The following is a 57,671-nucleotide window of genomic DNA, read 5'->3' on the forward strand; positions in this document are numbered from 1 at the left end:
TGGTAGGCTAGGCTGCCCCACAGGGCCCAACTTAAGGCCTTTTTCTCTAGCGCCTGCGCCGCGGGTGCATAAGGCGTTAAGTGCTCAGTTTTTTCATCATATTGGAAACCTTGCGCCGCTTTCTCTGGCTGCAGGATCACCACATCCTTGCCTTCCATCAACGCAAAATTTTTGTCGTATTGCATCAGTGCACGTCCAGGCCAATCATCGCTGACCTGAGTTAAGTCACGCCCTAACATAGGGTAAGAGTCTGAAATACCAATCAAAGATAACAAGGTTGGCGGTAAGTCGATTTGACTCACGATACGGTGATCGCGTTTTGGTGCAACATTATCCCCAAGGATTAACCCAGGAATACGGAAACGCGATACTGGCACCAGATCCGCACCACCGACTCGACTGTCATGGTCAGCTACCACAATAAAGACCGTATCCTTCCAGTAGTCGGCATTTTTGGCCAGCTTAAAGAACTCACCAATTGCATAATCGGCATATTTTGCCGCGTTATTACGGGTTTGTTTAGGTTGCTCATACAGCTCAATACGGCCATCGGGGAATTCGAATGGATCGTGGTTACTCGAGCTAAACACTAAACTAAAGAACGGTTTACCTTCGCTATGCAGACGCTCAAACTCACTATTTGCCTTACGCATTAAATCTTCATCAGAAGCACCCCAAGAGCCGACAAACGCAGGAGATTTATAATCCTTCTGATCGATAATGTCGCTAAAACCATTCCCTAGGAAGAAGCTACGCATATTGTCAAAATGGCTCTCACCACCATAGATAAATTGGGTGGTATAGCCGTGATTTTTTAACAATTCAGCGATACTGAAGAAACCCGTCTGGCTCTTGCCCAATTTCACCACCGCACGGGCTGGCGTTGGGGTAAAACCAGTAGTGACAGCTTCGATTCCGCGCACAGAGCGTGTGCCAGTGGCGTAGAGATTATCGAAATACCAGCCTTCCTGTGAGAGGGCATCGATATTCGGCGTTAACGGCAAACCGCCTAAACTCCCCACAAAACGGGCTCCCAGACTTTCTTGCAGCAAGATCACTAAATTTTTAGGCTTTCCGGTATAACTGGCTTGGTTAAAACTCAGAGAGGGAAGTTCATTTGAGGTAAACGCACTCTCAGGGCGACCGCTCTCCTGCCTAATGACCTTGATAATCTCATCTTTGTCCAAGGAGCCATACACCTTAGAAGCATCTTCCTCACTGCCCATTTGTTTGATCGCAAACACTAAAGAATAAGCGGAGTTGATCACTAAGGAGTTTACTAATGGATCATCGGCAAATGCCACCATCGCAGGGTTAATCGGTCTATGACCTAAGGTTGAACGCGCACCCAATAGGGTCAAAACGATAACCAGCACGGCTAACACCGGGCGCCAATACCAACGGGGGAAACGCAGGTTTTTACACAACTTACCGCTCAATACCCAGCCACCCCATAGGGTTGCGATACTCAGCACCACAGAAAAAATCAGCTCAAGCTTGCGTCCCGCCCACAGCATCGACAGCACTTCTTTGGGATAAATCAAATACTCCACATACAAACGATTAGGGCGAATGCCGTATTCCTCAATAAAGGCGGGCGTCGACACTTCGAGGAATAAGATAGTCCAGAGGCCTATGGTTAGCCATAAACGCAGAATCCATTGCCATGCTCGGCCAATCAAATGATCGCCCGAAAATATCGCCGTACCTAAAGCAGCCACACCCCATAACCAACATATGGTTGCAATATCGACACGAATACCTTGCAGTAACAAATGCGACCAACCGTCAACAGCGGCTACACGTTCGCCCTGCCACAGGCCTAAACCGATTCGGCTAGCGGTAGCAATAGCCAGTACTAACAGACTGAAAATAAGAATGACGCGAAAGGGCCCGTGGGCGCCCTTGCGTCCACCAGCAGATAAACCTGACTGCATGTATTACCCCAAAAACATTAAACGCACACTCAGCTTTGGAGTGTCAATTTGAAAAATTACCAGAAGTTGCTATATGACAACCGATCTGGCTTAAGGTTGCATTAAATTGCCGCCTTTATATTACCTGTCGTAGCAAACATGCAACAATTTTGTGATTGAGGGGTAAAAAATGTCGACTCGGGCACATGCTAACACCCGAGTCGCATCGAGATGACTTACTTTTTCAGCTTAGCGAAAGCATCAGCAAAGGCATTGCCCATCGCCGCATTGACAGGGGCTGGCTTGGGTGCTGACCGCCCAGACTGAGGTTGTGATGATTTGTGCTGTGACGCTTTGTGCTGATTCGGTTTGTTACCCTGATGCTTACCCTGCACTGACGTGCGAGTTTGCGACTTACTCTGATCAATCGCCTCATCCAAACGCATACTCAGGCCAATTCGGCGGCGCTCCACATCCACTTCCATCACCTTCACTTTTACCACATCACCCGCTTTGACCACGGTATGGGGATCGGTAATAAATTTGTCGGTTAATGACGAAATATGCACTAAACCATCTTGGTGCACGCCGATATCCACAAAGGCACCAAAGTTAGTCACGTTGGTGACAACGCCTTCGAGGATCATTTCAGGTTTCAGATCCTTAAGCTCTTCAACCCCATCTTTAAACTTAGCGGTTTTAAACTCGCCACGGGGGTCACGGCCAGGTTTATCGAGCTCGCTAAGGATGTCGGTCACTGTCGGCAGACCAAACTCAGGAGTCGTAAACTCCTGCGGTTTGATGTTGCGTAATAATTCTGAATTGCCAATAAGGCTCGCCACATCGACTTGTTTGGTCTTGGCAATCGTTTCGACCAACGAATAGGCTTCGGGGTGAACCGCTGACATATCCAATGGATTATCGCCGTCACGAATACGTAAAAAGCCTGCGGCTTGCTCAAAGGCTTTAGGGCCTAAACGCGGTACTTTTAACAGCTCTTTACGATTTTTGAAGGCGCCATTGGCATCGCGGTAATCCACCACGTTTTTGGCCAAAGTTTTATTTAAACCTGCAACTTGCGATAGCAAAGGCACAGACGCCATGTTTAAGTCCACGCCCACACCGTTTACGCAATCCTCGACCACGGCTTCGAGCGAGCTAGAAAGCTGGCTTTGACTCACATCGTGTTGATATTGACCAACGCCAATAGACTTCGGCTCAATCTTCACCAGTTCCGCTAAGGGGTCCTGTAAACGACGGGCAATTGAGACCGCGCCGCGAATCGAAACGTCTAGCTCAGGGAATTCTAATGCCGCCAGTTCTGATGCGGAATACACCGAGGCGCCCGCTTCGCTCACCATCACTTTGGTCAGCTGTGGTTGGCTGTCCTTGAGGCTGGCGATCAACTCAGCCGCTAATTTATCGGTTTCACGGGAGGCGGTGCCGTTACCAATCGCGATTAACTCTACCTTATGCATTTGCACTAAGTTGGCGAGGGTACGAATCGACTTGTCCCATAAATTCTGTGGTGCATGGGGGAAAATCGTGGTGTGTGCCACCAACTTACCCGTGTTATCCACCACGGCGACTTTAACGCCAGTACGTAGACCTGGGTCTAGGCCCATGGTTGCCTTGGCGCCCGCTGGCGCGGCCATCAGTAAATCACCCAAGTTACGGGCAAATACGTTAATGGCTTCCGCTTCGGCGCGCTCACGCATTTGCGAGATAAACTCGGTTTCCATTTGCAGGGCAATTTTAATTCGCCACGTGGCAGTAACGACCGTTTTGAGCCACTGATCCACACTGCTATCGCCCAGCTTTAAGCCTAAATGCTCACTAATAATGACTTCACAGTAACTGCCTTGACCCGCCTCTGCACCGGGATCGGCATTCATCGATAATGACAGGAAGCCTTCATTACGGCCACGGAGCATAGCTAAGGCGCGGTGAGATGGCACTTTGGCCAAAGGTTCGTTGTGCTCGAAATAATCGCGAAACTTCGCGCCTTCCTTCTCTTTGCCGGCAATAACACGGCTCTCTAACACACTGTTTTGGCTTAAATGTTCGCGAACTTTACGCAGTAATTCCGCATCTTCGGCGTAGCGCTCCATCAGGATATAACGGGCACCTTCCAATACCGCTTTGGTGTCGGCAAAACCCGCTTCTAGATTCAGATAACCCGCAGCCAATGCTTCAATATCGGCATTGCGATCCGCTAACAAGGTTTCGACCAGCGGCTCTAATCCCGCTTCAATGGCAATTTGGCCCTTAGTGCGACGCTTAGGTTTGAAGGGAAGATACAGATCCTCGAGACGCGTTTTACTATCGGCGCCTTCGATTTCCCGTTGCAGCTCAGGCGTTAATTTACCCTGCGCTTGAATGCTGGATAAAATCACCTGACGTCTGTCATTCAATTCACGCAAATAACCTAAACGGGTGTACAGCGTACGTAACTGGGTGTCGTCTAAACCACCAGTCGCCTCTTTACGATAACGGGCGACGAAGGGAACAGTGGCACCATTGTCGAGCAAATCTATGGTGGCAGTGACTTGATGCTCACGAACATTGAGTTCCTGAGCAATAATTTGGGCAATAGTCTGCATAAATAAAGTATCGTGCCTAACGGTTTGATTAATCCTAATTGCGCCCAAGATACCACAGGCGCAGTCGTTGTTTCATATGATGCGAGCGATTTGCCGCTGAAAATCGCCGAGAGTTTGATCTCGCGAGGTTTATTCCCCCTCGTCCGCGAGCGCCGAGTCAAGCAAGGTGTCGAACGGCGTATAACGGATTTCGTTGATATACCATGTCTTTGGGCCAGAGGGCGTTTGCACCACCACTTCATCATCAACTTGTTTGCCGATAAGCGCCCGTGCCATGGGGGAATCAATAGTGATATAACCCAGTTTAGTATCGAGCTCATCTTTACCGACAATCCGATAACGCACGCGCTCACCCGCGTCGTTTTCAAGCTCAAACCAAGCGCCAAAGTAAATTTTGCCTTCCTGCTGCGGAGAATAGTCGACAATTTTGAGTTCTTCGAGGCGCTTAACCAAATAGCGAACACGACTATCTATTTGACGCAAAAGCCTTTTGTTGTAAGTGTAATCCGCATTTTCACTTCGATCGCCCTGCGCGGCAGCCTCTTGCACTTTGAGGGTGATCTGCGGGCGATATTCCTTCCACAGGTATTTTAATTCTTTATCTAAGGTCATCCAGCCTTGGCGGGTGATCAAATGCGCTTTCATGTTAAGACTCTATAGTTAACTAAAACGAGCATAATTTTAAACAGGCATAGCACTGATGATACTCAGAGTCGCCGCCAAAGTTAAGGACTAGCAAAAAGCACCGCTGCCAGAAATGCCAATTTAGTTACAATTTCATATGTATAGTGAATATATTCAACGATTCCCATGCAATTTCATTTGCTTAGTATTAACATGAGTTGGCAATTTGTCGCATTCGACCGTGGTTGGCTTACATCATGAGCTAGTCGCTCAGATTGAATCCAGCTATATTAAGCGCATTCTTGGCAGATTCGTTTTCAATTTCAGCCAGTTAATCTTTGTTGTATGACGGCATAAAAAATAAAAGCAATAATCCGAGCAATTTAAGGACATCCCATGGGACAAGAAACCTCGAAAATCCTCGTTGTCGATGATGATATGCGCCTACGAGCACTACTCGAGCGTTACCTGATGGAGCAAGGCTATCAGGTACGCAGTGCGGCCAATGCTGAGCAGATGGACCGTTTACTGGAGCGAGAAAACTTTCATTTGATTGTGCTCGATCTGATGTTGCCCGGGGAAGATGGCTTATCTATCTGCCGTCGTCTGCGTCAACAGGGCAGCACCATTCCGATTGTGATGCTCACCGCCAAAGGCGATGAAGTCGACCGCATTATCGGCTTAGAACTCGGTGCCGATGATTATCTGCCAAAACCTTTTAATCCGCGTGAATTATTGGCGCGGATTAAAGCGGTGATGCGCCGCCAAATTCAGGATGTGCCCGGCGCGCCCGCGCAGCAAGAAGCCGAAATTAGCTTTGGCGAGTTTTCACTCGACCTAGCTACCCGTGAGATGTACCACGGTGATGAGGCCATCGCGCTGACCAGTGGCGAATTTGCGGTATTAAAAGTGTTAGTTACCCATCCACGCGAACCGTTATCGCGGGACAAACTGATGAACCTCGCCCGTGGTCGTGATTATTCGGCGCTCGAGCGCTCGATTGACGTGCAGGTATCGCGTCTACGGCGCTTAATTGAAAAAGACCCCGCTAATCCGCGCTACATTCAAACCGTGTGGGGATTAGGCTATGTATTTGTACCCGACGGTGCCGCCCGTCGATGAGCTGCTTTTGGCCTGTTGTTGACGCTTTTTTGGCTCGACTATGAAACTTAAGTGGTGGCAGCGACTCCTTCCGCGCAGTGCCTTTAGCCAAACGGTACTGCTGATTGGTTGTTTGCTGCTGATCAATCAGCTGGTGTCCTATGTCACTGTCGCAGTGTATGTGTTAAAACCCAGCTATCAACAAATTAACCAGTTAATTGCCCGCCAAATCAATCTGTTATTTGTCGACGGTGTCGATATCGGCCGCGAGCATTTAACCATAGTCGATGCACTCAATGCCAAAGTCCGCGACGATGGTATGAAGGTGTATAACCAACAGCAAGCCCGTGAAGCGGGCATCGAACAAGCCACCTACTACGGTTTTTGGTCATCACAGATGTCGGAATATCTCGGTGGCGATGCCGAAGTCCGTGTCACCCACGGCAGTGTTTTGCAAATTTGGATCCGCCCACCGCAGGCGCCGTCTGTGTGGATTAAAGTGCCGCTGATTGGGCAAAATGTTTCCGACTTGTCGCCACTGACCTTGTACTTGATGGTGATCGGCGCACTCAGTGTTGCCGGCGGATGGTGGTTTGCTCGCCAGCAAAACAGACCATTAAGGCGCTTACAAAAAGCCGCGATCTCGGTGTCCCGTGGCGAGTTTCCCGATCCTTTGCCGCTTAAAGGTTCCAGCGAACTGGTGGAAGTGACCAACGCCTTTAACCAGATGGCCCATAGCATGAAGCAGCTAGAGCAAGATCGTGCACTGTTGATGGCGGGAATTTCCCACGATTTGCGCACGCCGCTGACCCGCATCCGCCTTGCCTCTGAGATGATGGTTGAAGAAGATCAATATCTTAAAGACGGTATCGTCAACGATATTGAAGATATGGATGCCATTATCAGCCAATTTATTGCCTATATTCGCCAAGATCAGGAAGCCAGCCGCGAGCCCGGGCAAATCAATAAACTCATTCAAGATATTGCCCAGGCCGAAGCCAACCGCGACGGTGAAATTGAAGTCGTGCTGAGCGATTGCCCCGAGGCCTTATTTCAAGGGCTGGCGATTAAGCGGGTGTTGAGCAACTTAGTTGAAAACGCCTTTCGTTATGGCTCCGGCTGGGTGCGGATAAGCTCGCAATTTGACGGCAAACGCATCGGCTTTAGCGTTGAAGATAATGGCCCAGGGATAGATGAATCACAAATTCCTACACTCTTCCAACCTTTTACCCAAGGTGATATTGCCCGTGGCAGTGTCGGCTCAGGGCTTGGGCTCGCCATCATCAAACGAATTATCGACCGCCACCAAGGCCAAATTACCCTCTCGAATCGCGCCGCAGGCGGTTTAAAAGCCCAAGTTTGGCTACCGCTAGAATAATCCCCAAATCATAATGACAACGCTGACATTTGATTGGTTCTGTCATATTTATGTCACGCGAAATTCATAAACTTTAGGCAGTTAACTTACCTTAAGTTTCCAATGAAGATTGCATCATGAAGATTTCGACCTTGTCACGTACTGCTTCGGCGCTGTTGTTATTGCTTGCGGCATTATTAGCAGCAGTAGTACTTTGGAGTAGCGATCAAAGACAGCAGATTGAGCAACAAACCCAAGTACTCCAAGGCCTGCAACAGGACTTTCTCGTAGGCGTTCGCCGCGATCTTGATGGCTATTTAACCAGCGGCAACGCGACCCAACTCGAAGAAGCCAAAGCCAAGCTGAGTAAAATCAAAAACCAACTCAGCGAACTCAACCTTGCCGCATCAGGCAATGCCGATGAGGAATTACAGGTAGGCCTGAATCAATTCATTCAAGACTTAGACACTAAATACCGCGCGGCGGGCAAACTCGCAGGCAACCCAAGACAACTGCTGGCCCACGCCGAATCCGAAATGCTCGACTATAACCGCAGGCTTGGTAGCTATGCCGACAAAGGCTTAGCCGTTAATGCAGCAATAGCCGAGCAATATTTGCAATTAAGCCGTGACTTTCCCAGTATTGTTTATCAACTGTCGCAGCTTACCGATGGCTATCTCATTGATAAAAACCAGCAACTTAAGAATATTCTCGACAGCACCAGTAAAGCGCTTAACCAATGGCGCGATCAACTCAACGCCCTGCCGTTAATCGGCGTGTACGAGCAGCAGGAAGCCGATGAATTTGCCCTCGGCGCAAGTGAGCCTGAGCAGATTGAAGTGGGTGAAAATGATCGCAGCGAGCTGTTAAGCCTTGCCAATCGATACAATAAAGAAGTCGCCAATACCCACCAACTGCTGCAAGCCAATCAGGAGATGCAAGCGCAATTAATTCAAGCCATTAGCAGAGTTGAACAGCAGCTCATTGCCCTCGGTGAAGCCCAAGCGGCCAAAAACCAACAGCTCAAATATGAGTTACAAGTCATTCTTTATGCAATGGTTTCGATTATGGCGCTATTTGCGATCGGCTATTTAATCCTGCAACAGAACCGCGTGGTTAACCCCCTCAAACGCCTCAATCAAGCCTTTATGCAATTAAGCGAGTCCAACAGCCGTGAACGTTTGGACATCAATCGCCGCTGCGAAACTGGCCAAATTGCAGGGCATTTTAATCAGCTACTGCATCGTTTTGAACAGGAAGATGAACTCCAGCGCCAACAAATGACTAAGGTTTCTCAATCCTTAAGTCAGTTGGTCGCGCGCATTACCCAACTGTCGCAGCACACCGAACACACTCAGACCATAGTCGCCGACACTCAGTCGCAAACCGAGCATATCCGTAGCCTCGCCAATGAGGTCAGCCATACCTCGGCCCTTGTTGAACAAAGCGCGGCCGAAACCATGCGCCAAATGCAGTCGAGCCAAGCCGAGGCCGAAGCGGTACTGAGTGCCACAGAGCAAACCCAAACGGCGGTTGGCCTTTGCCATGCCTCGCTCGAAAGCCTGAATAACTCAGTGGCAGATGTGGCAAAAATCATTGATGTAATTGGCAATATCGCCGAGCAAACTAATTTACTGGCACTTAATGCCGCTATCGAAGCCGCCCGTGCAGGCGAGCAAGGTCGCGGTTTTGCCGTGGTCGCCGATGAGGTGCGCAGCCTTAGCCAACGTACTCAGGTATCGTTAAATGAAATTGTGAAAATCCTGCATCAGCTCACCCAATCTAACCTTGCTCTCGGCGAGAGTGTCGATGGCATTGCCCAAGCGACCGATAGCCAAAAACAGCGGGCACAGAGCCTATGGCAAATGGCACAAACCGTACAAAATCAAGCGAGTGAAATGGCCAATACCGCCAAACAAGGCTCGCTCAACGCCAAGGAACAGGTGGATTACCTCGATGAATTTGTTCGCAGCATGGATAACCTGAAAGACCAAGCGCAAACCAGTTCGCAGCAGAGCGAAGTCATCGCCCAAGAAGTGCAGCAAAGCGTGGAAAATATCGAAACCAGTTTAGGTATTGCCGACAGTCGTGTCGTGCCAATGCGCGCGGCTTAAGCTTAAGCACATAAAAAATGGCAGCAAGAGATCAATCTCGCTGCCATTTGCAGGGGTTAACGAGCGTTAGTCGTTAACGAGCATTAGTCGTCAATGCGGCAACTGTGGATTTGCATGCCATCAAACTGACATTCCACATTAACCCATTTACCATCAAAGGTCGCTAATGAGGCATCACTAGCATGGTAACCCCACAGACTGTTCTGGCTCACCTTTCCGGTTAACTCCAGTTCATTACTTTGCAGTTCAAGATCAACTTCCTTCACTAGCCATTGGCCATCGGCTAATTCAACACCTTCAATTTGCAGCCATTTTTGATCAAGGGTTGCAAGGGTTAAGCCATCATCAAACTGGGTTCTCGCGTCGATAATAAAGGTAACGCCATTAATTTGTAGCTGATTATTGCTATCGAGCGTGGCTCGCCCTTCAAGCTCAAACTTGTTGCCTAAATCGGGTAATGGACCACCCGCATCTGAACTTTCAAAGTCGACCTCTTTGGCCCACAGGCCCTGCGCAGTAGATTGAATATCCACCTCTAGGCGCTTACCTTCCAGCAAATTGGTGCGATTACCATCTTCAAATTGAGTCTGTTCAGTCACATAGAGTCGTGTGCGGCTATTAAGCTCAAACTGGCTCTTGTCTTGGTTAACCCAAGTTACTGTGCCCTCTAACTCCATCTCGTTGAACGTCGGCACATCTCTCGCATCTTCTACGTCGACTTCATGGGCCTTAAATACCGCACCATCCTGTTGACCTTCAACCTCAACCCACGCGCCTTCGGCGAGTTGGCCCTCTGGGGTGATACCAGCGTAATCTATTAGGGCTGAGCCCAAGCGGAATTGCTGCATAACTGGATCAAGCTCTGTTACTCGACCTTCAATTTCAGCAATTGCGAGATTAGGGAAAAGGTTAATCGACTCTACCTGCCATTGTCCGACCACGGTGGGGTAGCCATTTACCGCTACCCAATCGCCCTTTTTATATTGGCTAGCTGATGCAACGGCTAACTGTATGCCATTGACCATAATATTATGTTGATTGATGGCACTGATTTCACCAACCAGCGCAGGATCGACCTCAACCGTTTTAGCCTGCTGACCTTGGTTAACCAAATCTAGGCGCATCCCCACTTGAATAGCTTTGGCATCCAGTGGTTGTTGTTGATAACAAATATCTGCATTGGCGATATTAATCTTGTATCCATTCACAGTGATCTGTTGATGGTCTGCGGACACTTGAGTCACAGTCCCCATCACTTTAGCGGGTAAATTCGCGGGAGGTGGCGTCACATCCGTTGATGAACCGTCGCCACCACAAGCGGTTAATAGTAATGCGCTAATACCTACTAAGTGCTTATTCATTTTTTTCTCCCTTATTTACCTTGTTAAATCAACGGCTGGCATCTTAGTATGGGAAACGTCAAGCAAACGTGAAGAAATGAAGATAAGTAATGAAAGTATTAATTGTTGATGACAATCATGATGTTATAGAAACAATCATGGACTATTTAACCCTCGAAGGCATTATTGCTGACTGCGCCTATCACGGTGAAAGCGCCATCAATTTAATACAGCAAAACCATTATGACGTGATCATTATGGATATTATGATGCCCAAATTAGACGGTATTCGTACGGTCAAAAAACTGCGCGAAGAGCTGTTTTGTAACACGCCGATTTTGTTCTTAACCGCCAGAGATAGCCTGCAGGACAAAATTGACTCCTTTACCTCGGGCGGTGATGACTTTTTAAATAAACCCTTCGCCATGGAAGAACTATGCCTGCGCCTACGGTCACTACATAATCGCGGGCCGCGTTTAGATGTAGGTATATTGCGCTTTGGTGAAATCAGCTTAAATATCGCAACGCAGCAAGTATGCCGCGCGGGTAAGGAAATCAAGCTGAGTAAAATCCAACGCACGATTTTGACGCTACTGCTCAAACATGCCCCCGCCATTGTGAGTAAAGAACAAGTTATCGATGCGGTTTGGGGTGACGAAGCCCCCTGTAGCGACGCGCTTCGTAGCCATATTTACAGCCTGCGTAGTGCATTGGATAAGGGCTTTACAGATTCCAAACTAGAGACAATTCATGGCCAAGGTTACCGACTCATCCCCTAAGCCATTACCGAGCTTATACAAAAAAATTCGCCTAACGTTTTTAGTGCTAACGAGCCTAATGTTCGCGATTTTCTGGGGTTTGATTTATATCGCCGAAGAACAAATTGAGGTCATTAGCCTTGAACACAAACTGGCGACCGAAACCCGCGAATACCAAAAAAACTATCAACGATTTGGCGATAAAGCCCAGCTCCCCGATATCCACGAACTCACCACCTATTGGAGCAAAGAGTTTGTGCCGCAATGGCTGCAAGCTTATCAACAAACGGGTTTTTATGAGCACCAATTGGGCGCCGAAGATAAGCACTTTTTGATTTCGCCGCACCCATCAGGACAAGGTTTATTGTATGTGGTGTATAAGGATGATGCGGATGACTTTCTCGATGGATATGAGGACAGGCTGCATATTTTGATATCCTTCTTCGGGGTAGGTTTACTGCTGTTCATCATGGCCTATGGCTTATATTTTGTGCGGCTACTATCGGCACCATTTTTTGAAATTGAACGCAAAATCAATGCGCTGACGCCAGAGGAGCCGAGCTTTGTCCCTAGCACACCCTACCGTGAAACCCGCCATATCGAACAAACACTACTGGAAAATAAAGCCAAAATTGCCGCCTATTTTACTCGGGAACAGGAGTTTAGCCGCTTTGCCTCCCATGAACTGCGCACGCCCATTATGGTGATCCAAGGCTCGACAGAATTACTTAAAAAACTGCCAAACAACGGGAGCGAAGCTCAGCAGCGGATCGCTAACAAAGCCATTGCCCGCATTGATTACGCAAGCCAACAGATGAAAACCCTCACCGAAACCTTTTTGTTATTAGGTAAGGAACAAATTGAATCGCAACACTATGATCAAGTTGATTTAGCCGCACGGCTTACGCAGCTATTAAGTGAAATGGCGCAGCATTTTGCCAAACACGAAATCCGCTATCAGCTCAGCGTTAACGAAAATACCGCCATTTGCGCACCGGTGAGTTTTGTGGACATAGTGATAGGCAACTTAATTAAAAATGCCTTTAACTACAGCAGTGGCGATATTGAAATCACGCTGAATAACAATCAACTAACCATAAAAAATCCGCTTAGTCTCCAAAGCGCCGAGCCCACAGGCTATGGCTGTGGTTTGATCATTATTGAACGTATCTGCGAGCGCATGGGGTGGCCCTTTTCGGCCCAAAGCCTAGGGAATGACTATCTGGCAACAATCCAATTTATGGATAACGGCGAGCCACAACAGCATCTAAATGAATCCGCTTAAATTCTTCACAACTGCTTCACGCTCGTCTTGGCATGATACTCGCCGCAGATGAGTCGCCCAGCGGCGTAAGATTAGAAAGAGGACATTTAGATGAATAAAATCACCTTAAGCATGTTAGCAATCACATTGTCATTGAGTGCCTTGTGCAGCCAAGCTGGATTTCAACCAACAACGGGCGAACCCCAATTACGTGGCGGCTTTCAAGGCCCCAGCGCACGGCAAATCATTCATGATGTCGTCAGTGCGCTCAATGCCAGCGATGACACTCAAGTGGAGTTAACCGGCCATATCATGTCTTCAATTGGCCACGATGATTATATTTTCCGTGACAGCACGGGCGAGATTAAAATTGAAATTGACGATGATCTGTGGCTCGGACATACCGTCACGCCTGAAACCCAAGTCATTATTCGCGGTGAAGTGGATAAGGACTGGTCAGAAGTCACTATCGATGCCGACAGCATTCAACTCGTTCAATAACCGTATAAAAAAGCCCGAATAAAAAGCCAGCCTCATCTAGGCTGGCTATTGTTCTCGCTCAAGCAAGCGGCACATCAGCCCCATAAGCGCAGGGGCATCCGCTTATCTTAACTTAAAGCCGCCAACACCACTTCGGCCTTGCTCACCTCGAATGACTTAGGTGCTTCAACATTCAGTAACGTTACCACGCCATCATCGATAATCATCGCATAACGTTGTGAACGCACACCGCCAAAGCCTGCAGTATCCATCTCGAGTCCGAGCGCCTTAGTAAAGCTGGCGTCACCATCGGCAAGCATCAGTAACTCAGACGCATTTTGCGCTTCGCCCCACGCTTTCATCACAAAGGCATCGTTTACCGATACACAGGCAATTAAATCAACGCCTTTGGCTTTAAACTGATCGGCCAGCACCACATAACCTGGCAAATGTGCTTCAGAACAGGTTGGAGTGAAAGCACCAGGCACTGCAAATAACACCACTTTTTTACCCGCAAACAGCTCAGTAACTTGATGATTTACCATGCCATCTTTTGTTAATTGGCTTAGCGTCGCCGCTGGTAATTTTTGACCTTGAGCAATCATGTCTCTCTTCCTTTAGTTAACGTAACTTGCCCATACTAGCCCGAATCCGACAGGATAAACACCGAGAGAAAAAGGGGATTTGTGCAGAGGATTGATTTTGTAGCCAGTGTTTTTGCTGGCAATAAAATGCGTCTGTTAGCGTCTGTGACTGCAAAGATGGGCAACCGCATCCTGTGTTTCTTGCGAAAACAGCGCCAATTGCTCATCAGTCAATACACCATGATGTTTCAAGGCTGCTATTTTAACGACCGCATTACTACGCTTAAGATCATCAAACATCTCAGCGATGGCATTATCTTCTTTGTTAATCACTTTCCAAAGAGCTAAGTAAGCCTCATGCTCCCGACCTTTACGGGTAGATGATATCTGCTCTATACGCTCAAAAATTGTCTCGCATGCCGAATTGAGCAAACTCTGTTTGAGGCTGCTGAGCCTCTTCCAATCTTTTTCAGATACAGATGACATCTGACTGTTCTCCTAATACATGAGGCTAATAAATGAGGTCGCCCAAGATAAAACAAGCACATAATGCACTTTAGATTTGCCTACAACTTACTCAGGCTAAAGTGGCTTGAATAGGGTCATTAAAAATACTTGGGCAGCATCATAGGCAAAATCGACGTTTTAAGATGGGTGTCCACTTTCTTCCTTCTTTATTCCTTTACTTGGAGATGTGCCCACTTCTTTCTGTCGTCACAGGGCAATGAGAAATGGGTCAATCAGCTAAGTAGTTACAACCCATGCATCGTTGTGCTGAAAATAATCAAACAGAAATACAGCTTGCTCCAAGCCATAAATAAAATGCTTTAATTCATTGAATTGCATACGTTCGCTCAACTCTACGCCCAAGTTTCCAATTAATACTTGGTTAGCCAATAACTCGTGAGCGGCATGGTTTCGATCTTTGACGACTTGCTTTAGTAGCTCTGTATAATCGGCTCGTAAACCAACAGTTTCTAGTTTTGCTCGCGACCGCCCAAGTGTGAGCTTTTCCGTTTCCGACTCAGGTATGCCAAAAGATTCCTCTAAAAGTTTTTTTAAGGCAAACTCGAGAATTTGTGCCGTACCAAGGTAAATTGAGAAACATTCTAAGAAGGACTTATCATTGTATTTCTCCATTCGCCGGAGTACTTCACTTTGTACATCGCTACCTGATAACTCTTCTTTTTCGTAGATCGAAGACATTACCCTTCCTTGTATACATAACGATTTATATCGTGCGCTTGCGCCTAATCTCACCTCTGAACACTTGGTAAAACTACACACAACCCACTGATTTAAAATTTGATTTCCACAATAGCAAAAATCATTCTGGGTAGAAAGTGCGCAAGCGCATGATTTCTGTTTGTTTTGCGGTATGCATTTTAAAATAAAAAAGCAGCGTATCGATGGATACGCTGCCTTGTTAGGGGGAGACCGACTTCTTACTCTGCGTGTATTAGTCGGTATGGTCTTTGATAAACTCAGTCACATTGCATATCAGAATCAAATCTTAAATAAACTCTTCACGTTTACGCAGTACCGCCAACAGTCCTAGGCCAAGCAAGGCGAAGAGAGAAAATGCACCGCCGCTTTCTTCCACAACGATCACATCACCAGTACGGTCACGGTCACGACTTTCTAGTGGCAGGGCATATAAGCCATCGGTATCATCGGCGCTAATAGTGGCGACAATATCGCTATAACCAACCTCATAGACATCGATTAATACATCGTAGTGATCCGTTTGATAGCCAGTGTAGAGGGTCGTTAGCACTTCGTAATCATCCTGAGTCGAGTCACCGTAGATGGTAAACACGTCCGTGGTGTAGTAATGCACCCAAGGGCCACCGTTACGGCTGAGGTATAACTCGGCAAACAGGTCGGCGCGTTCATTAAGATATGCACCAAACACATCTACATCGAAGGTTACGCTAAAGGTTTGATAAAACCCATCGTAATCAAAGTCTTCAAACAAACGGCTGCTGGCATCAAAAATCGCAAAGCTGTGATAAATAGGGGCGCGATAGGGATCTTCTGTGGCGGCGCTTGAACTGGGGATCGGCTGACTCGTATGTTTGGCGATCACTTGTTCGCGAGTCATGGGGGTTGCACCCATCAATTGTACTCGCTGAACATTCGCACCTTGTGCCGAGAAGGACGGTGCCAGCGATTTAACCGCAGCGGCAGTAGCTTCCGCTACACTTTGAGCGGGAGCCGACTGTTGCAATAGGCTTAAGGCTTGCTGCTCTTGCTTGACGGCTTGCTCAGCATCGGTCTTTTTCATCATACCAATACTCGCTGCACTAAAGGGCGCCAAGTTTGACTCGTCGCTCGGCTGCGCGCTTACCATTGTCGATGCCAGAAATGCACTGGCCAATACCACAGCCTTCACATACGTCGTGGTTGCGATAACTTGTTGTTTCACTGTGTTCATCTTGAATACCCCATTGGATAATCCGCTCAAATTGGTGACATTAGAGGGCACTCAAGGTGAACATAAGCTGAACATTAAAATCTGCTGTATTTCAGAGCAACACTGCTGTTCAGCCTTAATTCATCTGCTGTGGTTAACACTACTAATATGTCACAGGATATGACTCCTGATATGTAAAGAGGTTCGATGAGGATTAACTCGATAAAATCTCACGAATCACAGTGAATTTTAAAGGAATTGTGTTTACCAATTGGCTGATCTCTATGTGTTTGTTATGGTGATGAGGTATTCTTAGTCGACTCGATAAGCTAACCAGCTCGCCACTTACTTAAGATCGCCGAACCTGTACGGGTAACAGATATGAAACTTGGTTTGACACTGACCCTAGTCGCTTGTTTATGTGCCTCCTTTGGCTGCATAGCGGGCAATGATAAACACGATGATCGCAATCAATCGCGCGACCAAGGCGTTAAGAATGAGCAGCGCCGCCTTGTGGTGAATAGTCCAGACCAAGCCGTGGCTATGGCGCAGCGTCAATATCGAGGCAAAGTGCTCAGCGTGCAGTCGAGCGGCTCAGGCTATCGCGTCAAAATCCTCAATAATGATGGCCAGGTTTTTTCAGTTTCGGTGGATGCCGCCACAGGACGCGTGTCGAGGAATTAATATGCGACTCTTACTCGTTGAAGACGACTTAGCACTGCAAGCCAACTTAAAACAACACTTGCTGGATGCCCATTACAGCATTGATGTCGCCAGCGACGGCGAAGAGGGCTTGTTTCAAGCCGTTGAATATAACTATGACGCCGCCATTATCGATGTCGGTTTACCTAAACTCGACGGTATTAGCCTTATCCGCCGCATTCGCCAAAAAGAGCGCGCTTTCCCGATCTTAATTTTAACCGCGCGCGACAGCTGGCAAGATAAAGTCGAAGGCCTCGATGCTGGTGCCGACGATTATCTCACTAAGCCCTTTCATCCCGAAGAATTAGTGGCTCGGCTCAAAGCCTTGATCCGCCGCTCGGCAGGTAAGGCAAGCCCAATCATCACTAACGGCCCCTTTAGTTTAAATACCAGTAGCTTAGAGGTCCGCAAAGGGGACGAACTCGTCACGCTAAGCGGCTCTGAATACAAGCTATTTGAGATCTTTATGCTGCATCAAGGTGAAGTGAAATCTAAAACAGCACTCACCGAACATATTTATGATCAGGATTTTGACCTCGACTCTAACGTCATCGAAGTCTTTATCCGCCGTTTACGCAAAAAGCTCGACCCCGATAACCAATACAATCTAATCGAAACCCTGCGCGGCCAAGGCTATCGCTTAAGAGTCATTGCTCCTGAGCAAGGTACTGATGAGTAAGCGCGCGCTTGCCTGGCAGTTGCTCAACTCCTTAAAGACTCGGCTCGTCCTCAGTGCGCTGTTGTTTATATTAGTGCTGCTGCCGCTGATTGGGGTCGCCCTCAATGATGCCTTTGCTGAACAGGTAAAGAGTGCCGCTAAAAATGAGCTAAGTGCCTATGTATATTCAGTATTAGCGGTGACTGAAGTCGAAAACAAACGGATTTTTATCCCTGAGTTAGTGCTCGAGAACCGCTTTAACCTTATTCAATCAGGCCTCTATGCCATAGCCACCACCGAAGATGCGGAGCATAAACAGAGCATCGTCTGGCATTCGCAATCCTTTATGGGCATCACGCCACCAGCACAGTTCACCATTCCGCCAACGGGCCAAAGTGCCTTCGATCAAATCGACCTCGCGGGCGCGCCACACCTTATCTATAGCTTTAGTGTGAGCTTTGCCAGCCTGAATGAAAATGTGCCAGTGACTGTCCATATCATTAAAGATGAACATGAATTTCAGCAGCAGATAGCTCAATTTAATCAACAGCTTTGGACTTGGTTACTGATCTTAATTCTCGTGATGCTGATATTTCAGCTGAGCTGGTTGATTTGGACCATTAGACCACTGGCACGCTTTACCCAAGAGCTGCACGATGTGGAACAAGGTAAATCAACCCAGCTGAGCAGCCAGTACCCCAGCGAGTTACAAGCGGTGGCGAGGCAGCTCAATATCTTGCTCAATACCGAACAAACCCAGCGTAAGCGCTACCGCAACGCCCTTGCGGATTTAGCTCATAGCCTCAAAACACCACTGGCGGTGATTAAAAGTCAGGTGGATTTAAGTGAAGCCTCGAGTGAGCAAGTGTCTAACATCAGTCGCATCATCAGCCACCAGCTTAAACGCGCCCAAACTGCGGCGGCCGCCTCATGGCATTTAGGGATTAAGGTTGATGAGGTGGCCAATAAACTGCTACGCACCTTAGCCAAGATTTATCGAGAACCGCAAATTAACCTCGGTGGCGAAATCGCTGAACAAGCGGTTTTTAAGGGCGATGAAGCCGATCTCACCGAGATTTTAGGTAACTTACTCGACAATGCCTGCAAAGCCGCCAAATCAACGGTCAAATTAACCGTCACCGGCGATGCTTATCAATTGCAACTTTGTATCGAAGATGACGGCCCAGGGATCAGCGAAACCCTGCAAACGCAAATCTTTGAGCGCGGGATCCGCGCCGATTCCTATCATCAAGGTAACGGCATAGGTTTAGCGATTGTCCGCGATTTAGTGGATAGCTATAATGGTCGAATTTCTGTTTCCCGCTCAGAAAATTTAGGTGGCGCCAAGTTTACCGTTAACTTTACCCATTCTGCTTAATCTTTTATTTTCAATGCCATATATCGTTTTATTGGTAAGAAAATAAATCTACAACACGCTTTTGCCGCACAATATACTTTCAGCTTATGTTCATATTCACGCGCCTATGATGCCAATAACATCCGCAAATAGGATTATTGGAGCGAACCATGAACAGATTATATCGATGGAAATGGCTAGTGTTATCGGCGGCTTTAGTTGCTCTGCCTTTCACCGCGCCGACGCAAGCTGCGGGCGTATCCGTTAGCCAAGGTTCAAGTGCTTCACTGAGCCAAGCCGAACTCGAGCAGATGCTTGCGCCCATTGCCCTCTATCCCGATAGTTTGTTGAGCCATATTTTGATCGCCTCAACCTATCCACTCGAAGTAGTACAAGCGCAACGTTGGTTGGAAGATCATCCTAAGTTGTCGACTGATCAAGTTATGTCTCGCACCGAAGACAAGGACTGGGACCCGAGTGTTAAAGCACTCATGGCTTTCCCCAATGTCTTACAGAAAATGAGCGAAGATTTGGATTGGACCCAAAGGCTTGGCGAAACCTTCTTGGCCGATGAGGCGCAAGTGATGGACGGTATTCAATCACTCAGACAACAGGCGGATAAAGCCAACAGTTTAGCCAATATGGAGAATATGGCGGTAACTCGCGCCAATAACCAGATCATCATCGAGCCTGTACGCCGCGAAGTAGTGTATGTGCCCTATTATGACCCCCGCGTAGTTTACGGTACTTGGCGTTGGGGCGTGGCCTATCCGCCAGTATATTGGGAGTTTGGCGGCTATGTTGGCTACCCTTACCGCCCAAGCCATAGCTACTTTTACTGGTCGCCTGGGATCCATATTTCCTTTAACTACTTCTTTAGCTCATTTCATTGGCATCGCCATAAAGTCGTCGTGATAGATCACCATCACTCCCACCATTATCGTCCACGGGAAAGATACTCGGTCAGCCATGGCGCTCAACCTTGGAAGCATAAACCCGAGCACAGACGTGGCGTGGTTTACCATAATCCCGTGGTAAAAGAACGCTACTACGCTGACAGCAAGTTCCGTGGCCGCGACTCCCACTCCAGTGGCAGCAGCCAGCACTTTACCAGCCAGTACTCGAAATCAAGGGAACACCAAGACACACGTTATAACCGAGACAGCAAGGGCTATGATAAAAGCCATGATAAGGATAGAGGCAATAACTTAAGCCGCGACAATAACTATAGCCGCGAGCGGGCGCCCAGCTTTCAAAATACCCAAGCCGAGTTAAAAGAGCGCCGCGTGGCACCGACGAACTCGGCGCAAACCAAAAGGGAAGGTTACCAAAAAGAGCGTAACGACAATGTCCGCAATGATAATCAGGTAAGGCAAATGCAGGCTAAGGCATCGCGGGAACAAGCTAAGGATATCTCACAAAGGCAGTACCAGAGTCGAGACCAGCAGCCGCGTAACGTCGAGACTCGCTCTCAGCCACAAAGACAGGAAGCTCGCCCCGAGGTAAGACGCGCCGAACCGCAACGTATCGAGCAGCCCCGTCAAGCACAGCCAAGACAACGGGAAGAGACGAGAGTAAGGCAGAGCGAACCCCGCCAAAATATGCAAGCATCACGCAGTGTGGAGCGTAATCAAGGCCGCTCAACTCAGAGCCAAGAACGTCGCCAGCGGGAATAAGCAAAGATCAAATATAACAAAAGAGCGCGAAGATTCGCGCTCTTTTTGATAACTCAGTCGTTAAAACTTTAGGGTCAAGGACTGGCCTTCTCCCATACCTTGCCACTCGATGGTAAGCTCCATTATCTCATTGATAATATGTTCAAAGTCAGATTGTGAAATCTCTGGGATAGCTAGCTTTCGGTTACTACAGGCCTGCTCGAGTAAATAGATAAATCCTGCATAGCTAGGCGTATCAGCAGACCATAGCAGAGATTGCAATGCTTCGACGATCGATTCGGTTTGCCAAATGTCAGTTTTATCAGCAACCGCTAAAGAAGCTTCGTTATGCTCAAGGGTGAAATTGATATCGGCACCAGCACGTATTTGCGCGAAAAAAGCCCCTTGAATCCGCAGGCGTTTTTCAACGACGTAGTGAATCATATCGTGGGGAGCAATCCCCTGCTCAGGCATCTGAGTTTGTGTGGCACTACCATCCATGCGAACACAACGTAATTGAGCGTAACGGGTCGAACCTTTAGTGAAGATAACTTGCATAGCGCTGTCCTTAATGTATCCATGTCCTATCGCCAGACTGACTCAAGTATAGTGCTAAATGGATAAAAAACGGCCTAAAAATTGCGTTCAATAAAACGCAAACAATCATCTGCAGATAAGGGTTTACTGAAATAATATCCCTGCACCAGATCGCAACCCATACTCGAGAGTAATACCAGTTGGGCCTCGTTCTCGACTCCTTCAGCCACCACGGTTAACCCTAACTCATGGGACATCGAAATCGTGGCCGCGCTGATTGCCGCATCGTTTGGATCATTTTCAATATCCTTGACAAAGGAACGGTCGAGCTTAAGCCGATCTAAGGGCAGCAACTTCAAGTACGAGAGTGACGAATAGCCGGTGCCAAAATCATCAATAGCCAATTCAATCCCATATTGACGCAACTCGGCCAGCAACTTGGCATTTTGCTCAGGATACTGCATGGCGACACTTTCAGTGATCTCAAGCTCCAATGCTCCCTTGCCAAGATCATATTGAGCTAACACATTGATAATATCAGCAACTATGGTCTCTTTACGCAGTTGATGCGCCGATAGATTAACCGCCATTCGCAAGTCTTTCGCGCCCTTTTTACGCCACTGCGCCAGTTGTGCGAGTGCTTGCTCTAATACCCATTGGCCGATGGGGATAATCATGTCGATCTCCTCGGCAATAGGAATAAAGCGATCGGGAGCAACCAATCCCAATTCAGGATGCTGCCAGCGGATCAACGCCTCAACACTCACCATTTGTCCGGTGTTGATATCGATCTGCGGCTGATAATGCAGCAGTAACTCATCACGGGCAATGGCTTGCCTGAGCCCAGTTTCAATTTGCTGGCGCTCAGTCACTAAGGTATTCATTGCAGCGGTGAAAAACTGATAGTTGTTTCGCCCCGCCGCCTTGGCGCGGTACATGGCCATATCGGCATTTTTCATTAACGCTTCAACGCTATCACCATCGGTTGGGAATAGGCTGATGCCTATGCTAGGTGATGAATGTAGGGGCTTGTTATCTATGATGTAGACTTGATTCAGACCGCTGCGCAAGGCTTCCGCCACCTTAGCGACGCTATCGTGATCCGTATCAGACAACACCACGACAAATTCATCACCGCCTAAGCGCGCGACGATATCGTCACTGCTTACAATACTCTTTAAGCGCCGCGCCACTTCGAGCAACAACATATCGCCGACATGATGTCCCAGGGTGTCATTAATATTTTTGAAATGATCCATATCGATAAACATTACGGCAATCTGGGTTTGGCTGACAAAAGCCTCCTGAAAAACCATCTCCAAACGCGATTGCAGACTCAAACGATTCGGTAGCAAAGTTAAGGAATCATGATGCGCTAAGAAGTGAATGCGCTCCTCATTCACCTTGCGTTCGCTGATATCGGTAAAACTGCCGATGTAATGGCTGATTGCCCCAGTTTCGTCGCGCACCACAGACATCATCAGCCATTTCGGGAAATCATAGCCATCTTTGTGGCGATCCCACACTTCTCCTTGCCAAAACCCCGTTTGCTCAAGCGCGGCTCGCACTTGAGCATCAATGTTTTTATCGGTTCGAGCGGCTTCAATAAAACGACAGTTTTTACCTATGATTTCATCCCTTGAGTAACCAGTAATTTGGCTAAAGGCGCTATTAACATCCACGATGACATCATTGGCATCGATAATAGTGATACCTTCCCCACTTTGCTGGAATACCTGTGCCAGCAAGTTAACTCGGGCAATAGTTCGCTCTTGCGCGGTAATATCTTCCACAATAAACAGGATAAGCGGCTCACCATTAGCTGCGGCCACTAAGGAGCCATTCAGTCTGACGGCGACTAGCTGTCCATCTTTATGCCGATAGTGCTTCTGATAAGGACCATAACGGCGTGTTTGCTTGAGGCGTTCGAGCTGCTCAGCCTCAGTCACTTGGTAACGAATCGGGGTAAGATCCCAAGGATCAAGCGCCTGAAGCTACTCTAGTGTGTAGCCCGTAATTTCAGTAAATGCTTGGTTAATGGCGACAAAGTGCCCATCCTCAAGACGTTTTAACACATGGCCAACGGGTGCCTTATCGAATAGGTTACGGTATTTTTCTTCGCTCTCGACGAGGGTGGCTTGAAATGCTTGGTTACGCGCAATCTCCTTCGAAAGTGCCATAGTTTTTTCTGCCACTTTATCCTCAATCCGATGACGCTCACCGGAAGAGATTAATGTCACACCACTCACAACGGCACAGGTGATAAAGGCTAAAAGTAATAGCAACAGTGACAGACTGTAAGATTCACCCATCAGTTGAGCATACGACTCGTAAATCACAATATGCCATTGCCTATCGGCAAGCGTTAAGTGGGCCTGATAGTATTGGCCTGTTTTATCGCTATGTAACTTACCAGAAAAGGTAGGAAATTCTTTCTGACTATTCGCATAGAGCAAGGCTCCATCAGCACTCATATCCGTTAGCCGCCAATGCAAACCTTTTACCTGTTCGACTTTATTGATGATGCTTTGGATATCGATCACCGCCGAACAAAATCCTTTAATGTTACCAACGCGATCGAAAGAAGGCACCAATAGTAGCGTGCCTCCAAGGCCATGAGGATCTTCAGCTAATTGGATTTTGCCTGTGATGACCGGCGCAAGCGTTGATCTCCCTTTTGCTATGGCTGCCGCCCTCGCAGACTCGCTGTTGAGATCTAATCCAAGTACGGCGCGACTGCTATACATAGGTTGCACATACTTAACAGGCACAAGCCAGCCGTCGGCGTTTGGTTTGCCCCCCTCTAAATATTTGATATTGAAAGGTCGCCCCAGCTCAGCTGTGGTTGCAGACTCAAAACTCTGTTTATCGCTCGCCGCAATCAATGGTGACCAAGCCCAAGCCTTAAAGCCATCTAATTGGAGTCGATTACGTTTACCGAACTGAATAAATTCATCTTCCGTGACTATTTCACTGTTATCAAACAGGCTGGCAAGGGCAACTAATTGTTGTAGATTGGTTCCCTGAAAAGTTTCCACACTACTGATAATCGCATTGGATTGAATTTGAAACTTATCCTGCAGTTGCTGCCGCTGGTTCATATCTGCGTAATAATAAATCCCCACGCAAAGTAAAAAACCAATCACCAAAGGTAGTCCTGTTTGAATCCGCCTTGAGCGCCAAATGGGTCGCCTATCAAACACTAATATGGTTAGCGGGATAAAAATGACCGCTCCAAGGAAATCGCCCATCCACCAATTGAGCATACTGGTAACGAGATCCGAACTTGGAATCATGCCGTAAACTGCAAGTGCAGCATTACCCAATAGAGAGGCAATAATACAACCAGCACTGAGACTAACCATTGATTTTATAACAGTTTCTGGTTTATCAAAGGTCAGTAAAGGATCGATGTATCGAATAATTCGAGCAGAAATAATGGTCTGTAGTAACGTGCCCAAGGCAATACTGACGGGCAACCAACCGAGATGTAGTTGCCCACCAATATTAATATTAATCAGCAATGCCCCTATAAAAACCCCAATCCAAGGCGCATATGCTTTCCATAAAAGACAAGCAGCGATTGCTATCCCTGCCGCGGGCCAAATTGCCGCAGAATATCCGGGAGGTAAGGCAATCATCAAACCCATTTTACCGACAATAAAGTAGGCTAAGGCTATGAATAAATTGACCTTAAAATAGTGCGCAAATGCGTTGATATTTAATCCCTTGTAGTAATTGGGTTGATAATCAGAATGGGCCCATAATGCCTTAATCTGCAAATCAATCTCAAGAGTAGTCAAACCGTTAGCTCATTGGGGGGTTGAAAGCCAAAGCGGTACCATGATGTAAAAATTATTTTTACGCTGTCTAACCAGTTAAACTGCCACAAAACACCCTAGGGTGATAGCTATGCTTTATTGTAGGATTCAGCATTGAATATCGGCAAGGCATCACTAAAATCAGAAAGTATAAACAACCAACTCGGCAAATAAGCGCGCTAAACGACTCACAGTGAAGCCAAGACATTTGCACATCTTCATCACAATTTCCACACAGAATGTGAGTGAAATCAGTTTATTTTTGGTTAAATATGTAACCATTGCGTTTAATTATGGTTTTAATTAAGGTTTTTTTAATGCAAAAGCCCTTTTGTGACCTAGATCTACTTTCAATCAATCCCCGCTTCTTGTTATCCTCCCGCCCGCACAAAAAAGTTGCAGCTTGAATTTTTATTCAGCCAACAATTCTTCTCGCTCAACGCCGGACCTGTTAATTGAAATTCGCACTCAGCCCATTTTGCGCTGAAGGATTGAATCTCGTTGCGAGGTTCTCCCACTTCAGTATGACAAACTTAGCCCTGCTTTTTGGGTTACTGTTTGTGCTGCCCGCAGCTGACTTAGTGTCAGTGATGGTCGGCGGCTGCATCGATATTGGCGAATTAATCACCCTGAGCGATGGATTTTTAATCGAGTTTTTCGGCGCCACGCTGCTGAGCATTTTGCTGCTCAATCCCCAGATTATTAAGCAATTGTGGAATTTGTTCGACAATGGCTTCAAGTTTTTCAACAGCTTAGATTTAACTAATGCTGCCCTGTTTTTAGCACCCCCAAGGCTAAAATCCCTCGAGCACCTTGCGCACGGTTGTCGCGCCCCACCATTGTAACTCTCTGTTTTAAAATTCAAATTTAGCATTAAGCGCTGAAAGTCGATCTTCAATCTCGTATTGAGGTGGCAGGCATTTTTGTGCCACGCTCGAGCCACTTTCGGATTTGCCTTCGGATAACGCCGCTCAATGCTACTGCCAATCTCTCTGGGCAGAGTTGTAAACCTTAGGGTTAGAGGAATCTTCCTTTGTTAATTCGAAATTTAAGTAAAGTAGCATTCGCGGCGCTTGCCCTGATGCTCGCAGGCTGTGATGGCGGCGTATTGGATCCCAAGGGCCAGATCGGTGCCGATGAAAAGCACCTGATCATCATCGCTACCCTACTCATGCTGATTGTGGTTATCCCCGTGATCTTTATGACCTTGTTCTTCGCATGGAAATACCGTGATGGCCGAGATCAGGAGGTTTACGCCCCTAAATGGTCCCATTCAAGCGCGATTGAAACCGTGGTTTGGATTGTGCCGATAGTAATCGTCGTGATTCTAGGGGTGATTACCTGGGGCTCGACCCATGATCTCGACCCTTACAAACCACTCGAACACCAGGCCAAGCCGATTACGGTTGAAGTGGTTTCTATGGACTGGAAATGGTTGTTTATCTATCCAGAACAAGGTGTTGCATCGGTAAACGAACTGGCTTTCCCAGCGAACGTACCGGTGAACTTTAAGATCACCTCTGATACCGCCATGAACTCTTTCTTTATCCCGCAGTTAGGTAGCCAAATCTACTCAATGGCTGGGATGACGACTAAGTTGCACCTGATTGCCAACGAACCCGGCAGCTATGACGGTATTTCCGCTAACTATAGCGGCGCAGGTTTTGCGGGCATGAAGTTTAAAGCCATTGCCACGCCAACGGCGGCCGACTTCGATGCTTGGGTAGCCAAGGCCAAACAACAGGCGACTAAGACCTTAGACTCTGCGACTTACCAAGCCTTAGCACAGAAGAGTGAAAACAATCCTGTTGAATACTTTGGCTCAGTGAGTCACGGCATGTTCGATCAAATCGTTATGCAATACATGCACATGGACTCAAACGAGCACATGGCAGGCCATGAAGGTATGGAACACATGAGTGCCGACCACAATATGGCTGGCATGCACCACGATATGGCACATATGGCGAGCGAACAGAAGATGGCCGACATGGAAAGCTCAACCCATTCTGACACTTCATCAACAGAACACTCATCCACTCACCCAGTGGAGGCGGAGTAATCATGTCTTTTCTCGGTAAATTAAGCGTAGATGCGATCCCGTATCATGAGCCTATCATCATGGTGACCCTTGCGGTTGTTGCCGTGATAGGCCTGTACGTCGCAGCCTTGATCACTAAACACAAAAAATGGGGCGTGCTTTGGCACGACTGGTTAACCTCGGTTGACCATAAACGCCTCGGTATCATGTACATAGTGCTTGCCTTCATCATGCTGATCCGCGGTTTCTCCGACGCCATCATGATGCGTACCCAACAGGCACTGGCCACCAATGGCGCAGCAGGTTATCTGCCGCCAGAACATTACGACCAAATCTTCACTGCCCACGGCGTGATCATGATTATCTTTATGGCGATGCCATTTATGATCGGTCTAATGAACTTAGTGCTGCCACTGCAAATCGGTGCCCGCGACGTTGCCTTCCCCTTCTTGAATAACCTCAGCTTCTGGTTAACCGCGTCTGGTGCCGTGCTGATCAATATTTCATTAGGTTTAGGTGAATTCGCCCGTACCGGTTGGGTAGCTTACCCGCCATTGTCTGAACTGGCTTACAGTCCGGGCGTTGGGGTCGACTACTATATCTGGGCACTGCAGATTTCGGGGATAGGGACAACCTTAACCGGGGTCAACTTTATCGCGACTGTGCTTAAGATGCGGGCTCCAGGCATGAAGCTGATGCAAATGCCCATCTTCACTTGGACTTGTACTTGGGCCAACATCCTGATCGTGGCGTCGTTCCCGATCCTGACCGCGGTTTTAGCGCTGTTAACACTCGATCGCTACATGGGTTTCCACTTCTTCACCAATGATGGTGGTGGTAACGCCATGATGTATATCAACCTGTTCTGGGCTTGGGGTCACCCTGAAGTGTACATCCTGATTTTACCTGCGTTCGGTATCTTCTCGGATGTGATTTCAACCTTTACCTCTAAGCGTCTGTTCGGCTATTCCTCCATGGTATGGGCCAGTGGCGCGATTTCGATCCTCGGTTTTATCGTGTGGTTACACCACTTCTTTACTATGGGCTCGAGCGCCAACGTCAACGCCTTCTTCGGCGTGATGACCATGGTGATTGCGGTCCCGACTGGGGTAAAACTGTTTAACTGGTTGTTCACCATTTACCGCGGTCGCCTGCGCTTAACTGTGCCAGTGCTGTGGACCTTAGGCTTTATGGTGACTTTCACCATTGGTGGTATGACGGGCGTACTATTAGCCGTACCTGGTGCCGACTACGTACTGCACAATAGCTTGTTCCTGATCGCTCACTTCCATAACACCATTATTGGTGGTGCCGTGTTCGGTTACTTAGCTGGTTTTGCTTACTGGTTCCCGAAAGCGACGGGTTTCCACTTAAATGAGCGTTTAGGTAAAGCGTCATTCTGGTGCTGGCAGATTGGTTTCTATGTGGCCTTTATGCCGCTGTATGTACTCGGTTTTATGGGTATGACTCGCCGTATCAACCACATTGATAACCCAGCATGGAACCTGTGGATCTATATCGCTGCCGTGGGTGCTTGCATCATCATGGTCGGTATCATTCTGCAATTCGTGCAACTGTACGTGAGTATCCGTGACCGCGACCAAAACCGTGATACCACGGGCGACCCATGGAATGGCCACACGCTGGAATGGTCAACCGCATCACCACCACAGTTCTACAACTTTGCTAAGTTGCCACAAGTGTCTGATATCGATGCCTTTACCGATGCCAAAGAAAAAGGCACCGCCTATCAACGCCAAAAACACTATCAGCCAATCCATATGCCGAAGAATACCCCAAGCGGTATCTTAATGGCGCTGGGTATTACCGCCGCGGGCTTTGCTGCGATTTGGCACATTCTGTGGCTCGCGATTGTGGGCATGGTGGGCGCGTTTATCGTGTTCTTATTCCGTGCTTATAACAACGATGTCGACTATTACGTTCAACCCGATGAAGTGGCACGCATTGAAAATGCTCACTTAAACAATGTAGTAAGGGGCTGATATGAGTGTTGCAATCCCAGCTGATTTAGACGTTGCTCACGCCGAGGAGCACCACGAGCACCATGATACGGGTGGCAACACCCTATTTGGTTTTTGGCTCTACCTGATGACCGACTGCATCCTGTTTGCATCGGTATTCGCCACCTACGCCGTGCTCTATATGAACACCGACGGCGGTGTCTCGGGTAAAGACATTTTCGAACTGGACTTTGTGCTGATCGAAACCGCAGCCCTGCTGCTCAGTAGTATTACCTATGGCTTTGCCTTGATTTTCGCTAAACGTCACAACAGGTTGGCGACCCTCACTTGGTTAGCCATTACCTTTGCACTGGGCTGTGTGTTTATCGGCATGGAAGTCTATGAGTTCCATCACCTGATCGAACATGGCAACGGCCCACAACGCAGCGCCTTCCTGTCATCTTTCTTCACCTTAGTGGGTATGCACGGCTTGCACGTGACCGCAGGGTTAATTTGGATGGCGATCATGATGATTGAAGTCGCCAAAACTGGCTTAGGTAACCGTAGCATCACTCGCTTAAGCTGCTTAAGCTTGTTCTGGCATTTCCTCGACATCGTGTGGATTTGCGTATTCACCGTTGTGTACTTATTGGGAGCACTGTAATGGGCGCACATACTCATTCGCATGATCATAGCCATGGCGCAGACGATCTGGCCGCCAGCATCAAGTCCTACTTAGTCGGTTTTGTGCTGTCAGTGGTGTTAACTGCCATCCCATTCTGGGCGGTAATGACCCATCACTTCGAGCAATCGACGACGCTTGCCATCGTCGTTGTCACGGCACTGGTGCAGATTTTGGTACACCTTAAGTACTTCCTGCACTTGGACTTCTCTAAGGAAGGCAAGGTCAACACCTTCTCCTTCCTATTTACCGCACTGATCATCGTGATGGTGGTTGGCTTATCGGTATGGATCATTCTCGAAGCTAACGCTTTGATGATGTAACGAGACACAGCAAATGAACACACAAGCTAGATTGACATCGACGCAATGGAAAGCACGCTTCAAAGGGTATGTACAGGTAACTAAGCCTGGCATCATTTTCGGGAATCTGATTTCCGTTGCTGGCGGCTTCCTATTGGCCGCTAAGGGCGATGTGGATCTGGTCTTGATGCTGGCAAGCTTAGTGGGATTATCCTTAGTCGTCGCCTCAGGCTGTGCGATTAATAACTGTATTGACCGTGACATTGACGCCAAAATGCAGCGCACCTGCAAACGCGTCACCGTCACGGGCGAAATCCCCCTAAGCCATGTCTTGCTGTTTGGCATCGCCTTAGGCGTGCTTGGATTTGGCATCTTAGCCTTGTTCACCAATGCTTTAGCTCTGCTGTTTGCCGCTATTGGCTATGTCGTTTATGTCGGGATTTATAGCCTCTATATGAAGCGAAACTCGGTTTACGGCACCTTAGTCGGCAGCTTTTCGGGCGCAGTACCGCCCGTGGTGGGCTATTGCAGCGTGACAGGACAAATGGATATGGGCGCAGTGATTTTATTACTGATGTTCAGTCTCTGGCAGATGCCACACTCCTACGCCATCGCGATTTTCCGCTTTAATGACTATGCAGCCGCGAAGATCCCCGTGCTGCCCGTCGCCGAAGGGATGGCCAAGGCGAAACACCATATAGTGCTCTATATCGCAGTGTTCGCCTTGGTCAGCACCATGCTGCCACTCGCAGGTTACACCGGCACCGCCTTTATGGCCGTGACCTGTGCCACCAGCCTCTGGTGGCTAACTATGGCCCTCAAAGGTTATCGTCAAGATGTGGATATGCCACGTTGGGCCAGACAAGTGTTTGGTTTTTCAATTATTACCATCACAGCACTCAGTGTAACCATGGCGCTGGATTTTCAAGCGGTCAGTCAAACCCCACTGTTTACCTTAGTGCGATAAACATAACCTTTATTCAAAAACAAAAGCGCTAACCTAGGTTAGCGCTTTTTTATTGCCTTAATCCTCAATAACTAAGGGACAAGAGAGCGTTAAAAATGGATGGCGAGCACTACTTCATTGCCGATTTTATATATACATCGAAGCGGTTTTTCTTAGTTTCGATAACCATACTGGGCTTAACGCCGGCGAGGTCTTCGGCATAATCGGGGCGCTTCACCACAACACGCTTACTGGCTAGGGCCATGGCGGGGGCGAGCAAACCATCGGCGTCGAGGTCTGCACCAACTAAGGTTTGGAAGACCCGCATTTCCTTTTTAACCAAGGCCGATTTGTCACGGTGGGGGTACATAGGGTCGAGGTAGACGACATCAACTTCTTGCTCCAATTTTGCGAGTGCTTCGAGGCTGGAACCATGGAAAAGCTGCATACGTTCACGCATCCAGTCGCCGATTTCGGCATCTTGATAGGCGCGGCGTAGACCGTCTTCTAATAATGCGGCCACCACAGGATGGCGCTCTACCATAGTCACAGTGCAGCCTAAACTTGCCAGCACAAAGGCATCGCGGCCGAGGCCCGCAGTACCATCGACCACTTTTGGCGTAACGCCCTGCTTTAACCCAACAGCCTTGGCAATCGACTGACCACGACCGCCACCAAACTTGCGTCTATGGGCAACCGCGCCGGTCACAAAATCCACCACTATGCCATCGAGCTTAGGCTCATCACGCTTATGTAGCGTCAAGGTGTCTGATTCAAAACGCAACTCAAATGGCGCATCGACATCAAAAACCAGTTGCCAGCGGGCACAAATGTCCACAAGTGTTGGAAATTGCTGATTAAAAAAGACTGGAATAGGCAAAGGGATCACTGTTTAACGGGTAGAAATTGCGGCCATTATGCCAAAGAACCGCCTTGATGAACATGCAAGCAAATCACCTTGTTTGCGAGTATTAAGTTGTTGGTCAATTTGTCTAACTGCTCCTATAAAAACTCAAACATCAATCACAATGTAATTGACTGATTTATAATGGAAGAAATCTATTTATGTAACAAATTAGCGATTTATGTTATATGTCTTATTCCCAGTCAACCTTAGCGACTTCCGTATGGAATAAGGACATTTTTTGCTTAACTGGCTGAAAGGTTTTTTGTTTATCAGAGAGCAAGACTTTTTAAACCCTGATAGAACCATATTAAAAACCAGTTTATTGCGGATTATTTTGCTAAGTGGTGCAGTATTGACCACCAGCATAGTGCTGCACAGTTCATTGATTGCATATGAACTCAACCTCAGTTTTATTATTGGCATCACGGTCAGTTTTTTAACTGTGCTATTTCTTGCGCTATGGTTTACCCGTCGATGTTTACTGGCGAGTTCAATCAGCTTGCTGGTCATGGTGGTTGCAGCCTGTTTGTCTATCTTGTTGTTTGTACCTAATTTCAATTTGTCGCAGGCGGGTATTACTTTTCTGTATACGCTGCCGCTGATGGCGCTTTTTCTGTTTGGCAGAAAAGTCGCCTGCTGGATGATGTGCTTCAATGTGTTGCCTTTTTTATTATTGCTGCGTAACCAAAACCTCCCGCCCCTTGTCGATGTGGATATTAGCCTGCCCGCAACTCACGCCTATCTAAACGGGTTACTGTTTATGTTTTTTAATATCTGTATCCCCTTATCGGCAATGCGGCTGTTAAAAACCCAAAAAATCCATGCACAGCAGATGATTAAGCATCAAAAGGCACTGCAACATACCTTAGATCAATATGCTGAGATTTTTGAGAATAATGGCACAGCGTCTTTCTTCTGTAATGAGGATGGGGTGATTCTCAACCTAAATAATGCGGCAAAGAACATTGCTACCGATATCACACTCAATAGCACTCGCCTATGTGACATTTTTGATTTAACTGAAGATGCCAGCGTCAATTTACTCGCCGCGTCATTTCAGACCCGTTTAAAAAACAACCAAAGCAATCGATATCTCCTGCAAAAAGCCTCATTGGAGCACCACGATACCTTGTTATTTCACTGTCACGATATCACGGCGCAAACCAATCATGCGCTTGAATTAAGTCGACTTAAAAAGCACCATATCAGCACTCATTATTATGATTTAGTCACGGGTTTACCCAACGAGAACCATTGGTATAACCCCGCTCCAAGCGCGACTCATCAAGCAATGACCGTCGCCTTAGTTAAGATAGATAATCTCAGCCAAATCAATGCCGCATTTGGGATCAGCGTTGGTGATGCAATCCTAAAAGCCTTTGCCATAGAACTGAAAGAACGTGTCGGCCATCAGGCCAAAATATACCGCTTTAGGGGCGCATCCTTTGCCCTAGAATTCACCGAACTACCGTTAATCTCCCCAGAGACGCTTGCACAACAATTACGGCAACGCATACCAACCAGTTTAAAACTGAAGCAAGAACAGCAGATTGAATATCATCTCGAATGTCGAATAGGTTGCTGTTCAGGTAATAAGTCCGCGCCGCAGCAAGCCGCCGAGCAATGCTTAATTGCCATCAAACAAACCACCCAAGCTAACCCTGTCATGGTGTATTACGTTGGTTTGATTAACAATTTGCTTGAGGCCTCCTCGCAAGAAAGTAAAATCCGCGATGCGTTAAAACACAACCGTCTTGAAATGTGGTTACAGCCTAAAGTGATGGCTGATGGCCATATCATTAGCTTTGAAGCGCTCGCCAGAATGTTCGATAAAGACGGCAGCATGATCATGCCAAGCACCTTTATCCCCATTATAGAGTCGTCACAATTACAGGCGATTTTTGCGATGAAAGTGCTTAGACAGTTACTCCAACTGATCCGCTCTTGGCCAAAAAATGTCCCTATGGTCAGGATAGCTTTCAACTTGTCAGGGCAAGATATACTGTCGGATCGCTTCTTTAAAGTCTTGATCCAAACCTATATGAATCATCCTGAACTCATCCCATTATTAGAAATTGAAATTACAGAAACTTCAGTATTTTCAACATATAAAGAAACTGGCAGACGTTTAAACACTCTTGCTCGTATGGGCGTATCCATTGCGATTGACGATTTTGGCACTGGCCATGCGTCACTAAGCCAGTTAATCGATATCAGTACCGACACCATTAAGATCGACCGTTACTTTGTGAGTCAGCTAGGTATTAGCGAGCGCCATACTCAAATTGTCAACGCCGCAATTTTATTAGCTAAAAGTTTAAATCTGAATGTCATTGCAGAGGGGATCGAAACCGAAACGCAATTAATGCAACTGACCGCACTAGGGTGTGAACAGTTTCAAGGTTACTTATTTGGTAAACCCGCCCCCGCTGGGCTTTGGCTAAAAACCTTCCAGATGCAAACCCCTTCACATTGGCTCACCCATAAAAAACGGGCGAAGTGAGGCATTAATTTTACGCCATAGGGCATCCTAGGTATAATTGCTGACATGCATTTGCCTCCCTTTGCTTTGTTTGCAAATAACTAGGATCCCCCATGTTAAGTTACCGTCACGGTTATCACGCCGGCAATTATGCCGATGTGCTGAAACACGCTATGTTGCTGCAAACCTTGCAGTTAATGCATAAAAAAGACAAACCGCTCGTGTATATCGACACCCATGCGGGTGCAGGCGGTTATGCGTTAACGGATGAGTTTGCCCAAAAGACAGGTGAATATCTCGACGGGGTAGCAAAACTGTGGGACAAAACCGATCTGCCCAAATCCTTGCAAGATTATATAGATGCGGTGCGTCATTTTAATGAAGACAATCCAGAAGAACTGAACTTTTACCCAGGTTCGCCAGCCTTTATCGATATGGATCTTGGGCCAAAGGATCGTATGCTACTGCACGAGCTGCACGGTACCGATCATCTGCTACTGGATGAGTATTTCGAACAAGATAAGCAAGTTAAAGTGATTAAAGGCGATGGCTTAAAAGGGCTGATTGCCGCAGTACCGCCACTAGAGCGCCGCGCACTGGTACTTGTTGACCCCAGTTATGAGATTAAGACCGACTATCAAACAGTGGCCGACACGTTAATCAAGGCGCACAAACGCTTTGCCACGGGCGTATTTATGCTCTGGTATCCGGTAGTCAACCGCGCGCAAACAGAAGAAATGCTCTCCCGCTTAGCCACTAGCGGTATTAAGCGCCAACTACGTATCGAGCAAGCCATCAAGCCCGATTCTAACGAGTTTGGCATGACTGCCGCAGGACTATGGGTGATCAATCCACCTTGGCAACTGGATGAAATTGCTACCGAAATGCTCGATTACTTAGGTAAAACCCTCGGCCAAGCAGATGGTCATGTCAGCGTAAAATGGGAAGTTGGCGAATAAGCTCTGCCAGATTGGCTTCAACATTATGAGGCTGCAACATAGCGCAGCGGATACTTTACTTGTCCCGCTGCGTTTGTTGTTAAAGCAGAATATCGATAGTTACAGCGAACCTTATACCTTAGTGCTGCGGTAACGCTTGAGCAGAATTTGCACCCGTTCTACGTAGGCTTGGGTTTCTGGATAGGGCGGAATACCGTTGTACTGAGTCACAGTTGTAGGCCCCGCATTATAGGCCGCGCAGGCCAGCGCAATATCTCCATTGAACTGTTTTAGCATTTGCGCCAAATACTTACTGCCACCGAGAATATTCTCCTCTGGCAAAAAAGCATTAGTCACACCCATCTCTTTGGCGGTTTCGGGCATCAATTGCATTAACCCCATAGCCCCCGAGCGGGATATCGCTCTAGCATTAAATGCTGACTCAGCATGGATAACCGCACGGATAAGTGCAGGATCTAACCGATGTTTATGGGCCGCGCGGCTGATTAAACTCTCGTAATTACGGGTAAACAACCGAATACCACTCCAATCGATAGTCGAGTCTGGGCGACAAGCAAAGCAATCGTACAGTAGGATCTGGTAGTCGCTGCTCGATGGCGCTTTATCGGTAAAAACCGTTACGCCATTGGCCTGTTGATATTGATAAACCTTAAATTTTTCTTGGCCTTCCGCGCTGACGATGCCACTGTCAGAATAGCGCGCCACAATGCGCGGCTTAGTCGGTTTGACCTCTTCGGCGAACACGGTTGCAAAGCTCCCCCAAGTTAACAATAAGCCGAGCCCATATAGCGCAATCGACTTAAGGTAAGTAGGTGGTTGGTGCATTGCTATCATCAAAGTCCCGTGTATTCGTTTAGTTTAAGTATTTCAATAATAGCAAAGAGTTGCTTCATCTCACGGTTTAACTGGCTAAATTCTGTCGAAAAATTCGCAGTATCAAAGATAGAGCGCATTTGGAAACGACTCCTACGATTGGGCAAAAATAGGATCAGCCGGTTGCGAAAGAAGGCACATTGGATATCACCAGCAAAGACCTTTGCCAGTTGCTGTAATCGCTCCATAAAAGCGGTGTTGAGCAAATAACGTGATTCAATTTGATCTGTTGAAAACACATCAAACTCTTTTTCAAACAAGGGGTCTTCTAGTCGCACTCTTTGCAGCCCCGAATGACTGTCGGATAAGAAATTCGCTAATCCGCCACGATCCTTTAATACCACGGTATGGCCGATAAACTGCTTGTGACTACTGAGCTCGACCACAGTGCCGCGAAAACGGGTTTCAGTGCGGGTTACGGTTTTGCGTTTATTACCGTCCCACTCTTCCACTCGCACATCTTTGGTCAGGGTTAACTCATTGACGATTAGTTCTACGCCTTTGTATTGACCGTGAATATAGTCACCAAAACTCACCTTGTCGTAATGAGGTAAGACTTTTGCCGCCGAGAGCCGATTTATATCAAGGCGCATCTCGCGATTGTAGATAAAGTCTTCACCAAAATACTTAAACATGATGGGATAGATTTCTTGCTGCACTTGACGCGTAAACTGCCTTGTCGGGGTAAAACTCCAAAAACCTAATAACAGTAGTGCAATGATTGGTAGCGGAAACAACACCAGCCCACGGCTATGTCCCAATATCGTTAATAGTACGAGCCCTGCAACAATCACTAAACTGAGATACAAGCGTTGACGTGTTGCCTTAAGGCTCGCCACGCGCTTGGTTTCATAACGGGCAGCAAGCGGTGCAAGGTGGGAATCATAATACTGTTGCAGCGACTCCCTATCCGCAGGCTCTGCCGACAGTTTTACCGTCTGTCGCTGGGCCTTGATGGGACGACCCAAGATAAAGGTGAGTATATTCATTGAGATCGTTATTTTACGGGGGCATTTTGCCCCCGCAAATATTAAAGATTACAGATAATCTGCGGCGTCTATTGGTGCTTTAGATGCCTCACTGACTTCATAAAATGGCATCACTTTAATCTTAGCCATTGATGCAATAATCGACCCGGGAAAAATTTCAACGGCTGTATTTAACTCCGATACCGCTGAGTTATAGAAACGACGAGCCGCCGAAATATGTGCTTCGACCTCGTTATAGGTTTGCATGGCTTCAAGCATAGTGTTGTCGGACTTCAGCTCGGGATAGTTTTCAACATTAACCATCAAGGTAGCCATTTTGTCGTTTAATTGCTCGGCTTGTGCAATATGCTCTTTAACCGCATTGGGGTCAGTCTTGTTGTAATGACGGGTTAATTGCGTGCGTAGCTCAGTAATTTCAGTGAGCAATGACTTTTCATGATCCATAAATCGCTTGGCGATTTTGAGGATATTGGGCACGAGATCGGCGCGTTTAGCCAACTGCACATCGATCCCCGACAGAGCCTCAAGGGCGGTATTGCGTTTTTTGACTAGGCTGACATACCAAAGATAGGTCACGATAAAAATCAGCGCTAATCCCAGTAACAGTTTGTCCATCTTCCATCCTTAGTGTTTATTATTGTTTTTAATGGCTACAGCTAACCATAAATAAGCAAGAATTTCATCTAAAGCGTTAGCTAGTGCAATGAAATGTTATCTTTTACTGCACAGGTAAGAGCATCTGACCCAAGATTTTTTGTGACAAGATTAAACCCGAATTGATTGAAAACATTCAGCTTGGATACAGAAAAACTAAGCTATAGTTAATTTGCACAACGTTTAGAGCAACCTTTTTGCTCGTGAATACTGGACTCCCCGTGAGTCCATTTTTTTATCCAAAATCTGCCTACATACTGCTCTAGCCTCATTTAAGTTTTATTTAAAGCACAAGCATCATACTTTTAGGCCAATTTTTTCACTTTTACCTTAGCGTTAATCCAATCACTTGAGCGAGAGGCTCCTCAGCCAAGTCACGCCGCATCGATTCAGCTCACGGATAAAAAATGCGCTAGCAAAGGTCGACAGAGGCAAGGCATGAGTTTGAAATCCAATCATATTCCCATAAAGACACCGCCCCCACATGACATCAACTCAAGTGGCTGGTTTGTACGCTTTCTGAATATTGTCGAACGGTTAGGTAATTTATTGCCACATCCTATTACTCTGTTTGCTCTATTTTGTGTCGCCGTGATTCTGGTGTCTGGCATTGCTGGTTACTTTGAGTTAACGGTGGCCGATCCGCGCCCCGAGGGCGCCCACGGCCGAGGTGCCGATGGACTTATCCATGTGGTCAGCCTGATGAATGCCGAAGGCTTGCGGATGATAGTGTCCAACTTGGTCACTAACTTTACTGGTTTTACCCCCTTGGGCACGGTTCTGGTTGCCCTACTGGGTGTGGGTATCGCCGAGCGTTCAGGACTATTATCCGCCGCCATGCGTGCACTCGTCATGGGTGCATCTAAGCGTTTAGTGACAGTGACTATCGTGTTTGCGGGAATTATGTCAAACACCGCGGCAGAGCTAGGGTATGTGGTATTAATTCCCATGGCGGCGATGATTTTTCATTCCTTAGGCCGTCATCCGTTAGCAGGCTTAGCCGCTGCATTTGCAGGAGTATCAGGGGGATACAGCGCAAATCTATTGCTCGGTACTGTCGATCCACTGTTATCGGGCATAACTGAAGCGGCGGCGCGGATGATCGACCCCGACTACAACGTCGGCCCTGAAGTTAACTGGTACTTTATGTTTGTCTCGACCTTTGTGATCACTTTCCTCGGCGCCTTTGTAACCGAGAAAATTGTCGAGCCGAAACTGGGCAAGTATCAGGGCGATGATGCCGATGAAACCGTGCATCAATCCATGGGCAATATCACTGAGCTGGAAAAACGCGGCCTCAAGTGGGCGGGGTTATCTATGCTGGTGCTAGCGGTAATCCTTGCGCTATCAGTCGTGCCAGAGGGTGCACCACTGCGCGATCCTAAAACCGGTCTGGTTTCGGGCTCACCCTTCCTCAAGGGAATTGTCGCCTTTATCTTTATCTGTTTTGCGATCCCAGGTTTTGTCTACGGTAAAGTGGTAGGTAGTATTAATAACGATAAAGATGTTATCAATGCCATGTCGCACAGTATGAGTACAATGGGACTGTATATCGTACTGGTGTTCTTTGCGGCACAATTTGTGGCCTTCTTTAACTGGAGTAATCTCGGCGCCGTGTTAGCCGTGTTGGGCGCAGATGCCTTGCAATCCATAGGGTTAACTGGGCCAATCCTGTTCCTGTTTTTTATTATGCTGTGCGGTTTTATCAACCTAATGCTGGGCAGTGCTTCAGCACAGTGGGCTATTACCGCACCCATTTTTGTGCCCATGTTGATGTTGGTTGGCTATGCGCCCGAAACCATTCAAGCGGCCTACCGTATTGGGGATTCGGTAACTAACTTAATCACGCCAATGATGAGTTATTTCGGATTGATTTTAGCAGTGGCCTGTCGCTATCAAAAAAACCTCGGCATAGGCACACTGATCGCCACTATGCTGCCGTACACCTTAGTGTTTTTCGTTGGCTGGACGGCGTTTTTCTTTCTGTGGGTATTCGGTTTTGGTTTACCAGTAGGGCCAGGGGCAGCAACTTACTATACGCCTTAGGCACGAGTGATGCCTGAAGCACAAGTTTAACTTTCGCGAGGTTGATTAGGGCGTCGCAGCTAGTCTCGGCGCCTTTTTCATGGACAGGTTTAGCGGGCTAGTCGTACAACCATTCCATTAAAAAGCCACAAATCAGTAAGAAAACCCCAAAGTTAAACACCATCGTTTGTAATTTCGACTTAGGCGACTTATCGTCGGCTTGGATCATGACCTGACTTAACGGTGTAAAAAACATATTGGGTTCGAGTCCCATGCCGATAAAAAATACCGCTACGGCAACACTACGGATGAGCTCGGGGACGACAAGCTGCTCAAGATAAAACTCATAGGCGCCATAGGCCAAAATGCCAATAGCGATAGCATGGCAAATCATCGCTACGACAAGTTGCTTAGTGATAAGACTGCTCACCGATGACACGATTTTGCTCCTACGCCAGCGCTATGTATTGATTATGGACGATATTTGCCGCGCAGTTTATCTCTTCTGTGATTTAACTGCATCCATAGCGTCCAGCCAAATAGCACGCCACTCGCGGGATAAATATATAGTGCGACTTTCATTGCCTGCCAAAATGGCGTCTCAGCGGTGAAGTATTGAAACCCCGCCACCAAAAGTGACGTCACACTCCCCCAATACAATACGCCAATCACCAAGATGAAATACCACTTTCCCTTTGCGAGAGATGCCTCTAATTTGATTAATTGATCTTTACTGACTGCCGACATCACCAGCTCCCTTTTTATCTTGACTCATTTAATATGCCCGAATTGATTCAAGGTAGCTATCCATCCTTGTAACGATAATATTTTTCGCCCAACAAAAAGCCCTGTAAATACAGGGCTTTGATTAGAACGCTAGATTACTCCGCCGATGTTGGCTTTTCGTCTTTCGCTTTTCTCTCTCGTTTACTAAAGATCCGCTCAACAATAACGAAGAACAGTGGCACGAAGAAGATACCTAAGAACGTCGAACTCATCATACCGCCAAGTACACCAGTACCGATGGCATTCTGGCTACCTGAACCTACACCCGTACTAATGGCTAACGGCACAACCCCCAAACCAAATGCGAGCGATGTCATCAGAATCGGACGCAAACGCACACGTACAGCATGTAACGTCGCTTCAACCAGACCCGCCCCTTTCTCGTAGAACTCTTTCGCAAATTCCACAATTAAGATGGCGTTCTTGGTTGCCAAGCCAACGGTTGTCAGCAGACCTACTTGGAAGAACACGTCGTTTGGCAAGCCACGGCCATTCATCGCCAGCAGGGCACCGATAATACCTAGCGGAACCACTAGGATTACCGCAAACGGAACTGACCAGCTCTCATACAGTGCAGCCAATACGAGGAAAACCACCAGAATCGACAACGCATATAGCGCAGGCGCTTGGTTACCCGATAAACGCTCCTCATAGGATAAGCCGTTCCACTCGATGCCAAAGCCCGGTGGTAACTGTTTAACTAGGTCTTCCATAATATTCATGGCCGCACCAGTACTAAAGCCAGGTGCTGTTGCGCCTTGAATATTCACCGCAGGTAAACCGTTAAAACGTTCTAGACGTGGTGAGCCGTATTCCCAAGAACCTGTCGCAAAGGCTGAAAACGGCACCATATCGCCCTTGTTGTTACGCACATACCAAGTGTCTAGGTCTTCTGGCTGCATACGGTATTGAGCATCACCTTGCACAAATACCTTTTTAACACGGCCTCGGTCGATAAAGTCGTTAACATAAGAACCACCCCAAGCTGTTGCCAACACATTGTTAACGTTAGCAATCTCAACGCCTAATGCGCTCAACTTAGCATGATCAATGTGCAATTGATAAATTGGCGCATCTTCCTGACCATTAGGGCGAACCCCCACAAGGTTTGGATTTTGAGCTGCCATACCCAGCAATTGATTACGCGCCGCCACTAACTTATCGTGACCTTGGCCGTTTTTATCTTGCAGGTACATATCGAAACCATTGGCCGTACCCAACTCGATGACCGCTGGCGGTACGAAGGCGAATACGAAGGCTTCTTTCATTTGGCTGAATACACCCATAGCGCGGCCCGCAATGGATTGAACATCCATACCTGGCGCTTCACGCTCTGACCAATCCTTCAAGCCAACGAAGGCAATACCCATGTTCTGGCCTTGACCCGCAAAACTGAAGCCCGCCACGCTAAATACCGACCTTACGCCTTCTTCAGCCATAAAGTGATCAGAGACTTTCTCTAACACTTTCATGGTGCTTTCTTGGGTAGAGTTGGTTGGCAAAATTGCCTGCGTGAACAAGATACCTTGGTCTTCGTCTGGTAAGAATGCCGTTGGCATGCGCATGAAAATCCAGCCCACTGCCACCACTAATGCAGCGTAAATCATCATGACCCTGAAGCCACGCTTCACAATGCCAGCCACGCTCGATTCGTAACGGTTCGTTAAGCGATCGAAACCACGGTTAAACCAACCGAAGAAACCCGTTTCGATATGGCCATGACCCTTCTTCAACGGTTTGAGCATAGTCGCACAGAGTGCGGGGGTTAAAATCAAGGCCACCAGCACAGACAGCGCCATCGCAGAAACGATAGTGATCGAGAACTGACGGTAAATTACCCCAGTAGAACCCGACATAAACGCCATAGGTACGAATACCGCAGACAAGGTCAGACCGATACCGACTAACGCGCCAGTAATTTGATCCATCGACTTACGGGTCGCTTCGAGTGGACTTAAGCCCTCTTCGGCCATCACCCGCTCAACGTTTTCAACCACCACAATCGCGTCGTCCACGAGTAGACCAATCGCCAATACCATTGCAAACATGGTGAGGGTGTTGATGGAGAAGCCCGTTGCAGAGAGAATCGCAAAGGTACCCAGCAATACCACAGGTACTGCAATTGTTGGAATTAAAGTCGCACGGAAGTTCTGCAGGAAGAGATACATGATGACGAACACCAGTACGATCGCTTCAAGCAGAGTGTGGACTACGCCTTCAATCGATTTATCAACGAATGGTGTTGTATCGTAGGGGTAAACCACATCTAACCCAGCAGGGAAGAAGGGACGCAACTCTTCCACTTTAGCGCGAACCGCTGCCGCCGTATCTAAGGCGTTAGCACCGGTTGCCAGCTTAATCGCAATACCCGAGGCAGGTTTACCGTTATACAGAGACTCTACGGCATAACTTTCTGAACCCAACTCGACACGCGCCACATCACCCAAGAACACGTTCGCACCCGACGTATCGGATTTAAGAATAATCTTGCGGAATTGTTCTGGCGTTTGCAGACGGCTCTGTGCCGATACGGTCGCGTTTAGCTCTTGTCCTGGCAGTGATGGCGTACCACCGAGTTGACCGGCAGATACCTGTGCGTTTTGCGCGCGGATAGCACTCACCACATCTAAGCTAGTGAGGTTATATTGAGTCAGTTTCAGCGGGTCTAACCATATACGCATCGCGTACTGAGCACCGAAAATCTGAATTTCACCCACGCCCGGTACACGGCTCATAGGATCTTGGATGTTAGCGCCCACATAGTCGGCGATGTCACCCTTGTCCAAAGAACCGTCGGTCGATACGAAGCCCAATACCATCAGGAAGCCAGAGCTTGACTTGTTAACGTTAACCCCTTGAGATTGAACCTCTTGTGGTAACAAGGTCATTGCGCCCTGTAACTTGTTTTGTACCTGAACCTGCGCGATATCCGGATCGGCCTCAGCGTTAAAGGTTAAGGTAATCGATGCGTTACCAAAGCTATCACTGGTTGAAGCGATATAACGTAGGTGGTCGATACCCTTCATACGTTGCTCAATCACCTGAGTTACTGAGTCTTCAACGATTTTGGCCGATGCACCTGGATAGTTCGCACTGATCACTACTGTCGGTGGCGCAATACTGGGGTACTGCGAGACTGGCAGGGATCGGATCGATAAAATCCCCGCCAACATAATGATTAAGGCGATCACCCACGCAAAGATGGGACGATCAATAAAAAAACGTGCCATAGCTATGCCCTATTTTGCTTGGGTTTCAGAAATAACTTTGGTGGTGACTGGTGCACCAGGACGGATCTTTTGTAATCCTTCCACAATCAACTTATCGCCCGCTTCTAAACCAGCAGTAATACGCCATTGATTGTCGATAACTTCCGCTGTGGTAACAATTTTTGCTTCCACTAGACCTTGATCGTTCACCACCATCGCCACGGCCTGACCCTTAGCGTTACGGGTAATGGCTTTTTGCGGGACTAGAATGGCTTGAGGATCGGTACCGGTATTCAATACAGCACGAACATACATGCCAGGCAGTAAGATGCCATCTGGGTTAGGGAACTCGGCGCGTAGGATCACTGAGCCAGTATTTTCATCCACGCTCACTTCTGCAAATTGCAGCTTACCGTTGTGACCATAAATCGTGCCGTCTTCTAAGACTAGCTGCACGTCAGCGTTATCCGCCGCCTGCAGCTTACCTTGCTTCAGCTTGGCTTTTAGGCGTAACAGCTGAGCACTCGATTGAGCGATATCCACATTGATAGGATCAAGCTGTTGAATGGTTGCCAGAGTTTGGCTTTGGTTAGCCGTGACTAGCGCACCCGCTGTTACACTCGACTTACCGATACGGCCTGAAATCGGCGCTAATACTTCAGTGTATTGAAGATTGATTTTCGCAGTATTGATTGCCGCTTCCGCTACAGTCACACTGGCCAGCGCTTCTTTGTAAGCGGCTTCGGCTTCGTCGAAATCTTGTTTACTGATTGCGTTAGTTTTAACTAACTGCTGATAACGAGCCGCTTTTGCCTTAGCAGAAGCAAGGCTTGCATTTGCTCGAGCTAAGTCAGCATTTGCACTGACAAGTGCAGCTTTATAAGGCGCAGAATCAATTTGATAAAGAGATTCGCCTTGCTTCACATTGCCGCCTTCGACAAAGCTACGCTTAGTGATAATGCCATTCACTTGAGGACGAACTTCGGCTTCAAGAAATGCCTTGCTACGACCCGGTAACTCGACTTGGATAACCTGTGGCTTAGCCTCCACTTTGATTATCCCAACTTCCATGCTCTGCGGCCCCGCGCCGCCATGAGCGGCTTTATCCTCTTGAGGGCTACAAGCTGCCATCCACAACGCCACGCTGATTACTGAGGCAAGTTTAATTGTCTGCCGCATGAGAACTCCTTTAAATTTTAACGCCACCGTGTTCACACAATATGGATGATTTCACGGCCATAATTATAACTAAAATCAAAGCTATTACTTATCGTATACCCTATAAGGATCAACAAGAAAGATAAACAAACAAAAGTGTAAACTAATGAAAATATTCACACCTTTGCCAATACCTTATTAGTAGAATTGTTATCCTATTTAAGAAGTATGTTAACTGTAGATAAGATTGTTAGCGTTATACGATACAAAGCACTTATTCAGCCTACTCTATATCAAAAATGTTGCAAACATGTTTGGCGACACAAATGTTTATACTCGATTAACCTGAGTAAACATTTATTTGATACAGCTAGGGCATATTAGCACAAGCTTTTACATAAGGTTTTGTGCATATATAACCCTTGTGTGGTCATATTGGATCAAGCATGGAATGACCATACCTTGCTATCCGAATGCATACTATTGCTACGTAAATCCTTGTTACAAATGGGTCAGGGAAACGAATAGATATTCAAACCTTTGGACGCGACATTTTATGACCAAGCGTTGTATAGCGCAAATTGGATATTACATTTTGCACCCCATTTAATGAAACTCAGCTTCCCAAAAAAATGCAGTTTTATAAATTACGCTTTTATTGACCCTGTTATTTCGCTGCTTATTCACATTCATTCATATCTTTTCGTTATTGGTTCATCCCAGGCTGCACCGCTATTAACAATTTATTTTTACGATATAGGTGCGCTAACAATTTCCAATCACTTTGAGATGATGATTATGAAGATTCGTACTAAATTGCTGCTCACTGGGGCGTTACTTTCTTTGGCGGCCAGCTCCCACGCTGCTGAAGATAATCAACTCTTTGGTGGCACCCTTAACGGCAATATTAATTTTGCTTCGGACTATGTGTTTCGTGGTGAATCCGAGACCTTAGACGGCGATATTCCGGTCGTCCAAGGCACATTAAGTTGGAACCACAATCAAGGCTGGTATGCTGGGGTATTTAGCTCCAACATTAAGTTTGCAGATCCAAACTTAGAAATTGTTACCGCGCCTTTTATTGGTAAAGCGGGAGAGTTTGGCGATTCTGGCTTTACCTATGATGTCATGCTGTTTTCATACCTTTACCCCGGAGCTTCCTATTCCAACTACACCGAATTATGGCTAAAAGTGGGTAAACAATTCGGTCGAGCCAACCTGCAACTCGAAGTCACCCCAACGGTGGATGACTGGTTTGGTGTCGATGGCTGGCACGGGGTGAACTACGCTCTACACCCCAGCTATAGCTTTGACAACGGTGTAAAAATCTCAGCATCTGTGGGTTATCAAGACCTAACGGGTGATGGTGCTGAAGGTTGGGGCCACTGGAACATAGGTTTAAGCAAAGCCTATTACGGTCTTAACTTCGATTTACGCTACCACGGCAGCACTGTCGACACTGACCATAAAGTCTATGGTACACAAACTGAAATCTTCGATGACAGAGTCGTCATTGGGATCAGTAAAAGTTTCTAATCCTGTTTTTTTGCTTATACGTTCATCCCGCTGCTTCCCTGCAGTACTCCAATTGCTTGAAATATCGAGCCTTGACCAGCCAAATTTGGCTGGTCTTTTTTTTATCTAAATACGATTATCACCCACGCTACAGGCTAACACCCGGCTGATATCCGCAAGACAACGGCCCGACTCCTGTTGCCATTGATTGAACACGGCCTGTACCTGTTTTAACGCCGTTTGCGAGCTAAAGCCGGCATCTACCAGCTTGTGCGCTTTAAAATAGCCTTGCACATCATCGGTTAACAAAAAGGTATCCTTACCGATTCCACGTAAGAAATACGGCCCCGTATTGCCACCGAGACGAGCGCCGCGCTTCTTTAAGAACGCCCAGAGTCCGACGATATCTTCGGTCGGCCAGTCAGCAATCAGCTTAGCCAAGCTGCCATGTTCGCGGGCAATATCATGGATCATCAAAGCATTATCATAAATTGCTTGGGTTTTCTTTAGGTGGCGAATCAAGGTCGCATCCGCAGCGCGAGCTTGGATCTGCTCGGGTGACAACATTAATACCTTCTCGGGCACAAAATGAAAGAAGGATTTTTCGTAAGCAGGCCATTTATTATCGACCACGCGCCAGACAAAACCACTCTGGAACACTTGTCGGCTCATGGCCGAAAGCAGCGTAGCATCATCGTATTGACGAATTTCAGCACTCGTTAGACACCCAGGAAGTAAGGCTTCGAGTCCCTTTTTACCGCCTTTGCGCTCACTCGCTCTGGCATAGATGGATGAGAAACTTTCTAATTGGCTCATGCTGTTACCTTTGATTATCGATATTTCACTAGCGTTTCTAGGCGTTAATAGTACCGAATTTGAGCCCACGGGGATCATTCCGTATGGAAAACCTGTTTTACGTCCATTTCTGGCCCATTGAAGAAATTCCCACTGCACGCATGTTGATACCGACTAAAGTTAAGGCGTAGAGTCAAAAAATGCAGTGGTTATGGGGTCGGTACCTATGGAGCTTTTCTATCATCCGTTATCACGATATTCACAGAAAGTATTAATTGCTCTCTATGAGAAACAAGCGAACTTTTATCCGCGGATCACTGATTTACGCGACCCACTGGCACGCAAGGCCTTCCAGCAATTTTATCCTCCTGGCAAACTGCCATTGCTCAAAACGCAAGAAGGCCAACTGATCCCCGAATCCAGCATTATTATTGAATACTTAGACAGGCATTTTCAAAACGGTACAGAGTTATTACCCGCGGAGGCTGAACGGAATTTGGCGGTGCGCCTATTCGATCGCATTATTGATTTTGATATCAATAACCCACTATTCCAATTAGAAAAATTAAAGTATGCCCCTGATGGGCATGAGTTCGAAATCAAGCAGATTGAAAAACAAATGCTTACCCAATTTCAACGCTTAGATAGCCATCTTAGTCAAAATCATTGGGTGTGTGGCGACAGTTTTACCTTAGCCGACTGTGCACTGATCCCCTGCTTAAGCTACAGCTTTGCTCACTTAAACCTATTGGATTTAGATGAGTTAGTCCGTTATTGGCAACAGGCGCAGCTTCGCGGCGCCTGGACACTCGTGCTTGAAGAAGTGCTACTAGCCGAAATGGAAGAAGACACCGGGATTAGGAGTATTCCCTAGTACCAGCACGCCCTAAAGATTACGTTCTTTCTTTAATTGTAAAAATGCTTTCCATTTCACGACTTCGGGCGGTAATTCTGGAGCCGGATCGGTATAGCCAGCTTCTTTAACTAATACCTCTAAAGGCACTTGCTTACCTTTACACACAAACACACCACGCACATGCACGATACAATGCAGGCCGCGCTCACTGATAAAGCGTTGTTCAATATAGAAATATTTTTCATCCCAGCCCACGACCTTGGTTTCAATCTCAAACTTTTTCAACGGTTTGATATCGCGGATATAGGTAAATTCGGCGGCGTTAACAATTGGCATCCATTTTAATTTGAGGAAGCGCTTCAGCAGCCCCATTTCGGCCAACATATAAGTGCGAGCCAGATCCATAAACGCTGGGTAACGGGAGTTAGTGAGATGGAAATTGATATCGCAATCACTGGGCAACGCGCGATAAGTAATGCGGCTCGTCCCCAAAAAATCAATCTTACGGCAATGGCGCGTGCGCCAAAATAACAACCAAAACAAACGGAAATACAGATTCATATGCAGTCGCCCTAAAAAGAAGAGCCACAGGCTAACAGAGGTCATACCAGAGGGCAAGCGAGATCTAGCTCACAAAAAAGGCGCCATTCGGCGCCTTTTTATGCTCAAGCACAGCTATTTAGTATGGCTTAAGCGGCAATCCCAGAGTGGCGCAGCAGCGCATCAATACTTGGCTCGCGTCCCATAAACTGTTTGAACAAGTCCATAGGCTCAGCAGAACCGCCCATTTCGAGGATATTATGCAGGAAGCTACGACCCGTTTCAGGATTGAAGATGCCTTCTTCTTCAAAGCGGGAAAACGCATCCGCCGACAGCACTTCGGCCCACTTGTAGCTGTAATAACCCGCAGCATAGCCACCGGCAAAAATATGCGCAAAACCATGTTGGAAACGGTTAAATGCTGGCGGAATTAACACGGCCACCTGACGACGCACTTCGTCTAAGATCTGTTGAATACACGCGCCTTTTGCAGGGTCGTATTCGTGGTGCAGTCTAAAATCGAACAGTGAAAACTCGAGCTGGCGCAACATCATCATGCCGGATTGGAAGTTTTTCGCCGCTAACATCTTGTCTAGCATCGCTTTTGGTAAAGGTTCACCGGTTTCGTAGTGACCGGAGATCTCCGCTAAGGCTTCTTCTTGCCAGCACCAGTTTTCCATGAACTGGCTAGGCAATTCGACTGCGTCCCATGGCACACCATTGATACCTGATACGCCAGCAACATCGATTTTGGTCAGCATATGATGAATGCCATGGCCAAACTCATGGAATAAGGTCGTCACTTCATCGTGGGTGAAAAGCGCAGGCTTACCATCAACTGGACCATTGAAGTTACAAGTGAGATAGGCAACGGGTTTTTGTAGGCCATTGGCGGTTTGACGGCGCACACGGCAATCATCCATCCAAGCGCCGCCGCGTTTACCAGTGCGGGCATATAAGTCTAAATAGAAACTGCCTCTGTGCTCGCCCGTTTCGTCAAAAATATCAAAGAAACGCACGTCTTTATGCCAACGGTCAAACTCGGTTTGCTCAACAATCTTTAAGCCAAATAGGCGTGAGACAGTGTAAAACAAGCCAGATAGCACTTTATCTTCAGGGAAGTAAGGGCGCAGCAACTCTTGTGAAATCTCATACTTATGTTGCTGTAACTTCTCAGCGTAGAAACTTAAGTCCCAAGAAGCCATTTCGCTCACACCATAATGCTCCAGCGCAAAGGCTTTTAACTCGGCTAATTCGGCCTTGGCTTGGTCTTTTGAACGCAGCGCCAATTCATTTAAGAAGGCCATCACCTGCGCAGGCGTTTCAGCCATTTTCGTGGCGAGGGATTTTTCGGCAAAGCTATCAAATCCTAATAACTGTGCCAATTCATGGCGCAGTGCGAGGATTTCATCCATCAATGGACCGTTATCGAATTCGCCCGCATTTGGACCTTGATCCGAGGCGCGAGTCACGAAGGCTCGGTAACACTCTTCACGCAAGTTGCGGTTTTCGCTGTAGGTCATCACAGGTAAATAGGAAGGGAAATCTAAGGTAAATAGCCAGCCCTCTAATGCGCGGGCCTCGGCCATCGCTTTTGCGGCCGCTTTAGCTGAATCGGGCAAGCCAGCGAGTTCTGCCTCATCGGTAATTAACTTAGTCCAGGCTTGGGTTGCATCGAGCAGTTGATTGGAAAAGCCGCTGGTAAGTTCAGAAAGACGTTTAACGATTTCACCATAACGCAGTTTTTGCGCATCGTCTAAGCCGATACCCGAAAGCTCGAAGTCGCGTAAGCTGTGCTCAATCACCATCTGTTGTGCTTGGCTTAATTGAGCAAACTCTGCCGATGCACGCAGCGATTTGTAGGCCTCGTATAACCCTTGGTGTTGGCCAACGTAAGTGCCGTATTCGGATAACAGTGGCAAACAAGCATCATGGGCCGAGCGCCATTCATCTGTGCTCACCACTGAGTTCATATGGGAGACGGGTGACCAAATTTGGCTTAACTCATCATCTACTTGCTCCAGAGGCGCGACTAAGTTATCCCACGTAAAAGGCCCAGAGTTTTGCAGCACTTCATCAATCTTGGCACGACACTGAGCAATGGCTTGCTCAACGGCAACTTGAATATGTTCAGGTTTAATCTGTGAAAAAAGCGGTAATGCAGCGCCGTTAAGCAAAGGGTTGCTCATAATGATTCCTCTACAATCTGTGTAGCTAATAAATAAGGGCTTATGTTCAATTTATCAAGGCGAGAAAACCGATTGCTATCTTCGTTTGTAGGCCTAACGCCATTTCATCAATAAAAAAGTGAACCAGCTCTCAATTAGGATTTACACTAAATTTACCCTTTGAATCTTGATAGTTTGATCGCAAATCAAATCCATTCTCATTAACGCTTATATGTATATAGGCTAACATCTGTGCATATTCTATATTTTCAATTAGATTGGCTTATTTATGGCAGCATCAGTTAAATCCATCATTAGCGCCGTAGGCGCCATTAGCTTAGTTTGCTTTAGCCATCCATGTTTGGCCAACGAGAGCTTGGCGCAAACCGAAGGGATATTAAACAGCAAATTATCTGCGGCTAACGTGCCTTTAACTGCTAACATCGATTTAGGCTGGGATAGCAAGTATGTTTCGCAGGGGCGCAATAACTTGGCTAAAGGCGGTATTTATTGGATGAATACCAGTATTCAATACGGCAATCTCACCACCTATGCCCTCGTTGGCCGTGGTGATAGCCAAGCCTATACCGAGTGGAATATTGGCCTAGAATACGCTTTGGATTTAAGTGAACATTTAGAAGCGAATCTTGGCTATCAACGTATTGAAGGCTATAGCAGTAGCCGCTGTCAGGATAACGAACTGTTTGCTGAATTGGCTTACACCGCCAAGCCTTGGCTAGTGCCTTCCGTGAGTTATGTCTACTCCACCGAGGCGGCGGGCTATTTTGTGGAACTGAGCCTACACAGCTATTGGCAAGTAACAGAGCAATTCACACTCTCCCCCTACGTAACACAAGGCGTTGATTTTAAATATCGAACAGAAGAGCACAATGGTAGAAATCATCTCCAGTTTGGGCTAGAAGCAAGCTATAACCTTACCGAGAATATGAATATTAGTGGCCATATTAGCCACAGTATTGCGCAGGCAGATATAGAGCAAGAAGCCGCCACGAATGGCGACTTTAGCTCACAGGATCAAACCTATGCGGGCATCCACTTCAATATCAGCTTCTAAGCGTTACTCGGCCTAACTCCCTTCGGCTTGGCAAACCATTCCCGCCCAAACTACACTCAAGATGTCGATGGAACGACCTTGATTTAGCGAGGCACAGGGAATGTTGGCTCATCAGTTTAAAATACTCACGAACACATTTATTACACTAGCATTTTGTACTCTGCCATCCTTAGCGGCACCCGAGAGCGAGCCTGAATTAGTATTAGAATCTCTGTCAAAAAGTAGCACGACTGACTCACTACCACTGGGGACCCTGCTCGACAGTCAAGGTAAACCGCTGCCCATTCCCGCAGAGCAAAGCGCTTTGGATTATTCGCCTCCCACCGTCAATGTTGACGATGCGTCCCCAAAAACAAAGACCAACAAGACGCAATCCACTAAGACTAAAAATAAAAAATTGAGTCGCAAGCAACAACTCGCCAGCAGAGATAAAGTCGCTAACGATCCTAGTTGCCGTTGGCTTGATGCACGCATGTCACAGCTCGAAACCCAGATCGGCAATAAGCGAGAGCAAGCCGCCGACTATCATATCGATGAGCTCAATGCTCGCAAGCAGGAGTGGCAATGCCTTAAATGCGGCGTAGAAGGACCAAACCCTGATGATTACCATCGCTGCCAATATCGCCGTTAAGCTTAAGCTAACCACCAAGGGATAAAATCTCAGCTTCATGGAGATTTTTTGTGGCAAACCAAGGTCTATACCATGGCGACTTAATGGGCTGGTCTGCAAACCCATTCCAACCTACAATGACCTTCTGCTAATAAGCACCTCATTCTTAGAGTTAGACGGAGAAACTCATGGCTCAACATTTTGACTATATCTGCCTAGGCGCAGGCAGCGGCGGTATCGCCTCAGCTAACCGAGCTGCCATGCGTGGCGCTAAAGTTCTACTCATCGAAGCAAAACATGTTGGCGGCACCTGCGTAAACGTGGGCTGCGTACCCAAAAAAGTCATGTGGTATGGTGCGCATATCGCCGAAGCCATGAACCTCTACGCCAAAGATTATGGCTTTGATGTTTCAGTCAACAAATTCGACTGGAACACCTTAGTAAACAGCCGCGAAGCCTATATTGGTCGCATCCACGAGGCCTACGGTCGCGGTTTTACCAATAACAAAGTCACCCTGCTGAATGGCTATGGCCGTTTCGTTAATGGCAACACCATTGAAGTAAATGGCGAGCACTACACGGCTGACCATATCCTGATCGCTACTGGCGGCGCGCCAACCATCCCTAACATTCCAGGTGCAGAATATGGCATTGATTCCGATGGCTTCTTCGCCCTGCGTGAACAACCTAAACGTGTCGCAGTCGTCGGTGCTGGCTATATCGCCGTCGAAGTCGCGGGCGTGTTGCACGCACTTGGCAGTGAGACTCACCTGTTTGTGCGTAAACATGCGCCGCTGCGTAACTTCGACCCTATGCTGATCGACGCCCTCGTCGATGCCATGAAGACCGAAGGCCCAACCCTGCACACCAACAGCGTCCCACAATCTGTGGTCAAAAATGCCGACGACAGCCTGACTCTGAACCTCGAAAATGGCGAAAGCGTGACCGTTGATTGCCTGATTTGGGCTATTGGCCGCTCACCCGCAACGGGCAATATCGGTTTAGAAAACACCGAGGTGCAACTGGATAGCAAAGGTTATGTAATTACCGACGCGCAGCAAAATACCACCCACAAAGGCATTTATTGCGTGGGCGATATTATGGCGGGCGGCGTGGAACTGACTCCCGTTGCGGTTAAGGCAGGTCGCTTACTCTCTGAGCGCCTATTCAACGGCATGAGCGATGCCAAAATGGATTACAGCCAAATCCCAACCGTGGTCTTTAGCCATCCTCCGATTGGCACTATGGGCTTAACCGAGCCAGAAGCCCGCGCGCAATATGGTGAGGATAATGTGAAGGTTTACACCTCAGGCTTTACCTCAATGTATACCGCCGTCACTAGCCATCGCCAAGCCTGTAAGATGAAACTGGTCTGCGCCGGTAAAGAAGAGAAAGTCGTGGGTATTCATGGCATTGGTTTTGGTATGGATGAGATCCTCCAAGGCTTTGGCGTCGCCATGAAAATGGGCGCCACCAAAGCCGATTTCGATGCCGTTGTCGCCATCCACCCCACTGGTGCTGAGGAATTTGTGACTATGCGCTAAGCGCATGACTCAAGTTTTAAATCAGGCTCAATAGCCTGTGAATGTTGCATTTTATCGAAGCGGTTCTGATATTCTCAGCGCCGCTTTTTTTATGTTCAACGATAAGCCATCAAGCCTATTTATCCGCTCTCAACATCCCACTCTTTCGCCCCAATTATCGGTTAAAAGCACAGGTAAATTTATCAGTATTCAAATCAATTTCTCTTGCTTTATGCCAACCGAAAGTATGCAAACTGGGCATTTCAACTTGATATTTTGCTAATAAAGATCTTATTATAGTTATAGCACTAACTATTATTCACTCTAAATAAATCAAGGAGGCATTATGTCAGCTCAGCATGCTACAGATGAAAACCCCATCTCACAGATCATCCGTTCCACCCGGGAACGCCTTCATGGAACACTACAATATTTCTGCCTGTTCGCCATTCTAAGTACCTATCTCTTTGTCATTTTGAAACCGAGCTTCATTCAAAATAACAAAGCGTTAGGAGGAAAATAATCGATGAATTCCCTCTCTTACGTTTCATTGGCAATTTACTTTATTGCCATGCTCGCTATTGGTTTGTTCGCCTATCGTAAGTCGACCGATGATGTCTCTGGCTATATTTTGGGTGGCCGCCAAGTGAGCCCGCACGTCACGGCACTCTCGGCCGGCGCCTCGGATATGAGTGGCTGGATGCTGATGGGCCTGCCCGGCGCCATGTTTCTAGTGGGGTTTGAAACCCTGTATATCGCCCTCGGATTATTAATTGGTGCTCTAATCAATTATCTAGTAGTTGCCCCTAAATTGCGGGTCTACACCGAGGTCGCCGATAACGCGCTGACTATTCCTGAGTTCTTCGCTAAACGCTTTGGTCAGGCCGATAACAGCATTCGTATTATTGCCGCCGCCATCATAGTGATCTTTTTCACCCTCTATACCTCGGCGGGATTAGTCGCGGGCGGTAAGTTGTTCGAATCCGCCTTTGGGCTGAACTACGACATTGGCCTAGTGGTCACCTTAGCCGTCGTGGTGTCGTACACTCTGCTGGGGGGATTTTTAGCCGTTAGCCTCACCGACTTTGTGCAAGGCTGCATTATGTTTGTCGCCTTGGTCTTAGTGCCTTTCGTGGCATATCAAGAATTTACCAGCGCGGACCGTATGATGAACTTTGCCTATCAGTCGATTCCGCATTTTACCGACGCGATGCAAAATGTGACCCTGCTTGGCTTAATTTCCAGCCTCTCGTGGGGACTCGGATATTTCGGCCAGCCGCATATCATTGTTCGTTTTATGGCGATTCGCTCGGTCGCCGACATTAAAACCGCACGCCGCATCGGCATCAGTTGGATGACAGTGACCATTATCGGCGCCCTAGCGACGGGCTTGGTCGGTATCGCCTACGCCAATAAATTTGGCATGAAACTGTCAGACCCTGAAACCATCTTTATCGTGTTTTCAGAGTTACTGTTCCACCCCTTAATCAGCGGCTTCCTGCTGGCTGCGATTCTCGCAGCCATTATGAGCACGATTTCATCGCAGTTATTAGTCTCGTCGAGTTCGCTGACCGAAGATATTTATCGCACCCTGTCGAAGAAACAAGCGAGCGAGCAAGAGATGGTAAAAATGGGCCGTTACGGGGTTGCTGGTGTTGCCATTGTCGCAACGCTATTGGCGCTTGATCGCTCTAACAGCATCCTCTCCCTCGTGAGTAATGCGTGGGCAGGCTTTGGTGCTGCCTTCGGTCCGCTGGTGCTGTTTAGTTTGTATAAAGCCAATCTCACCCATAAAGCGGCGATTGCGGGGATTATTTCGGGCGCGCTCACGGTACTCTTTTGGATTTATGCCCCCGTGCTTGCCGATGGTAAGGCATTGAGTAGCTTAGTGTATGAGATGATTCCAGGCTTTATTGTCAGCAGCACAGTGATTTATCTGGTGAGCAAATTCGATAACGACCCGTGCGCTAAAACCACGAAGCAGTTCCATCAGGCCGGTCGTGTATTGGCCGAGGAAAGCTAAGGAGGCGTTATGACAGACTCTCCCCGTAAACGTATCGTCGTCAAAGTGGGGAGCGCCTTAATCGCGCCCCACAAGCAAGGTTGCAGCAGCCATTATCTCTTGGGTATCGCGCAGTTTATTACTTACTGCCGCGTCCAAGGTATCCAAGTGGTACTGGTTTCATCCGGCTCGGTTGCCGCTGGGTGGCATCATTTTGAGGGCCAAGCTCAGCCGAGTGTTACGGTGAAAAAGGCCATGGCGGCTGCGGGGCAGGCGGATATGATGGCGACGTGGAATAAGCTATTTGATTTTCCCACTGCCCAACTACTGCTGACCCATGGCGACTTACGTAATCGCGAGCGTTATATCAGTATTCGAGACACGATTTTTAGCCTGCTCGAACACGGTTTAATGCCGATCATCAATGAGAATGATGCCGTTACCGCCGACAAACTTAAGGTTGGCGATAACGATAATCTCTCGGCCATGGTGGCAGCAGCGGCCGATGCTGACACCTTAGTGATTTGCTCGGATGTGGATGGACTCTATAATCAAAATCCCCACGAACATCCCAATGCCAAGTTGATAAAGCAAGTCACTGAAATCAATGCAGATATCTATGCGATGGCGGGAGGCGCCAGCAGCGATGTTGGCACCGGAGGCATGCGCACTAAGATCCAAGCCGCCGAGAAAGCCATCTCCCACGGCATTGAGACCTTTATTATCAATGGCTTTAATGCCGACTCCTTTAGCCAACTGCTAAAGGGGCAAAATCCGGGCACCCTCTTTACCCCCTACGAAAAACCGATGCAGGAACATTTGCATTGGATGACCCACACCTCGCAAGCGCAGGGCGAAGTGATCGTCGAGGATGATTTTGACCTCGCACTCGATCAACACAGCGAGCAATTAACCAGCGATGATGTGGTTGAAGTAAAAGGGGATTTCTCCGTGGGCGACACCATTCTGGTGCGTAAAGGCGATGGCACTAAGTTGGCGAAAGCCAAATCTAACTACAGCAGTTGTCTACTGAGTTTTATTACCGAGCAGGATGATCAGGCGTTTGCCAGTGAATTCCAGCAAAAAACCGGCCCCATCATTTCCGATAAGAATATCGCCATTCTTAAATCCATTTGAGTGGAGAAACTATGAGCCTAATTAAACAAATATCTGCCGATGCCGCCCATGCGGCCCGCACACTCGCCCAACTCGATGAGTCGTTAAAAAACACCGTATTACTGGATATGGCGCGCTCATTAAGGGAAAAAAGTTATGAAATCCAAAGCGCGAACCTGATTGACGTGCACCGAGCGACTCAGGACAACT

The 57,671-nt window shown here is 47.5% G+C and carries 48 protein-coding genes and 1 pseudogene (1 of these 49 running past the window's edge); 28 read left to right on the forward strand and 21 right to left on the reverse strand.

The genetic code is table 11. The annotated features are described in order from the left end of the window. The 3 genes from SHEWPOL2_RS07270 to greB form a co-directional block, all read right to left on the reverse strand. On the reverse strand, positions 1–1,937 hold a 1,937-nt coding region (locus tag SHEWPOL2_RS07270; protein WP_037427387.1), incomplete at its 3' end, for an LTA synthase family protein. 215 nt (positions 1,938–2,152) lie between these two features. Next, the gene (locus SHEWPOL2_RS07275; protein ID WP_037427389.1) at positions 2,153–4,519 is read right to left on the reverse strand and encodes a Tex family protein; all 2,367 of its coding nucleotides are present in this window, start codon (positions 4,517–4,519) and stop codon (positions 2,153–2,155) included. 129 nt (positions 4,520–4,648) lie between these two features. Next, complete coding sequence (gene greB, locus SHEWPOL2_RS07280) at positions 4,649–5,164, reverse strand: transcription elongation factor GreB (RefSeq protein ID WP_037427391.1); 516 nt, start codon at positions 5,162–5,164, stop codon at positions 4,649–4,651. Positions 5,165–5,539: 375 nt separating this feature from the next. Here greB and ompR point away from each other — a divergent pair, with 375 nt between their 5' ends. The 3 genes from ompR to SHEWPOL2_RS07295 all read left to right on the forward strand — a co-directional run bounded on the left by ompR (position 5,540) and on the right by SHEWPOL2_RS07295 (position 9,715). Further along, positions 5,540–6,265: a two-component system response regulator OmpR gene (gene ompR, locus SHEWPOL2_RS07285; protein ID WP_037423742.1), complete on the forward strand. Its 726-nt coding sequence runs from the start codon at positions 5,540–5,542 to the stop codon at positions 6,263–6,265. A gap of 40 nt (positions 6,266–6,305) precedes the next feature. Next, a complete protein-coding gene (envZ, locus tag SHEWPOL2_RS07290) occupies positions 6,306–7,622 on the forward strand; it encodes a two-component system sensor histidine kinase EnvZ (RefSeq protein ID WP_037427393.1) in 1,317 nt (438 codons plus the stop codon). A gap of 116 nt (positions 7,623–7,738) precedes the next feature. Beyond that, complete coding sequence (locus tag SHEWPOL2_RS07295; RefSeq protein WP_037427395.1) at positions 7,739–9,715, forward strand: methyl-accepting chemotaxis protein; 1,977 nt, start codon at positions 7,739–7,741, stop codon at positions 9,713–9,715. Between the two features lie 83 nt (positions 9,716–9,798). On the opposite strand, the gene SHEWPOL2_RS07300 is transcribed toward SHEWPOL2_RS07295, so the two are convergent. Continuing rightward, positions 9,799–11,076: a DUF5666 domain-containing protein gene (locus SHEWPOL2_RS07300; protein ID WP_037427397.1), complete on the reverse strand. Its 1,278-nt coding sequence runs from the start codon at positions 11,074–11,076 to the stop codon at positions 9,799–9,801. An 89-nt stretch (positions 11,077–11,165) separates the two neighbouring features. Between SHEWPOL2_RS07300 and SHEWPOL2_RS07305 the strand changes: the two genes are divergently transcribed. From SHEWPOL2_RS07305 to SHEWPOL2_RS07315, 3 genes are all read left to right on the forward strand, one after another. Continuing rightward, on the forward strand, positions 11,166–11,834 hold the full coding sequence (locus tag SHEWPOL2_RS07305; RefSeq protein ID WP_037427399.1) for a response regulator transcription factor: 669 nt from the start codon (positions 11,166–11,168) through the stop codon (positions 11,832–11,834). Further along, the gene (locus SHEWPOL2_RS07310) at positions 11,806–13,098 is read left to right on the forward strand and encodes a HAMP domain-containing sensor histidine kinase (RefSeq protein WP_037427401.1); all 1,293 of its coding nucleotides are present in this window, start codon (positions 11,806–11,808) and stop codon (positions 13,096–13,098) included. Before SHEWPOL2_RS07305 ends, SHEWPOL2_RS07310 begins: the two co-directional genes overlap by 29 nt. Positions 13,099–13,188: 90 nt before the next feature. Then, positions 13,189–13,578, forward strand: coding sequence for a NirD/YgiW/YdeI family stress tolerance protein (locus SHEWPOL2_RS07315; protein WP_037423760.1), 390 nt, complete (start codon positions 13,189–13,191; stop codon positions 13,576–13,578). 107 nt (positions 13,579–13,685) lie between these two features. Here the strand turns inward: SHEWPOL2_RS07315 and SHEWPOL2_RS07320 are convergent, their stop codons facing one another. From SHEWPOL2_RS07320 to SHEWPOL2_RS07335, 4 genes are all read right to left on the reverse strand, one after another. Beyond that, complete coding sequence (locus SHEWPOL2_RS07320; RefSeq protein ID WP_037423763.1) at positions 13,686–14,162, reverse strand: peroxiredoxin; 477 nt, start codon at positions 14,160–14,162, stop codon at positions 13,686–13,688. Between the two features lie 135 nt (positions 14,163–14,297). Further along, complete coding sequence (locus SHEWPOL2_RS07325) at positions 14,298–14,627, reverse strand: hypothetical protein (protein ID WP_037427403.1); 330 nt, start codon at positions 14,625–14,627, stop codon at positions 14,298–14,300. A gap of 258 nt (positions 14,628–14,885) precedes the next feature. Then, positions 14,886–15,347, reverse strand: a complete 462-nt coding sequence (locus SHEWPOL2_RS07330) for a hypothetical protein (RefSeq protein ID WP_050991324.1) — start codon at positions 15,345–15,347, stop codon at positions 14,886–14,888. Between the two features lie 307 nt (positions 15,348–15,654). Further along, entirely contained in the window at positions 15,655–16,578 is a 924-nt protein-coding gene (locus tag SHEWPOL2_RS07335) for a choice-of-anchor H family protein (RefSeq protein WP_037427405.1), read from the reverse strand. A 360-nt stretch (positions 16,579–16,938) separates the two neighbouring features. On the opposite strand from SHEWPOL2_RS07335, the gene SHEWPOL2_RS07340 reads away from it, so the two are divergent. The 4 genes from SHEWPOL2_RS07340 to SHEWPOL2_RS07355 all read left to right on the forward strand — a co-directional run bounded on the left by SHEWPOL2_RS07340 (position 16,939) and on the right by SHEWPOL2_RS07355 (position 20,950). Beyond that, positions 16,939–17,241, forward strand: coding sequence for a PepSY domain-containing protein (locus SHEWPOL2_RS07340; RefSeq protein WP_037423775.1), 303 nt, complete (start codon positions 16,939–16,941; stop codon positions 17,239–17,241). A 1-nt stretch (position 17,242) separates the two neighbouring features. Then, positions 17,243–17,938: a response regulator transcription factor gene (locus SHEWPOL2_RS07345; protein ID WP_037423778.1), complete on the forward strand. Its 696-nt coding sequence runs from the start codon at positions 17,243–17,245 to the stop codon at positions 17,936–17,938. Then, positions 17,931–19,295 carry an ATP-binding protein gene (locus tag SHEWPOL2_RS07350; protein ID WP_037427407.1) on the forward strand — a complete coding sequence of 455 codons (1,365 nt, stop codon included), beginning with the start codon at positions 17,931–17,933 and terminating at the stop codon, positions 19,293–19,295. Before SHEWPOL2_RS07345 ends, SHEWPOL2_RS07350 begins: the two co-directional genes overlap by 8 nt. A gap of 149 nt (positions 19,296–19,444) precedes the next feature. After that, positions 19,445–20,950: a DUF3300 domain-containing protein gene (locus SHEWPOL2_RS07355; RefSeq protein ID WP_037427408.1), complete on the forward strand. Its 1,506-nt coding sequence runs from the start codon at positions 19,445–19,447 to the stop codon at positions 20,948–20,950. Positions 20,951–21,010: 60 nt separating this feature from the next. On the opposite strand, the gene SHEWPOL2_RS07360 is transcribed toward SHEWPOL2_RS07355, so the two are convergent. Further along, positions 21,011–21,487, reverse strand: a complete 477-nt coding sequence (locus SHEWPOL2_RS07360) for a hypothetical protein (RefSeq protein ID WP_037427409.1) — start codon at positions 21,485–21,487, stop codon at positions 21,011–21,013. A gap of 74 nt (positions 21,488–21,561) precedes the next feature. After that, positions 21,562–25,248, reverse strand: a pseudogene (locus SHEWPOL2_RS07365) (EAL domain-containing protein). Between the two features lie 563 nt (positions 25,249–25,811). Here SHEWPOL2_RS07365 and SHEWPOL2_RS07370 point away from each other — a divergent pair. The 6 genes from SHEWPOL2_RS07370 (at position 25,812) to cyoE (ending at position 31,240) form a co-directional block, all read left to right on the forward strand. Then, positions 25,812–26,132 carry a hypothetical protein gene (locus SHEWPOL2_RS07370; RefSeq protein WP_050991325.1) on the forward strand — a complete coding sequence of 107 codons (321 nt, stop codon included), beginning with the start codon at positions 25,812–25,814 and terminating at the stop codon, positions 26,130–26,132. Between the two features lie 188 nt (positions 26,133–26,320). Further along, positions 26,321–27,349, forward strand: a complete 1,029-nt coding sequence (cyoA, locus tag SHEWPOL2_RS07375) for a ubiquinol oxidase subunit II (protein WP_037427412.1) — start codon at positions 26,321–26,323, stop codon at positions 27,347–27,349. A 2-nt stretch (positions 27,350–27,351) separates the two neighbouring features. Next, complete coding sequence (gene cyoB, locus SHEWPOL2_RS07380) at positions 27,352–29,331, forward strand: cytochrome o ubiquinol oxidase subunit I (RefSeq protein WP_037427414.1); 1,980 nt, start codon at positions 27,352–27,354, stop codon at positions 29,329–29,331. 1 nt (position 29,332) lies between these two features. Further along, positions 29,333–29,953, forward strand: coding sequence for a cytochrome o ubiquinol oxidase subunit III (gene cyoC, locus SHEWPOL2_RS07385; RefSeq protein WP_037427416.1), 621 nt, complete (start codon positions 29,333–29,335; stop codon positions 29,951–29,953). Next, positions 29,953–30,294, forward strand: coding sequence for a cytochrome o ubiquinol oxidase subunit IV (gene cyoD / locus SHEWPOL2_RS07390; protein ID WP_037427417.1), 342 nt, complete (start codon positions 29,953–29,955; stop codon positions 30,292–30,294). Before cyoC ends, cyoD begins: the two co-directional genes overlap by 1 nt. Positions 30,295–30,307: 13 nt before the next feature. Beyond that, a complete protein-coding gene (gene cyoE, locus SHEWPOL2_RS07395) occupies positions 30,308–31,240 on the forward strand; it encodes a heme o synthase (protein WP_011718749.1) in 933 nt (310 codons plus the stop codon). 109 nt (positions 31,241–31,349) lie between these two features. Here the strand turns inward: cyoE and SHEWPOL2_RS07400 are convergent, their stop codons facing one another. Continuing rightward, positions 31,350–32,099, reverse strand: coding sequence for a class I SAM-dependent methyltransferase (locus SHEWPOL2_RS07400; protein ID WP_037423860.1), 750 nt, complete (start codon positions 32,097–32,099; stop codon positions 31,350–31,352). 265 nt (positions 32,100–32,364) lie between these two features. Between SHEWPOL2_RS07400 and SHEWPOL2_RS07405 the strand changes: the two genes are divergently transcribed. Together SHEWPOL2_RS07405 and rlmJ are read left to right on the forward strand one after the other, a co-directional pair. Beyond that, positions 32,365–34,629 (forward strand): GGDEF domain-containing phosphodiesterase, encoded by a 2,265-nt coding sequence (locus tag SHEWPOL2_RS07405; RefSeq protein ID WP_037427419.1) that lies wholly within the window; start codon positions 32,365–32,367, stop codon positions 34,627–34,629. Between the two features lie 92 nt (positions 34,630–34,721). Then, positions 34,722–35,567, forward strand: a complete 846-nt coding sequence (gene rlmJ, locus SHEWPOL2_RS07410; protein WP_037423811.1) for a 23S rRNA (adenine(2030)-N(6))-methyltransferase RlmJ — start codon at positions 34,722–34,724, stop codon at positions 35,565–35,567. A gap of 111 nt (positions 35,568–35,678) precedes the next feature. On the opposite strand, the gene SHEWPOL2_RS07415 is transcribed toward rlmJ, so the two are convergent. Genes SHEWPOL2_RS07415 through SHEWPOL2_RS07425 form a run of 3 tightly spaced genes read right to left on the reverse strand, consistent with a single transcriptional unit; the run spans position 35,679 to position 38,044 of the window. After that, the gene (locus tag SHEWPOL2_RS07415) at positions 35,679–36,401 is read right to left on the reverse strand and encodes a lytic transglycosylase domain-containing protein (RefSeq protein WP_037427420.1); all 723 of its coding nucleotides are present in this window, start codon (positions 36,399–36,401) and stop codon (positions 35,679–35,681) included. Beyond that, entirely contained in the window at positions 36,401–37,429 is a 1,029-nt protein-coding gene (locus SHEWPOL2_RS07420) for a DUF3137 domain-containing protein (protein ID WP_037427422.1), read from the reverse strand. Before SHEWPOL2_RS07420 ends, SHEWPOL2_RS07415 begins: the two co-directional genes overlap by 1 nt. A 48-nt stretch (positions 37,430–37,477) precedes the next feature. Beyond that, positions 37,478–38,044: a LemA family protein gene (locus SHEWPOL2_RS07425; protein WP_037423819.1), complete on the reverse strand. Its 567-nt coding sequence runs from the start codon at positions 38,042–38,044 to the stop codon at positions 37,478–37,480. A 477-nt stretch (positions 38,045–38,521) separates the two neighbouring features. Here SHEWPOL2_RS07425 and SHEWPOL2_RS07430 point away from each other — a divergent pair, with 477 nt between their 5' ends. After that, positions 38,522–40,129: an AbgT family transporter gene (locus tag SHEWPOL2_RS07430; protein ID WP_037427424.1), complete on the forward strand. Its 1,608-nt coding sequence runs from the start codon at positions 38,522–38,524 to the stop codon at positions 40,127–40,129. A gap of 97 nt (positions 40,130–40,226) precedes the next feature. Here the strand turns inward: SHEWPOL2_RS07430 and SHEWPOL2_RS07435 are convergent, their stop codons facing one another. The 4 genes from SHEWPOL2_RS07435 to SHEWPOL2_RS07450 form a co-directional block, all read right to left on the reverse strand. Beyond that, positions 40,227–40,547 carry a hypothetical protein gene (locus SHEWPOL2_RS07435; RefSeq protein WP_083848315.1) on the reverse strand — a complete coding sequence of 107 codons (321 nt, stop codon included), beginning with the start codon at positions 40,545–40,547 and terminating at the stop codon, positions 40,227–40,229. Between the two features lie 32 nt (positions 40,548–40,579). Beyond that, positions 40,580–40,855 (reverse strand): hypothetical protein, encoded by a 276-nt coding sequence (locus SHEWPOL2_RS07440; RefSeq protein WP_037427427.1) that lies wholly within the window; start codon positions 40,853–40,855, stop codon positions 40,580–40,582. Between the two features lie 134 nt (positions 40,856–40,989). Then, the gene (locus SHEWPOL2_RS07445; protein WP_037423831.1) at positions 40,990–44,124 is read right to left on the reverse strand and encodes an efflux RND transporter permease subunit; all 3,135 of its coding nucleotides are present in this window, start codon (positions 44,122–44,124) and stop codon (positions 40,990–40,992) included. Positions 44,125–44,133: 9 nt separating this feature from the next. Further along, a complete protein-coding gene (locus tag SHEWPOL2_RS07450) occupies positions 44,134–45,282 on the reverse strand; it encodes an efflux RND transporter periplasmic adaptor subunit (RefSeq protein WP_037423834.1) in 1,149 nt (382 codons plus the stop codon). A gap of 768 nt (positions 45,283–46,050) precedes the next feature. Between SHEWPOL2_RS07450 and SHEWPOL2_RS07455 the strand changes: the two genes are divergently transcribed. Beyond that, positions 46,051–46,797: a TorF family putative porin gene (locus SHEWPOL2_RS07455; protein WP_086024003.1), complete on the forward strand. Its 747-nt coding sequence runs from the start codon at positions 46,051–46,053 to the stop codon at positions 46,795–46,797. Positions 46,798–46,902: 105 nt separating this feature from the next. Here the strand turns inward: SHEWPOL2_RS07455 and SHEWPOL2_RS07460 are convergent, their stop codons facing one another. Then, complete coding sequence (locus SHEWPOL2_RS07460) at positions 46,903–47,592, reverse strand: DNA-3-methyladenine glycosylase I (protein ID WP_037423837.1); 690 nt, start codon at positions 47,590–47,592, stop codon at positions 46,903–46,905. 205 nt (positions 47,593–47,797) lie between these two features. Here SHEWPOL2_RS07460 and SHEWPOL2_RS07465 point away from each other — a divergent pair, with 205 nt between their 5' ends. Continuing rightward, the gene (locus SHEWPOL2_RS07465) at positions 47,798–48,445 is read left to right on the forward strand and encodes a glutathione S-transferase family protein (protein ID WP_037423840.1); all 648 of its coding nucleotides are present in this window, start codon (positions 47,798–47,800) and stop codon (positions 48,443–48,445) included. A 12-nt stretch (positions 48,446–48,457) separates the two neighbouring features. On the opposite strand, the gene SHEWPOL2_RS07470 is transcribed toward SHEWPOL2_RS07465, so the two are convergent. Both SHEWPOL2_RS07470 and prlC read right to left on the reverse strand, forming a co-directional pair. Beyond that, positions 48,458–48,988, reverse strand: coding sequence for a thioesterase family protein (locus SHEWPOL2_RS07470; protein ID WP_037423843.1), 531 nt, complete (start codon positions 48,986–48,988; stop codon positions 48,458–48,460). Between the two features lie 128 nt (positions 48,989–49,116). After that, positions 49,117–51,156, reverse strand: a complete 2,040-nt coding sequence (prlC, locus tag SHEWPOL2_RS07475; RefSeq protein WP_037427429.1) for an oligopeptidase A — start codon at positions 51,154–51,156, stop codon at positions 49,117–49,119. 268 nt (positions 51,157–51,424) lie between these two features. On the opposite strand from prlC, the gene SHEWPOL2_RS07480 reads away from it, so the two are divergent. The 7 genes from SHEWPOL2_RS07480 to SHEWPOL2_RS07505 form a co-directional block, all read left to right on the forward strand. Then, entirely contained in the window at positions 51,425–52,210 is a 786-nt protein-coding gene (locus SHEWPOL2_RS07480; protein ID WP_037427432.1) for a hypothetical protein, read from the forward strand. Positions 52,211–52,310: 100 nt separating this feature from the next. Further along, the gene (locus tag SHEWPOL2_RS07485; protein ID WP_037427434.1) at positions 52,311–52,841 is read left to right on the forward strand and encodes a hypothetical protein; all 531 of its coding nucleotides are present in this window, start codon (positions 52,311–52,313) and stop codon (positions 52,839–52,841) included. A 167-nt stretch (positions 52,842–53,008) separates the two neighbouring features. After that, positions 53,009–54,364: a glutathione-disulfide reductase gene (gorA, locus tag SHEWPOL2_RS07490; RefSeq protein WP_037427436.1), complete on the forward strand. Its 1,356-nt coding sequence runs from the start codon at positions 53,009–53,011 to the stop codon at positions 54,362–54,364. A gap of 325 nt (positions 54,365–54,689) precedes the next feature. Continuing rightward, positions 54,690–54,866 carry a hypothetical protein gene (locus tag SHEWPOL2_RS23025; RefSeq protein ID WP_166485368.1) on the forward strand — a complete coding sequence of 59 codons (177 nt, stop codon included), beginning with the start codon at positions 54,690–54,692 and terminating at the stop codon, positions 54,864–54,866. Positions 54,867–54,869: 3 nt separating this feature from the next. Then, positions 54,870–56,366, forward strand: coding sequence for a sodium/proline symporter PutP (gene putP, locus SHEWPOL2_RS07495; RefSeq protein ID WP_037427438.1), 1,497 nt, complete (start codon positions 54,870–54,872; stop codon positions 56,364–56,366). Between the two features lie 9 nt (positions 56,367–56,375). Next, a complete protein-coding gene (gene proB, locus SHEWPOL2_RS07500) occupies positions 56,376–57,482 on the forward strand; it encodes a glutamate 5-kinase (RefSeq protein WP_037427439.1) in 1,107 nt (368 codons plus the stop codon). Between the two features lie 11 nt (positions 57,483–57,493). Further along, on the forward strand, positions 57,494–57,671 hold the beginning of the coding sequence (locus SHEWPOL2_RS07505; RefSeq protein ID WP_037427440.1) for a glutamate-5-semialdehyde dehydrogenase. 1,070 nt of this gene lie beyond the right edge of the window; 178 of the gene's 1,248 nt are visible here — the first part of the coding sequence; the start codon lies at positions 57,494–57,496; its stop codon lies beyond the right edge, outside the window.

The organism is Shewanella sp. POL2 (assembly GCF_000282755.1).
Classification (GTDB): Bacteria; Pseudomonadota; Gammaproteobacteria; order Enterobacterales; family Shewanellaceae; genus Shewanella; species Shewanella xiamenensis.

Excerpts from the sequence above, each read along its gene's own strand:
- SHEWPOL2_RS07275 (WP_037427389.1), bottom strand. The coding sequence starts at position 4,519 with ATGCAGACTATTGCCCAAATTATTGCTCAGGAACTCAATGTTCGTGAG.
- greB (WP_037427391.1), bottom strand. The coding sequence starts at position 5,164 with ATGAAAGCGCATTTGATCACCCGCCAAGGCTGGATGACCTTAGATAAA.
- ompR (WP_037423742.1), top strand. The coding sequence starts at position 5,540 with ATGGGACAAGAAACCTCGAAAATCCTCGTTGTCGATGATGATATGCGC.
- envZ (WP_037427393.1), top strand. The coding sequence starts at position 6,306 with ATGAAACTTAAGTGGTGGCAGCGACTCCTTCCGCGCAGTGCCTTTAGC.
- SHEWPOL2_RS07295 (WP_037427395.1), top strand. The coding sequence starts at position 7,739 with ATGAAGATTTCGACCTTGTCACGTACTGCTTCGGCGCTGTTGTTATTG.
- SHEWPOL2_RS07300 (WP_037427397.1), bottom strand. The coding sequence starts at position 11,076 with ATGAATAAGCACTTAGTAGGTATTAGCGCATTACTATTAACCGCTTGT.
- SHEWPOL2_RS07305 (WP_037427399.1), top strand. The coding sequence starts at position 11,166 with ATGAAAGTATTAATTGTTGATGACAATCATGATGTTATAGAAACAATC.
- SHEWPOL2_RS07310 (WP_037427401.1), top strand. The coding sequence starts at position 11,806 with ATGGCCAAGGTTACCGACTCATCCCCTAAGCCATTACCGAGCTTATAC.
- SHEWPOL2_RS07315 (WP_037423760.1), top strand. The coding sequence starts at position 13,189 with ATGAATAAAATCACCTTAAGCATGTTAGCAATCACATTGTCATTGAGT.
- SHEWPOL2_RS07320 (WP_037423763.1), bottom strand. The coding sequence starts at position 14,162 with ATGATTGCTCAAGGTCAAAAATTACCAGCGGCGACGCTAAGCCAATTA.
- SHEWPOL2_RS07325 (WP_037427403.1), bottom strand. The coding sequence starts at position 14,627 with ATGTCATCTGTATCTGAAAAAGATTGGAAGAGGCTCAGCAGCCTCAAA.
- SHEWPOL2_RS07330 (WP_050991324.1), bottom strand. The coding sequence starts at position 15,347 with ATGTCTTCGATCTACGAAAAAGAAGAGTTATCAGGTAGCGATGTACAA.
- SHEWPOL2_RS07335 (WP_037427405.1), bottom strand. The coding sequence starts at position 16,578 with ATGAACACAGTGAAACAACAAGTTATCGCAACCACGACGTATGTGAAG.
- SHEWPOL2_RS07340 (WP_037423775.1), top strand. The coding sequence starts at position 16,939 with ATGAAACTTGGTTTGACACTGACCCTAGTCGCTTGTTTATGTGCCTCC.
- SHEWPOL2_RS07345 (WP_037423778.1), top strand. The coding sequence starts at position 17,243 with ATGCGACTCTTACTCGTTGAAGACGACTTAGCACTGCAAGCCAACTTA.
- SHEWPOL2_RS07350 (WP_037427407.1), top strand. The coding sequence starts at position 17,931 with ATGAGTAAGCGCGCGCTTGCCTGGCAGTTGCTCAACTCCTTAAAGACT.
- SHEWPOL2_RS07355 (WP_037427408.1), top strand. The coding sequence starts at position 19,445 with ATGAACAGATTATATCGATGGAAATGGCTAGTGTTATCGGCGGCTTTA.
- SHEWPOL2_RS07360 (WP_037427409.1), bottom strand. The coding sequence starts at position 21,487 with ATGCAAGTTATCTTCACTAAAGGTTCGACCCGTTACGCTCAATTACGT.
- SHEWPOL2_RS07370 (WP_050991325.1), top strand. The coding sequence starts at position 25,812 with ATGACAAACTTAGCCCTGCTTTTTGGGTTACTGTTTGTGCTGCCCGCA.
- cyoB (WP_037427414.1), top strand. The coding sequence starts at position 27,352 with ATGTCTTTTCTCGGTAAATTAAGCGTAGATGCGATCCCGTATCATGAG.
- cyoC (WP_037427416.1), top strand. The coding sequence starts at position 29,333 with ATGAGTGTTGCAATCCCAGCTGATTTAGACGTTGCTCACGCCGAGGAG.
- cyoD (WP_037427417.1), top strand. The coding sequence starts at position 29,953 with ATGGGCGCACATACTCATTCGCATGATCATAGCCATGGCGCAGACGAT.
- cyoE (WP_011718749.1), top strand. The coding sequence starts at position 30,308 with ATGAACACACAAGCTAGATTGACATCGACGCAATGGAAAGCACGCTTC.
- rlmJ (WP_037423811.1), top strand. The coding sequence starts at position 34,722 with ATGTTAAGTTACCGTCACGGTTATCACGCCGGCAATTATGCCGATGTG.
- SHEWPOL2_RS07415 (WP_037427420.1), bottom strand. The coding sequence starts at position 36,401 with ATGATAGCAATGCACCAACCACCTACTTACCTTAAGTCGATTGCGCTA.
- SHEWPOL2_RS07420 (WP_037427422.1), bottom strand. The coding sequence starts at position 37,429 with ATGAATATACTCACCTTTATCTTGGGTCGTCCCATCAAGGCCCAGCGA.
- SHEWPOL2_RS07425 (WP_037423819.1), bottom strand. The coding sequence starts at position 38,044 with ATGGACAAACTGTTACTGGGATTAGCGCTGATTTTTATCGTGACCTAT.
- SHEWPOL2_RS07430 (WP_037427424.1), top strand. The coding sequence starts at position 38,522 with ATGAGTTTGAAATCCAATCATATTCCCATAAAGACACCGCCCCCACAT.
- SHEWPOL2_RS07440 (WP_037427427.1), bottom strand. The coding sequence starts at position 40,855 with ATGTCGGCAGTCAGTAAAGATCAATTAATCAAATTAGAGGCATCTCTC.
- SHEWPOL2_RS07445 (WP_037423831.1), bottom strand. The coding sequence starts at position 44,124 with ATGGCACGTTTTTTTATTGATCGTCCCATCTTTGCGTGGGTGATCGCC.
- SHEWPOL2_RS07450 (WP_037423834.1), bottom strand. The coding sequence starts at position 45,282 with ATGCGGCAGACAATTAAACTTGCCTCAGTAATCAGCGTGGCGTTGTGG.
- SHEWPOL2_RS07455 (WP_086024003.1), top strand. The coding sequence starts at position 46,051 with ATGATGATTATGAAGATTCGTACTAAATTGCTGCTCACTGGGGCGTTA.
- SHEWPOL2_RS07460 (WP_037423837.1), bottom strand. The coding sequence starts at position 47,592 with ATGAGCCAATTAGAAAGTTTCTCATCCATCTATGCCAGAGCGAGTGAG.
- SHEWPOL2_RS07465 (WP_037423840.1), top strand. The coding sequence starts at position 47,798 with ATGGAGCTTTTCTATCATCCGTTATCACGATATTCACAGAAAGTATTA.
- SHEWPOL2_RS07470 (WP_037423843.1), bottom strand. The coding sequence starts at position 48,988 with ATGAATCTGTATTTCCGTTTGTTTTGGTTGTTATTTTGGCGCACGCGC.
- prlC (WP_037427429.1), bottom strand. The coding sequence starts at position 51,156 with ATGAGCAACCCTTTGCTTAACGGCGCTGCATTACCGCTTTTTTCACAG.
- SHEWPOL2_RS07480 (WP_037427432.1), top strand. The coding sequence starts at position 51,425 with ATGGCAGCATCAGTTAAATCCATCATTAGCGCCGTAGGCGCCATTAGC.
- SHEWPOL2_RS07485 (WP_037427434.1), top strand. The coding sequence starts at position 52,311 with ATGTTGGCTCATCAGTTTAAAATACTCACGAACACATTTATTACACTA.
- gorA (WP_037427436.1), top strand. The coding sequence starts at position 53,009 with ATGGCTCAACATTTTGACTATATCTGCCTAGGCGCAGGCAGCGGCGGT.
- SHEWPOL2_RS23025 (WP_166485368.1), top strand. The coding sequence starts at position 54,690 with ATGTCAGCTCAGCATGCTACAGATGAAAACCCCATCTCACAGATCATC.
- putP (WP_037427438.1), top strand. The coding sequence starts at position 54,870 with ATGAATTCCCTCTCTTACGTTTCATTGGCAATTTACTTTATTGCCATG.
- proB (WP_037427439.1), top strand. The coding sequence starts at position 56,376 with ATGACAGACTCTCCCCGTAAACGTATCGTCGTCAAAGTGGGGAGCGCC.